This window comes from uncultured Algibacter sp., assembly GCF_905480415.1.
In the GTDB taxonomy this organism is placed as follows: domain Bacteria; phylum Bacteroidota; class Bacteroidia; order Flavobacteriales; family Flavobacteriaceae; genus Algibacter_B.
Genome location: NZ_CAJQQI010000004.1, coordinates 1 through 54,235 on the forward strand (window position 1 = coordinate 1; position 54,235 = coordinate 54,235).

At 32.9% G+C, this 54,235-nt stretch carries 36 protein-coding genes and 1 pseudogene; 18 read left to right on the plus strand and 19 right to left on the minus strand.

Annotation, left to right across the window (positions count from 1 at the left end; translation table 11 throughout):
- Nucleotides 1–795: 795 nt before the first annotated feature.
- The 3 genes and pseudogenes from QZ260_RS00220 to QZ260_RS00230 form a co-directional block, all read right to left on the minus strand.
- Complete coding sequence (locus QZ260_RS00220) at nucleotides 796–1,737, minus strand: type IX secretion system membrane protein PorP/SprF (protein WP_295981403.1); 942 nt, start codon at nucleotides 1,735–1,737, stop codon at nucleotides 796–798.
- A gap of 10 nt (nucleotides 1,738–1,747) precedes the next feature.
- Nucleotides 1,748–14,560 (minus strand): FG-GAP-like repeat-containing protein, encoded by a 12,813-nt coding sequence (locus tag QZ260_RS00225; protein ID WP_295981405.1) that lies wholly within the window; start codon nucleotides 14,558–14,560, stop codon nucleotides 1,748–1,750.
- A 163-nt stretch (nucleotides 14,561–14,723) separates the two neighbouring features.
- Nucleotides 14,724–14,904 (minus strand): annotated as a pseudogene (locus QZ260_RS00230) (IS1595 family transposase); the annotation flags it as partial.
- Between the two features lie 679 nt (nucleotides 14,905–15,583).
- Between QZ260_RS00230 and QZ260_RS00235 the strand changes: the two are divergent.
- The 7 genes from QZ260_RS00235 to QZ260_RS00265 all read left to right on the plus strand — a co-directional run bounded on the left by QZ260_RS00235 (nucleotide 15,584) and on the right by QZ260_RS00265 (nucleotide 23,069).
- Nucleotides 15,584–16,615: an NADH:flavin oxidoreductase gene (locus QZ260_RS00235; protein WP_295981471.1), complete on the plus strand. Its 1,032-nt coding sequence runs from the start codon at nucleotides 15,584–15,586 to the stop codon at nucleotides 16,613–16,615.
- Between the two features lie 111 nt (nucleotides 16,616–16,726).
- The gene (locus tag QZ260_RS00240) at nucleotides 16,727–19,177 is read left to right on the plus strand and encodes a TonB-dependent receptor (protein ID WP_295981406.1); all 2,451 of its coding nucleotides are present in this window, start codon (nucleotides 16,727–16,729) and stop codon (nucleotides 19,175–19,177) included.
- A gap of 110 nt (nucleotides 19,178–19,287) precedes the next feature.
- Nucleotides 19,288–19,935 carry a PliI family lysozyme inhibitor of I-type lysozyme gene (locus QZ260_RS00245; protein WP_295981408.1) on the plus strand — a complete coding sequence of 216 codons (648 nt, stop codon included), beginning with the start codon at nucleotides 19,288–19,290 and terminating at the stop codon, nucleotides 19,933–19,935.
- 211 nt (nucleotides 19,936–20,146) lie between these two features.
- Nucleotides 20,147–21,079: an NAD-dependent epimerase/dehydratase family protein gene (locus QZ260_RS00250; protein ID WP_295981410.1), complete on the plus strand. Its 933-nt coding sequence runs from the start codon at nucleotides 20,147–20,149 to the stop codon at nucleotides 21,077–21,079.
- 179 nt (nucleotides 21,080–21,258) lie between these two features.
- Complete coding sequence (hemG, locus tag QZ260_RS00255; RefSeq protein WP_295981412.1) at nucleotides 21,259–21,786, plus strand: menaquinone-dependent protoporphyrinogen IX dehydrogenase; 528 nt, start codon at nucleotides 21,259–21,261, stop codon at nucleotides 21,784–21,786.
- A gap of 70 nt (nucleotides 21,787–21,856) precedes the next feature.
- Nucleotides 21,857–22,249, plus strand: coding sequence for a hypothetical protein (locus QZ260_RS00260; protein ID WP_295981414.1), 393 nt, complete (start codon nucleotides 21,857–21,859; stop codon nucleotides 22,247–22,249).
- Between the two features lie 274 nt (nucleotides 22,250–22,523).
- Nucleotides 22,524–23,069, plus strand: a complete 546-nt coding sequence (locus QZ260_RS00265; protein ID WP_295981416.1) for a DUF2911 domain-containing protein — start codon at nucleotides 22,524–22,526, stop codon at nucleotides 23,067–23,069.
- A 268-nt stretch (nucleotides 23,070–23,337) separates the two neighbouring features.
- Here the strand turns inward: QZ260_RS00265 and QZ260_RS00270 are convergent, their stop codons facing one another.
- From QZ260_RS00270 to QZ260_RS00280, 3 genes are all read right to left on the minus strand, one after another.
- Complete coding sequence (locus QZ260_RS00270; protein WP_295981418.1) at nucleotides 23,338–23,988, minus strand: response regulator transcription factor; 651 nt, start codon at nucleotides 23,986–23,988, stop codon at nucleotides 23,338–23,340.
- The gene (locus QZ260_RS00275; RefSeq protein WP_295981420.1) at nucleotides 23,989–26,007 is read right to left on the minus strand and encodes a sensor histidine kinase; all 2,019 of its coding nucleotides are present in this window, start codon (nucleotides 26,005–26,007) and stop codon (nucleotides 23,989–23,991) included.
- 98 nt (nucleotides 26,008–26,105) lie between these two features.
- The gene (locus QZ260_RS00280; protein WP_295981423.1) at nucleotides 26,106–26,735 is read right to left on the minus strand and encodes a 7-carboxy-7-deazaguanine synthase QueE; all 630 of its coding nucleotides are present in this window, start codon (nucleotides 26,733–26,735) and stop codon (nucleotides 26,106–26,108) included.
- 175 nt (nucleotides 26,736–26,910) lie between these two features.
- Here QZ260_RS00280 and QZ260_RS00285 point away from each other — a divergent pair, with 175 nt between their 5' ends.
- The 8 genes from QZ260_RS00285 (at nucleotide 26,911) to QZ260_RS00320 (ending at nucleotide 33,381) form a co-directional block, all read left to right on the plus strand.
- A complete protein-coding gene (locus QZ260_RS00285; RefSeq protein ID WP_295981425.1) occupies nucleotides 26,911–27,636 on the plus strand; it encodes a hypothetical protein in 726 nt (241 codons plus the stop codon).
- Between the two features lie 65 nt (nucleotides 27,637–27,701).
- Nucleotides 27,702–29,243: a helicase HerA-like domain-containing protein gene (locus QZ260_RS00290; RefSeq protein ID WP_295981427.1), complete on the plus strand. Its 1,542-nt coding sequence runs from the start codon at nucleotides 27,702–27,704 to the stop codon at nucleotides 29,241–29,243.
- A gap of 100 nt (nucleotides 29,244–29,343) precedes the next feature.
- Complete coding sequence (locus QZ260_RS00295) at nucleotides 29,344–29,901, plus strand: hypothetical protein (RefSeq protein ID WP_295981429.1); 558 nt, start codon at nucleotides 29,344–29,346, stop codon at nucleotides 29,899–29,901.
- A gap of 12 nt (nucleotides 29,902–29,913) precedes the next feature.
- Nucleotides 29,914–30,894, plus strand: coding sequence for a YitT family protein (locus QZ260_RS00300; protein WP_295981432.1), 981 nt, complete (start codon nucleotides 29,914–29,916; stop codon nucleotides 30,892–30,894).
- A gap of 14 nt (nucleotides 30,895–30,908) precedes the next feature.
- Nucleotides 30,909–31,277, plus strand: coding sequence for a cupin domain-containing protein (locus QZ260_RS00305; RefSeq protein WP_295981434.1), 369 nt, complete (start codon nucleotides 30,909–30,911; stop codon nucleotides 31,275–31,277).
- Nucleotides 31,278–32,105, plus strand: coding sequence for an alpha/beta hydrolase (locus QZ260_RS00310; RefSeq protein WP_295981436.1), 828 nt, complete (start codon nucleotides 31,278–31,280; stop codon nucleotides 32,103–32,105).
- A 20-nt stretch (nucleotides 32,106–32,125) separates the two neighbouring features.
- Nucleotides 32,126–32,884, plus strand: a complete 759-nt coding sequence (locus tag QZ260_RS00315; RefSeq protein ID WP_295981439.1) for a pseudouridine synthase — start codon at nucleotides 32,126–32,128, stop codon at nucleotides 32,882–32,884.
- Nucleotides 32,885–32,955: 71 nt separating this feature from the next.
- A complete protein-coding gene (locus tag QZ260_RS00320) occupies nucleotides 32,956–33,381 on the plus strand; it encodes a VOC family protein (protein WP_295981440.1) in 426 nt (141 codons plus the stop codon).
- Nucleotides 33,382–33,385: 4 nt separating this feature from the next.
- Here the strand turns inward: QZ260_RS00320 and QZ260_RS00325 are convergent, their stop codons facing one another.
- Genes QZ260_RS00325 through ffh form a run of 3 tightly spaced genes read right to left on the minus strand, consistent with a single transcriptional unit; the run spans nucleotide 33,386 to nucleotide 36,400 of the window.
- Nucleotides 33,386–34,114 carry a TIGR02206 family membrane protein gene (locus QZ260_RS00325; RefSeq protein ID WP_295981442.1) on the minus strand — a complete coding sequence of 243 codons (729 nt, stop codon included), beginning with the start codon at nucleotides 34,112–34,114 and terminating at the stop codon, nucleotides 33,386–33,388.
- A gap of 28 nt (nucleotides 34,115–34,142) precedes the next feature.
- A complete protein-coding gene (locus QZ260_RS00330; protein ID WP_295981444.1) occupies nucleotides 34,143–35,021 on the minus strand; it encodes a tetrahydrofolate dehydrogenase/cyclohydrolase catalytic domain-containing protein in 879 nt (292 codons plus the stop codon).
- A 50-nt stretch (nucleotides 35,022–35,071) separates the two neighbouring features.
- Nucleotides 35,072–36,400, minus strand: a complete 1,329-nt coding sequence (gene ffh, locus QZ260_RS00335; protein ID WP_295981446.1) for a signal recognition particle protein — start codon at nucleotides 36,398–36,400, stop codon at nucleotides 35,072–35,074.
- 748 nt (nucleotides 36,401–37,148) lie between these two features.
- On the opposite strand from ffh, the gene QZ260_RS00340 reads away from it, so the two are divergent.
- Both QZ260_RS00340 and QZ260_RS00345 read left to right on the plus strand, forming a co-directional pair.
- Nucleotides 37,149–38,789, plus strand: coding sequence for a DUF1800 family protein (locus QZ260_RS00340; protein ID WP_295981448.1), 1,641 nt, complete (start codon nucleotides 37,149–37,151; stop codon nucleotides 38,787–38,789).
- 10 nt (nucleotides 38,790–38,799) lie between these two features.
- Nucleotides 38,800–40,434: a DUF1501 domain-containing protein gene (locus QZ260_RS00345; RefSeq protein ID WP_295981450.1), complete on the plus strand. Its 1,635-nt coding sequence runs from the start codon at nucleotides 38,800–38,802 to the stop codon at nucleotides 40,432–40,434.
- Between the two features lie 128 nt (nucleotides 40,435–40,562).
- Here QZ260_RS00345 and argS read toward each other — a convergent pair whose 3' ends face one another.
- The gene (argS, locus tag QZ260_RS00350) at nucleotides 40,563–42,341 is read right to left on the minus strand and encodes an arginine--tRNA ligase (RefSeq protein ID WP_295981452.1); all 1,779 of its coding nucleotides are present in this window, start codon (nucleotides 42,339–42,341) and stop codon (nucleotides 40,563–40,565) included.
- Nucleotides 42,342–43,199: 858 nt separating this feature from the next.
- Between argS and QZ260_RS00355 the strand changes: the two genes are divergently transcribed.
- Complete coding sequence (locus tag QZ260_RS00355) at nucleotides 43,200–45,242, plus strand: tetratricopeptide repeat-containing sensor histidine kinase (protein ID WP_295981453.1); 2,043 nt, start codon at nucleotides 43,200–43,202, stop codon at nucleotides 45,240–45,242.
- Between the two features lie 4 nt (nucleotides 45,243–45,246).
- Here QZ260_RS00355 and ctlX read toward each other — a convergent pair whose 3' ends face one another.
- From ctlX to rpoA, 9 genes are all read right to left on the minus strand, one after another.
- On the minus strand, nucleotides 45,247–46,182 hold the full coding sequence (gene ctlX / locus QZ260_RS00360) for a citrulline utilization hydrolase CtlX (RefSeq protein ID WP_295981455.1): 936 nt from the start codon (nucleotides 46,180–46,182) through the stop codon (nucleotides 45,247–45,249).
- Nucleotide 46,183: 1 nt separating this feature from the next.
- Complete coding sequence (locus QZ260_RS00365) at nucleotides 46,184–47,104, minus strand: arginine deiminase family protein (protein WP_295981457.1); 921 nt, start codon at nucleotides 47,102–47,104, stop codon at nucleotides 46,184–46,186.
- Nucleotides 47,105–47,254: 150 nt separating this feature from the next.
- Complete coding sequence (locus tag QZ260_RS00370; protein ID WP_295981459.1) at nucleotides 47,255–48,541, minus strand: citrate synthase; 1,287 nt, start codon at nucleotides 48,539–48,541, stop codon at nucleotides 47,255–47,257.
- A gap of 174 nt (nucleotides 48,542–48,715) precedes the next feature.
- Nucleotides 48,716–50,008 (minus strand): phosphopyruvate hydratase, encoded by a 1,293-nt coding sequence (gene eno, locus QZ260_RS00375; RefSeq protein WP_295981460.1) that lies wholly within the window; start codon nucleotides 50,006–50,008, stop codon nucleotides 48,716–48,718.
- A 156-nt stretch (nucleotides 50,009–50,164) separates the two neighbouring features.
- Nucleotides 50,165–51,268, minus strand: coding sequence for a glutamine-hydrolyzing carbamoyl-phosphate synthase small subunit (gene carA, locus QZ260_RS00380; RefSeq protein WP_295981461.1), 1,104 nt, complete (start codon nucleotides 51,266–51,268; stop codon nucleotides 50,165–50,167).
- Nucleotides 51,269–51,443: 175 nt separating this feature from the next.
- Nucleotides 51,444–52,124, minus strand: a complete 681-nt coding sequence (locus tag QZ260_RS00385) for a hypothetical protein (RefSeq protein WP_295981463.1) — start codon at nucleotides 52,122–52,124, stop codon at nucleotides 51,444–51,446.
- Between the two features lie 36 nt (nucleotides 52,125–52,160).
- Nucleotides 52,161–52,856, minus strand: coding sequence for a hypothetical protein (locus QZ260_RS00390; RefSeq protein WP_295981465.1), 696 nt, complete (start codon nucleotides 52,854–52,856; stop codon nucleotides 52,161–52,163).
- Nucleotides 52,857–52,957: 101 nt separating this feature from the next.
- The gene (rplQ, locus tag QZ260_RS00395; RefSeq protein ID WP_295981467.1) at nucleotides 52,958–53,428 is read right to left on the minus strand and encodes a 50S ribosomal protein L17; all 471 of its coding nucleotides are present in this window, start codon (nucleotides 53,426–53,428) and stop codon (nucleotides 52,958–52,960) included.
- A 59-nt stretch (nucleotides 53,429–53,487) separates the two neighbouring features.
- The coding region (rpoA, locus tag QZ260_RS00400; protein ID WP_295981469.1) for a DNA-directed RNA polymerase subunit alpha at nucleotides 53,488–54,235 on the minus strand (748 nt) is incomplete at its 5' end.

Consider the following 54,235-nt stretch of genomic DNA (forward strand, 5'->3'; position numbering starts at 1 on the left):
AATAAACTTTACTTTAAGTAAAATAAACACTACTGCCAACAATGTATATAATTTATTGCTGGTTCTAGCCTACATACGAAAATCCTCGCGGATTTTCTATTTGGTTTGTATTTGCTAAATTAGGTTCTTAAAACACGCAACTTTCCATATACAAACATCGTCAAATTTTTAAATTTGGCTTATAGAATTGAAAAATAGAAACAAAACATAAAAATTTGGCCCGTGTATAATCCAGAATAAAAGTACTTTTATACACGCTTCGTTTCATATACGGAGACGTTGTACTTAATTATGACCAACCAATAACCAATGATAAAATTCTTTAGAAAAATACAATACGACCTTATGAAAAAAAACAAAACTGAAAAGTATTTTAAATATGCCATTGGAGAAATTGTTCTTGTTGTAATTGGGCTTTTAATTGCTCTTCAAATCAATAATTAGAGTGAAAATAGAAAACTTCAAAATGAAGAATTGAACCTTTTACTTGAAGTAAAATCAATATTATAAGTTACATTAAATAACTTTAAGAATGATACCATTTATAATAATCAGTTCATTATTAAGTTAAGGAAAATATAATAATCCATTGAAGACAACTTATCTTATACTTCTGAATTGGAAAACGCATTTGGAATGTTCGGTGTATGGTATAGTCCATATCCTATTTCAACTGCTTATACCACATTAAAAAAGGTTTAACTTTCGCTAAACCCTTTTTATATGTTATTTTTTGTGCTCTTTTATTGAATAACTGCTTTAGGTTCTTCCTTGAGTTATTCTTCATTTGAAGCTTTACTTTTTCATCCAATAAAAGGGAGGTGCTATTTTTGAGGCATTTTTTCTTGTTTTACCTAAGTTTAAGATAAAACTAAATTCGTGTGCTCCATTGTTGTAATTTGAAAGATTAGATATGGTTGCATCATATGTATAACCGATTTTGAAATTATCAGTTAAACGTATTTGAAATAATCCTGATATGGATTCGTCTAGTCTATGTGAAATCCCAAATTCTAATTTATTATTCCATAAAATACTTGCAGAGATATCCGCAGACAAAGGACTTCTATTTACTGCTCGCATCATTACTGATGGTTTTAGCTGGAAATCTTCTGATATATCAAAAACATAGCCCGATGAAACATAAAAAACCATTTCATCCGAAGCACTGGAAACCACATTGCTATTTTTGGCATACCGTTTTGTTTTTAATATATTGACAGTGGATAAACTTGCATAAAACTTTTCTGTATAATAAAAAACGCCTGCTCCAAAGTTTGGATTGAACTGGTTTATATTTTCACTAAATAAATTATCATTTTCAATGCCCAATCCCAATAAATCTACATTTAAAAAACTTCCGCCCGCTTTTAATCCAAAGGCTAAGATAGCATTATCTGAGGTCTCTATGGAATAAGAAAAATCAGCAAATAAATGTGTTTCATTTAACACAAATACTTTATCATTTACAATAGACAATCCCAAGCCTACATTTTTTCCTACAGGGCCGTGCAAGGAAAGTGTTTGCGTTTCTGGTCCTCCTACTAATCCTGCCCATTGGCTGCGAATATCGGCCGTGGCTGTAAAAAGACCATGACTTCCTGAATAGGCTGGGTTTATTAAACTAAAATTATTGTAATACTGTGTGTATAAAGGATGTTGTTGTCCATAAGTATGCAGTGCAGTAAGAAGGACAATTCCAATAAGTATATTTTTAATTATTCTCTTGAATTTCATGTTGCTTCTTTTAATAATTGATATAAACCCATCCTTTTACTATTTTACTTCCTCCATTTATGCTTAACACATAATAGTAAGGTGCGGCCGGTAATTTTTGTGTTTTACCTGTGGAAACACCATCCCAATAATTTTGATAATTTTTGGATTCATATACCATATTTCCGTATCGATTGTATATTTCAATGCTATTGTTTGGATACTTTTGAAGTCCGGCAATAATAAACTCATCGTTGGTACCATCGCCATTTGGTGAGAAACCATTTGGTATTGATAAACCTCCTTCATCACAAACATCTCCAGTACCGTCGCGGTCTAGATCTGCCTGATTTGAATTTGATACTGTTGGACAATTGTCTATTGCATTGGCTATGCCATCGCCATCCATATCATCATCACAAACATCAGCAATACCATCATCATCCATATCGTCTGAAGTTATCGTTACAATTGCTATTTCTGAAGCTGAGATCCCTGCTGTATTTCTTACCGTTAAGGTGACTGTGTAATCTCCTAAGGGTGCACAGTCAAAATTTGTTCTGTCCAGGCTTATAGAAGCAATTCCACAAACATCTATACTTTCGTCATTAATAGCATCTATAGTTATGGAAGCATTTCCGTCACTATCCAATGCTACAAAAATATTTTGCGTAATCACATTAGGTGTATTGTTGTTTTCTACCCTTACAATGGCACTGGCTGTTGCTTTATTTCCACTAGTATCTGTTACCGTTAAAGTTACTGTGTTATCGCCTACATTGGAACAATCAAAATCGGTACTACTTATTGACATACTTGCAACGGAACAGTTGTCTGTTGACCCCTGATTAATCGCTTCCGCTGTGGTTGAAACTAATCCGTACTGATCAAGATAAATTGTGATATCCTGCGTTATTGCTGTTGGTTTTAGATCATCTACCACGGTAATTGTGGCTGTTCCAAAAGCGGTACTTCCCATGGTACTTGTAGCAGTAAGTGTTACGGTATTTTCTCCAAGTGAAGCGCAATTAAACGTAGTGATATCCAAAGACAATCCAGATAAGCCAACCAGAGAACTTGAGCCATTATCCACTTGGTCTGGTGTAATTGATATATTTCCACTTGCATCAAGATATGCCGTGATATCTTGTGTGATCACCACCGGAAATGGATCACTTACGGTAACCTCTACTGCAACCGAAGTTGCGTTTCCTGATGGATCTGTTCCTGTTAATTGAATTGTAACCGGACTGTTTATCGCATCTGTTGCACTGAAAGTGTTTTGGCTTAGCGTGTAGCTAATGGATCCGCAATTGTCTGTGCCACTACTTAAAACATCTTCATAAGCAATACTTACTGTACCTAATTCGGTTAAGACAACCGAAATAGCTTGCGCTGTGATTATTGGTACTATTGAATCTTCTACTCTTACTACAGCCATGGCAGTTGCTTCATTTCCGTACACATCGGTTACCGTCAAGGTTACTGTGTTTGCTCCAACATTTGAACAATCAAAACTGCTGATGTCTAAAACAGTGGTTGCAATACCACAATTATCTGTTGAACCATTGTCAACCATTTCGTTTGTAATAGTTGCATTTCCTGTTGCGTTTAACTGAACTGTGATGTCTTGGGTTAAAACTATTGGTTTTATGGTGTCTTCAACAGTAACAATCGCTGTTTTGCTGTCGAAGTTTCCATTAACGTCGGTTACCGTTAAGGTTACTGTGTTTGCCCCAACATTCGAACAATCAAAACTACTGATATCTAAAACCATTGCTTCAATACCACAATTATCGGTACTACCATTGTCTATTCGTGTAGGGGTAATTCTTGCGTTTCCGGTTGGGTCTAATTGTACCGTGATAGCTTGTGTTGAAACTATTGGTTTGATCAAGTCAACTACGGTTACAATGGCGGTTGCACTGTTTGTATTTCCGTTAGAATCCGTAAATGTTACTATGTTTTCTCCGATGTTTGTACAATCAAAATTAGACCTATCTAATGATACGTTAGTAAACCCACAGGAATTTGAAATATCAATAATATCTAATAATCCTATTGATGCTTCTCCATCATTATTTAATTCCAAAGCGATATTTTTAGTGCTAATATCTGGAAATGCTGTATTTACAGTTACAAAAGCATATGCCACTGCTATATTTCCACTTTCATCAGTTACTGTTAACATAACATTGTTGATTCCTATATTTGAACAATCAAAAGATTTTTTATCTATTGATAATGAGGCAACACCACAATTATCCGTACTTCCTTGTTCAATTTGTGAAACTGAAAGCGTGGCAACTCCAGAATCATCCAATAATATAGTGAATGGTGAAGCAACTGAAACTGTTGGTGGCAAATTATCTACTACTGTTACTATTGCTGAAGCTGAGGCACTATTACCACTTTTATCTATTACAGTAAGGTTTATGGTATTTGGGCCTAAATCTGAACAGGTTAAGGTTGTTTTGTCTAGAACCATAGTATCAATATCGCAATTATCAAAACTACCATCATCAATATCTGCGGTTGTGATGTTTGCAATACCATTTTCATCCAAAAACACATTAATATCTTTTGTTACAACCGTTGGACTTAAATTATCTAAAACTGTTACTATAGCTTCAGCTATGATAGGCTTGTCATTTGTATCATATGCGCTAAGATTAACAATGTTAGGGCCAAAATCTGAACAGGTAAAAGTTGTTTTATCTAAATCTCCAGAATAATTTGTACTACAAACCCCATTGATAACATTATCAATAATATCTTCAGTTGTAATGTTTGCAACACCATTTTCATCCAAAAACACATTAATATCTTTTGTTATAACCGTTGTGGTAGAACTATCTAACACCAATACTATAGATGTTTTTTCAGTGCTATTCCCATTTAGATCAGTCACCCGAAGTTTAACTATGTTTGGCCCATTATCTAGACAATTAAAGGTAGTTTTATCTAAAACAATGGTATCAATACCACAATTGTCAAAACTAGATATTAGAATATCTGCAGTTGATATGTTTACTTCACCTGTTGAATCCAAAAACACAACAATTTCTTCTTGAACTTGTACTTCTGGAGCTATATCATCAAACAGATTAATCAACTGATCACAGCTTACACTATTCTGATAATTATCAATAGCAGTATAAGTTCTAGTAATGGTGTAATTAACAAGTGAACATCCTGAATCTCCTTGGGCACTAACATCACCATAAGACACATAAACAGAACCACTATTATCAATTGCCGCAGCTACGCCAAAATCGGTTGCATTGTTTAAATTTGATATACCTATAGTTACATCTGATGGACAATTTAAGGAAGGTGGTTCATTGTCTACAACCTTCAATGTAACTTCAAAATCAGTTTTATTGCCTGACTCATCCTGTGCGGTAAACTTAACTCTATTTAAACCTATTGGATATTGGTTATTAGCAGGTGCATTACTTGTAATAAAAGGGCTAACAGTGTAATTATCTGTTGCTATAATATTTAAACCAATCGTGGCATAATTTTGACTAAAATCAGTATAATAGGTGTCTGAAATTTGAATTGTATCAAAAACAGGTGGTTCAATATCTGCTACCGTAGCTTTAATTGCAAAGTTGTAATCGCTCTCGTTACAATCGCTATTTGAAATATGTATAATAGCGTTTTTTTCGCCAAATTCGCTAGGTGTAAATACAACGTTAAAAGTTGTACTTGAATTCGCTGCTATACTCAATGGTAATGCTATAGCTGTTATTGCAAAATTTTGTGCATCTACCCCTGAAAAAGAAATGGCATCATTACCAAGCTCTAATGGAGCTGTTCCTTTATTTTCAATAGTGAAAATTTGTTCTATGGGGTCTACGCTAGTTCCAAAATCTGTAAAATCATCTATTGAAGTCGTATTATCCCCATTTAAAATTTCTCGTCCATTTCCAGTTAATCTTATTTCTGATCCTTGATTTAACAATAAAAGTGGTTTAGATCCTTTGTTCGATAAAACTTTATCTAATTTGCCATCATTATTCACATCAGCTACTATCGTCTTATTGTATATAAATGGAATTTCAACTCTTTGGTTCTCAACGAACTCCCCAAAACCATTACCTGATAAAATAAAAGAATAGTATGTTGTTGTCGAATAACCCACATAACCGATATCTTGATTTTGGTCTCCATTAAAATCGCCAACAACAATGTTAAATCTATTTACAATATCATCTTCAACCGTGGAAGTCTTTAATACAAAACCTCCCATACCATTACCAAGAAAAATAGAAATATAATAATTAATAGGATTAGTACTATTAGAATCGTAAGACCGTATTATCAAATCTTGAATACTATCATTGTTAAAATCACCTGTAACTAGACTCAATGGATTATACACGCTATTAAAAGGCACATAATTAGTAAAAGCTAATGTGCCATTACCCAATAAAATATTAATTTTTTTATTATCTCTATCCGTAATAGCTAGATCTTGATTATTATCATTATCAAAATCACCAACAACTATACTTGTGTTCCGGTCAAAATTACTTCCCGTTGGAGTTATTATAGTTTGAGTAAGATTTAATGATTCATCAAATGATAAAATAAGTATGTCATTAGAGCCATCTAATGGTCGAATAAAATCCTGTACACCATCATTATTAAAATCGCCAACACTAAACTTAGAACTTAAAGGACCGGTACTTGACATAGCATAATCTGTTATTCTAAGATTGTATTCCGTAAAATTGCCCTTACCATCTCCTAAAACGGTTAAAAAAGAATAGTTATTATCTGGGTATAAATTTGAATTATAAACTTCCCCTTCAAAAACTAAATCTAAATTTCCATCTTTATTAAAATCTATAATATGGTAACTAATAATACCTAAAGATTCAGAAATATTTAAAATAGAATTTTTTTTATCATTATAATTCGCACCATCTCCTATAAAAACATTGATAGAAAGTGATTTATTACTCATTTCATATTCAACAAAATCCAATATACTATCATTATTAAAATCAGCAATATCGATTAATTTATCATACTCAAAACTAGGTATATCATTACTTAAGTCAAAACTACCGTCACTACACTGAGGATCTGTAACTGTTAACTTAAATGTAGTTGTAATATTACCTGAGCAAGTATATGCATTAATAAACACTGTATATTCTCCTGCAATGGTAACATTAGATAAATTAATAATTCCAGTTTCAGGATTAATAGTAATTAAACCTGAAAAATTTAAATTTGGGATATAGGCTATAAGATTATTAATGTTTTCTGGAGCTCTATTAGGTTTTATTTGCATATTACCTCCAGATATTACAGAGGTATCTGAATAATTACCCAATACAGGAATTCCGGAATCTGAACCATTTCCAGCAATCAGAAAACTATAATCATTCCCACAAGCATCACCATATAAAATACTTACTAATGCGGACTTATACCCTAAGGATGTTGGTTTAAATGCAATAGAAAATTCTTTAGTTTCTCCAACATTTATAGTAGTAGGTAAAGATATTCCTTCAATAGAAAACATATCGGGATTTGTTCCAGATAAACTAATAGCGTCCGTATCTAAATTAAGAACAGTATCATTTTTATTCTCAATAATAAAAGTGTGATTAATAGATTTTTTATTTAAACACTGATTGCCAAAATCTGTTTTATCATCTCTATTTGGAGATGAAGCTTTATTACTAATTAGTATATTAGGAGTTCCTTTTCCTTTTATAACAAGGTTAGGGTTACTTAATAAAACAGAAAAAGGATATTTTGCAAGGGCACTTGTACTGGCAATATCTAAAAGATTATCATTATTGAAATTTCCGACAAGAACCTCATTAAAACGAGGAACTGTGCTAGTCGTAAATTCACTTAATTCCAATTTTTTTGTTTGAACAGTATAGCTGCCTAAACTGTTACTTAACACTAATTTAATTTCTGAATCAGGAATAACAAAATCCAAATACCCATCTCCATTTAAATCAGCTATATCAAAGTTTTTAATGGTTCCGTTTCCAAATAATAGTGAAGTTATTATTACTGGATTTACATAATTACCTAGCCCATCTCCATAATAAATCGTTAATTTATCTTTACTCACCCGGGCAACGTCTTGATTACCATCTTTATCAAAATCATTCACTTTAATTTTTTCATAAAAATTAAGTCCTAATTCTATCTTATTATTAAAGTTAAAATCACCGTCAACATTTCCAAGATATGTTAATAAGCCTTTTCTTGAAGAAATTGTAAAATCTAAATAATCGTCCTTGTTAATATCCTCTAAAGCCATTGATTCTGCTCTATCGAAAGAACTAAAAGTCTCTGGCATAAAAAAACTATCTAACTTAAATTCACCGTCAAAAACACCTTTATCTTTCCAAAAATTGATATGATGGTAGGTTAAAAAAATAACATCTTGTCTACCATCTTTATCTATATCTTCAATGATTAAATCATTTATCACTTCACCTGCTTGTATCATTTTATCCTCAATAAAAGTGCCATCTCCTTGTCCCAAATAAATGGTGATTTGCCCTGAGGTTCCTTGATAATAAACAACAAAATCTTGATTACCATCTCCATTAATATCAGCACTTTTAACTCCACCAATATAAGTAGTGTCTATATTTGTTAAGATTCCTGTTTTATCAAACTCTCCACGACCATTACCAGCTTTAAAAAATACTTTACCGGTTCCATTAGAAAAAAGTAAAACATCTTGGGCACTATCTCCATTAAAATCAGCAATGCAAAATGCATAATTTAAATATTGAGAATCAAAATTATTTTCTACTAAATTTGGCGCAGCACATTGCGGGTCTAGTACGGTTAGCATAAATGAGGTTTCAGCTAAAACAAGATTATCATCATAAGCTTTAACATTTATATTATAATTTCCCGCAAACTTAGCGTTTGTAATATTTATAACACCTGTATTCGGATTGACCGATATTATACCAGAAAAATTAGCATCAGCATAAGCATTCATTCTCGTAAGGTTATCCGGTAAGTCAGATATTTCTACATTTAAATTTTGACCAACATACATACTAGCACTATTATAAGTACCTAATAAAACTGGAGGATAAATAGTCCCTTCTACGGCAAACATTGTACCACTAAATAATTCATCACAAGCAATATTACCTACAGTAATTGTAGCTTCCTTTAGCCCTGTTTCTGAATTACTAGCAGTAAAAGTAACTTCGAAAGTTTCAAATTCATCTTTAGCAATAGTTAAAGGAAATATACTGTCATCTACAGTAAATAGAGATGCATCGGTACCTGAGATAATTATTGATTCTTTTTCAAATATTAAAGCAGAATCATCCAAATTATAAATGGTGAATTTTCTTTTAGTTTTTTCATTTACGCTAATAGCTTTAAAAGCTGTATAATCTAATAAGCTTGGTGTAGTATCACCAGATTCAATTACTATCTCGTTACCCGTTACATTAATAACTGGTGCTGATGATTTTTTCCCTGTTAAAACTGAAATAGAATTACTGTCAATATTAGTTACTGCTATATCATGCAGGTTATCATTATTAAAATCACCAACTACAATTGATGTTGGGTTGGACAAATTATTAATTAGGGAGGATTTAAAGAATTGACCTGTTCCATTTCCTAAATGAAACGAAATATTATCGTTCCCAGAATTAGTTACGGCTATATCCTGTTTCCCATCGCCATTAAAATCTCCTGTACTCATAGAAAAAGGTACTTCTCCCGTACTTATATCTGCTGCATTTACAAAGCCACCCGCTCCATCCCCAAGTCTTATAGAAATTACACTGCTTATTGAGCTCAAAGTAGCCAAATCGATAATGGTATCATTATTAAAATCACCTTGAATTAAACAACTGGGGAATTGGCTTACCGCTATTGATGCTCCTGTTTCGAAATTATAATTACCTTGTCCTAAAAGTAAAGAAACCGTATTATTGGTTATATCAGAATAGGCTATATCAACATTCCCATCACCATTAAAATCTGCAGTTGTTAAATGTTTTAAACCTCCTCCGATGTTTATATCTTGATTTAATGAAAACTCTCCAAAACGATTTACTTCATAAATTGCTAAAGAACCACTCTCATCATTTTTAAATAATGTTAAATCTTTAATACCATCATTGTTAAAATCACTAAGATTAAAATTATCTAGAATTATTGGCTCAGAGTTCTCAGTGTCTAATACAGATATAGTTTGTTCTGTGAACTTGCCATTACCATCATTATTAATTAGAAGTGAAACCGCACCTTCTAGACCAACTAATATATCCTGATAACCATCTTTATTAAAATCATGTATAATCATTGAATTTGGACGATTTCCTCTGTTAAAACTGGTAGGAGGAGTGCCTAGTTCTATTTCAATTTCTTCATTAAAAGTTCCATCACCATTACCAAATCTTATTGATAAAGAATTAAATCCAATATTCTTATTGTATTTGTCATATCCACCATTCACAACAATTATATCTTGATTATTGTCATTGTTAAAATCGCCTAACCTTATAAATTCTGGTGTAGCTGGTGTAGCTGGTGTATTTGTTCCAACCAGCCTTTTTGTTTCACTTAATAAATTAGGATTGTTTTCTGTAAATACTCCCTGGCTACACAATGGATCCTCTACATTTAAAATAAAAGATGTTTGGTAGGCCTTACACGAAGTTGTCGCTATGATGTTTACTTCATAGGTTCCTGCTTGTAATGCATTGGTTACAAATAAATTTCCTTCTAAATCTACATTTATAATTCCGCTAAAATTGGATTGTGCAGATGCAAAAAGCTCGTTAAAATTTTCAAACGGTACTGAAGGTGAAATTTTTATATTACTACCGCTGTAAACAGTTTGATCTCTATAATCACCTCCTGTTGGTTCTAAAGGATTAAGGCCATTTCCCTCTAGCGCAACAGAATATACACCATTAGAACAATTTTCAAGATTAAAATTTAATATTGCGTTTTTTAAACCTTCAGTAGTTGGTTTAAATGTAAGTGTAAATTCGGATGTATCGCCTGCTGAAACTGTGAATGGAAAAGTGACCCCTGTTAATTCAAACATTACAGCATCAGTACCTGTAATGGAAGAATTTAGTAGGACTAAATCTTCAGCTCCTTGGTTTTTTAAAGTATATTTTTTTGACACATCATCAGTAATACATTTATCGCCAAAATCTACACCTGCAATACCATCTTCATCAGCAATGCTAATTATATTTTTTCCATACATAACTTTCACTAAAGCCGTATTTGTTATCTCAGTAGTGGGATCCGGAAAGTTTGGAAAATCAATTTCCCTACTTGTGCCAACAAATACAAAAACATCTAAAATATTGTCATTGTTAAATTCTCCAAGTAATGCCGCACCACCACTAAATTTAGTTTTAAAAGTGAATTTTCCATCACCAATACCTGTATAACAATAAACGGTTTTACCACTATTAAATATTACATCCTGAATACCATCTGAATTAAAATCGCCCACATTAATACTTTCGAAATCAGAGTTTCCAGCATTAACAGATGATTTTTCACAAACAATTAAACCTCCCTTTCCATCTAGTAAATAAGTCCGTAACAAAGTGCCATTTTTAATAAGAAAATCAGCGTTTCCATCATTGTTAAAATCACCCGTGGCAGATATTATATCATTCCCAAAACTCATATCAATCCCAGGAAAATCCATGTTTTTAAAAATTCCATCGCTGAGAACATTAAGCTTACCATATTTACTAATTTTTATAATATCATCACAACCATCATTATTTAAATTCGTCTTTATTAATTCGTCGCGTATTTGGGTTAAATGATGATCATCTAGAATAGAAAATATTTCAGAAAAACCACCGGTTCCATTTCCTGCGTAAATTACAAATACCTTGTCGTTTTTCACCCCCTGCAAAGTAACTCGGTCATTCGTAGTATAATTTAAAGCCAGGTCGGGTATAGCATCTCCATTAAAATCACCAATAATTAAATTTCTAGGAAATCTAAAATCAGGACTTTCAAACAATTGGAAACTTAGGTTAAAACTGCCCTTACCATCACCTAAGTATACCGTAAGCCTTTCACCTGCAAGATAACCTGTTTTCGTAAAGACATAATCCAAGTTTCCATCGTTATTAAAATCTGCTACTTTTATATCGGTAAAGTTTGTTAATGTATTTCTCCATTGAATATCACCGGAAGTATCTATATAACTGAAACCTCCTGTTTTTTCACCTAAAAATAAGCCTATATTTGCATTTTTTACCAAACCATAGTTATCGTCAAGACCTCCTGTTGTTATCAGGGCTAAAACATCTTGTAGACCATCATTGTTAAAATCGCCTAAAGCTTGTTTTTTTATTTCTTGATCGAAATCCAAATTACTCTTAATTAGACCTAATGCTTCTCCAGATAAAAAATCCCCTTCTGTGCATATTTTGTTTAGCACGTGTATTATAAAGGATTTTGAAATTGAAAGGCCTTGAGCATCAAATGCCGTCATGGTTATATTGTATGTTCCTGGATTTTTTGCATTGGTTATGTTTAATATACCTGTAGCTTTATCAACCGTTAAAACATCTGCAAAATCGATGTTTGACATAGCATCTAAACTTCTTGCATTTTTTGGTATACCGGATGGAGTTATAGAAGCATTTTCTCCAAGATAAACAGTAGTTTCTGGATAATCACCTAATAACGGCCCCTCCACTTCATTGATTTGTAAATTGAACTTTAAATCTAATTTTTCACCACATGCATTCTCAGCTTCAAAACTAACTTCAGCCTTATAGCTTTTGTCTAAGATTTGCCCAACAGGGGTGTACGTAACTTTAAACTCTATTTCTTGTCCCGTATTTAAAATAGCCTCATCACCATTATCTGGATACACTGGTATTGGGCTTATCGAAAAATTTTGAGGAGCATCAATTGAATTTATAGTTAAAGATTTTAAATTTAAAACACTTAAACCTGTATTTTTAACAGTAAATATTTCTTCTATTTGTTTTGGAGGATTTATTGACCACTTTAAGGTTTGATTCTCAGAAACTGGAATAAAGTCAAGATCAAATATATTTTTCTTTTTTTGGGTTATTGTAAATTTATTTTTTTCTTTTTTTCCTAATAAAATATTTACACTATTACCCCTGTTGACAGCTAAATCTATAACCCCATCATTATTAAAATCTCCTTTTTTTATATCTTTGGTATGTTCTCCAAAAAAACCCTTTATTACAGAAGTACCTTTAGGTTTCAATAATCTATAATTACTATCTTTCCTACTGCCTAATGAAACCTGTAAGGAGTCAAATAAGTCATTAACAAAAGCAAAATCCGGAATATTATCATTATTAAAATAACCTATCGTCATACCTTCAAAAACCTTAACATCTTCTAAAGATATATCGTAATCATCGCCTATACCTAAATACCTGTTGGTCCTAACTTTATAAAGAGATATTTTTTGGTTGTAGCCATTACCATCAATATCAGCCCACTCAAATTGTTTAGGACTAGCAATTCCTTCAGGTGGACTATATGAAGCAGTACCACTACCAACCCCATTATATATAAATTTCTCCCATAAATGTTGGCCCTCCTTAAACTTACCGTCACCTGTGCCTTTATAAAATTTAATAGTTTCAGCATTACCGTGAACTATGACTATATCTAAATTTCCATCATAATCAAAATCAACCAATTTCATATCAATGGGGTCTTGAGGAATTAAAATTTCGGAGATATCTGGAAAATCCTTAAGAGCATTATAAATGGTATAAGGAGATGGGTCTTGAACAGCATCTATTAATGGTTGTAAATTTATAGTTTGGTTAAAATTGCCAAGACCATCACCAAGTGCTATAACTAGAGTAGCTCCTAATCCAGCAAAAACTCTTGACACTCCATAAAACCCAGCAACGACATCGCCAATTTCCCCCGTATCTTTGCTTATTATGGCAAGATCAGGTATATTATCGTTATTAAAATCACCTACTTTAACCATTCTACTTCCAAGACCTGTGGGTGTTGTGGAATGATGTGGTAAGGTTTTAAACATACTACCATCAATTCCACCAAGTCTGGTTTCTACATGTCCTATAGGATCTTCATTACTTGTGGTGATATCTTGAAAACCATCTCCATTAAAATCGGCAATCGCACTATAACTAGGAAAAAAACCCGATGCTGTAATTGTCTTGTTAGTAGTAAAATTTCCAGATCCGTCACCATAACTTATAGTTGCCCCATTTACTTCAGGTGAAGCGAAGTCACCATCATTATAAACATTCAAATTAGGGTTATATGTCGTTAGTATATCCTGATTACCGTCATTATTAAAGTCTCCAATAGCAATAGATTTAACCTCCCTTGGCATTGTTATAGTTGAAAATTCTTGAAATTCTCCGACAGCATCGCAACCTGGTATAACTGTAAGTTTAAATTTATATTCTCCTACTTTATTTAATTCTTTTGTTCTTTTTAGGCATTCAGATAAAAAATCTTGATTTGGAGGAGGAATTTCTAAAGAAAGACAATCGCTATAATCGGTTTTCGTTATAATATCAAATTTAGCAACTGTTATGGTATAGGTTCCTACTGGTCCTGCATTGGTGATTCTTATTTCTCCAGTTTCAGGATTAGCACTTAAAACACCTGTAAAACCACTACTAGAAGTAACATGAACAGCAGTATTGCTTGCAATTATATCTTTGGAAATAAATGAAAAATTTTCTCCTGCTAGAACTGTTCTATCTTCAAATTGTTGTGCTTGTAAATGATTTACTACAAGTGTAGTTAAAACAAACCCGACAAATTTTAGGTATTTTATTATCATTTTAAATATATTTTGCTCTAGTTTAGCTAGACGTTGATATTAATTTTTATATTTTGATTGAGTTTGACTAAACCGTTCCAAAAAACCAAAATGCCATCTTTTTCTTGATAAAAGAATTGGCCCGATGGTTTCTGTACTATATACTTTCTAAAGTAGCTTGCCGGTTCAAATATTGTTTTATGTATTTTGTAGACCCACCCCCGGAAGGTATTGTCGATCCACTTTTTGATCCTGTTATGAGTAGAGTTTACTTGTTGTATGTGGCAACTAACTTGAGCCCGATGGCTAATGGCATTTTCTATATGCGATTTCCCGATATGCCCAAGTTTGACTAAACTAAGGTCCCATGTCCATTTTCTGTGTTGAGTAACGGTTACCAAAACTTAACCATTGATGACAACTTTTTTACAGGATTCCCTAATCTTTTTCCGTATTTAAGGTCATTTAAATCCATTCTCTTTTCCAACCTAAAAAAAAAGTCTTGTCACTTTCGGTAATCCCCATAAAACCATCCTTACCAGCCTTGTCCAACATTTCTGCCAATATCTTGTGCCTCCCGTCCAAGGACGTCTTTTTATTAATGCCCATAGCTGAACTTATTTAATCCAAACTTTTTTCCTCTGTCATATAGCGTAATCCCATAATAATCAAGTATTTCACAGTTTATCTAGTATTTGTGTAAAATTAAACATACGTATTAAATCCTTATGAGGTTTCAATTTTTCTGCCATTTACACATTAGTGTAGTCTAAATACAGAAATGTATAGATGAGTGGTGTTTAAAACCTTAACTTAAGTAAGGAGTTTTAAATCTGGTAGTAGCCTTGACAAGTATTATGCAAAGTTTCAAATAGTTTCAATACAGCATCCCGAGATATTCTAACTTATATTATTTCTTGTTGATTTAAATGACCTTAGACATCTGGTATTTAAAACTAGCTAATTACCTTTGATTGCTGATTAATATTATCAATTATGAATACCAAACCAAATACTCCTGTAACTTTTCAATGTGGTGCTGTAATGTTAAACCGTTTCATGCTAGCACCAATGACTAATACCCAAAGTCACGAGGATGGCACACTTTCTAAAGACGAATACCAGTGGTTAACAATGCGCGCAAAAGGTGGTTTTGGACTCACAATGACCTGCGCTTCGCATGTGCAATTTATTGGTAAAGGGTTTCCAGGACAATTGGGTATTTATAACGACACACATATTGAAGGTCACCGCCGTCTAGCTGCTGGTATTAAGTCCCATAATAGTTTAGCGGTGATTCAGCTGCATCATGCTGGAATGCGCACTCCTGAAGACTTAATTGGTGAACAACCTGTTTGTCCGTCAGCTAGAGAAAAACACAACGCACGTGGCTTAAGTTTAAAGGAAGTTATAAAACTTCGTAACGACTTTATCACAGCCGCCGTACGTTCACAAAAAGCGGGTTATGATGGCGTGGAAGTCCATGGAGCTCACGGCTACATACTTACTCAATTTTTAAGCGCGGACATTAACAAACGCACAGACAATTATGGTGGCAGTTTAGAAAATCGCGCACGTCTGCTTTTTGAAATTGTAGATGGAATTCGTGAGACTTGCGGACCAGAATTCTTATTAGGTGTGCGATTATCTCCTGAACGTTTTGGCATGAAATTACAAGAGGCGAAAACCATTTGTCAGCAATTAATCCATGACTCCCATATTGATTTTTTAGACATCTCACTGTGGGATGTGTTTAAGCAACCTGAAGAGCTCGAGTTCCAAGACAAAAGCCTATTGCAGTATTTTGCCGAGTTAGACTATAAACATGTGAAATGGACCGTCGCTGGAAAGATTAATTCTGGACAAGATGTGCGTACAGTCTTAGACGCTGGTGTAGATTTTGTATCTATAGGACGATCGGCTATTTTACATCATGATTTTCCAAAGCAAGTATTGGCTCATACAAACTTTGAACCCACTGCATTACCTGTTTCCGAAGGGTATCTTCGAAATGAAGGTTTAGGCGAAAAGTTTGTCACTTATATGAAACGCTGGGATGGATTTGTGACCGATTAATAGCCTCAGCCCCTAAAAAACAAATCGTAAAATCAATTAATTAATTATATTTGACGGTTAATTAACGGAACAAGCAAACCTTTTCGGTCTAACAACAACCATAAATCCAATATGCGTTTTATTACATATTCCTTTCTGGCACTACTATGGTGCTTTCTAATCCCTTGTTCACTTATCGCGCAAAACACAACCAACACGATTAATGGGGTTGTAAAGCTTGACGAGGCTAATACCTTAGAATTCGCCTCGGTAGCCTTGTTTATAGACAATACAAGTTTTGTAAAAAGCACGATCACTGATGCTCGAGGTCGGTTTAGTCTTAAAAATATAGAATCAGGCAGCTATACCATCCGGATAGACTATATGGGTTATACCACGTACGTTTCGAAAGTATTTAATATATCCACATCTCAAAGCGTCAACTTACCTCCTATTATCCTAAAGGAAGAAAATAACACTTTAGATGAAGTGGTCATCACTAAGAAAAAACAAATGATTGAGGTCAAAGCCGATAAGATCATTTTTAATGTAGCGAGCAGTCCAAGTGCTTCAGGAACCAATGGCTTAGATCTTTTGAAAGCAGCTCCTGGGGTAACTTTAGATTTAGATAATTCGATTTCTCTATTAGGAAAAAGTAATGTTCAGGTGTATCTTAATGGCGTGCAATCCCGTTTGTCTGGAAATGATTTAACCACCTTTTTGCAGAGTCTCACGTCTGACACTATAGAATCTATTGAAATCATTTCCAATCCTGGTGCGCAATATGAAGCTGAGGGAACAGGAGGCATCATTAATATCCGACTTAAAAAAGCAGTAGCCACGGGACTCAATGGAACCGCTGCTTCTAGTTTTACTAAAGGCGAAGAATACCGCTACAGCAACAATGTATCCTTAAATCTCGGACTTGAAAAACTTCAAACGAGCTTTGACATCACCCAGTCGTATAATAACAATTTCGTCGGTTTTGACGATCGCAAACAACAAAACAATGTGGCACTGTTGCTCGACTCCAAAGACAACCAGATTAGAGATGGGTATAATGTTGGATTAGCACTAGAAACTCAATTAAACGACAAGCACTATGTGGGCCTTAATGGCCGTGGTATTTTTAATATTGTCGATAACAGATTAAATAGTATTACTGATATTTTCACGGTGCAACCTCCAGAACTGTCTGAAATCTTACGCTCACAATCCTTTGCAGATGGAACTTCGACCAATTATTTAGTTAATGGTTTTCATTTATGGACCTTAAACGATGATAGTTCTATCATCACTAATTTAAGTTTAGGTGTTTATGATAGTGATCAAAACACCATGCAACCCAATACCTATTTTGAGGCAGATGGTTTAACGGTTATAGACATAGACGACGCCCAATTTAATTCGGACACACAAATTAATCTATGGTCTGCCAAAGTAGACTACGAAAAAAGTTGGAATAAACTTAGCTTGACTGCCGGTTTTAAATACGCACAGGTGAAAACTAAAAATAACTTTACGTTTTTTAATATCGATAATCAAACCCCTGTTTTTGATCCAACAAAAAGTAACGCATTTGATTATACTGAGAATGTCACAGCATTCTACTCCAATCTTAATTTTATATTAAGTGATAAATGGTCCTTAAATACTGGATTACGAATAGAAAATACCGATTCTCGCGGACAGTTATTTTCTGAAGTAGACACTGATAATAATGACGTCTCACGGAACTACACCGATTATTTCCCTAATATTGGCCTGTCTTATGACGATCAAGATAAACACAGTTTTAGCTTGGGTATCGGACGACGTATTACACGTCCTAATTACCAAGATTTAAATCCGTTTGAAAGTCCAACAAGTCAGTTAGTTGTTTGGAAAGGAAACCCTTTTCTCAATCCAAATTACATCATGAATTACCAAACCTCGTACGCGTTTCAACAGAAATATATTCTAACGGCATCCTATAGTGAAACCACCGATTTCTTTTCAAGGATTGTAGAAATTACGGGTGACGAATCCACACAGATTATTCCAAGAAATATGGAGAAAGCTACCACTTTAGGACTTTCGGTAAGTTTCCCTGTAGCACTTACTAAATATTGGGGGCTTCAAGTCTTGGGAAACTTATCTAAAGAAACCTTTAAAGGTAATGTAGAAAGCACCGTTATCGATATTGATAATACGCTATGGAATTACCGCATACAAAACAATATAAAAATAAACTCAACCTGGTTGTTAGACATCACATTTACCCAACGTAGTAGATGGATCTGGAGAGGTTCTGTATTTATTCAAGGCACACAAGGCCTCAGTTTTGGCATCCGTAAAGACTTTTTTGACAGGAAACTCCAACTGCGCATCACAGGAAGTGATATTCTGCGTACCGAGAGTGAATACCCATATACTTCCGATTATGGTGGCATTGACTTAGATGGTACCTATATTGCTGATAACCGACGCTTTGGACTAGGCCTTACGTACAACTTTGGTGGTCCAAAAGCCAAAAGTAAGAATGTTAAAAGTGGGCTCGACGAAGAGCTGAACCGTATCCAGGACCAGGATAAAAACAACTAGAATAAGGAAAGGCTAATTAACTAGTTGTATATTTAATTGATAGTTATTGATGACTAGGACACAGGCAAAGCAATTAAAAATACGTTTACAACAATTAAATAATAGTTAATATGAAACACTTAAAAAAAACCATAAATATTCTTTTAATTGCCTTGACGATAGTTGCATGTAAAAACGATAAGGATAAACCCAACACAGAAAAAAGTAATATTGAGCAGACTTCAAATAAAGATAATGCTATTCAAAAAGAACAAAAGATTATTTTTCAAAAAACATTGACATTACAAAACATATCGTTTGATATAAAAACAACTGGAGAAGGTTCTATTAGACAACTTTCAATTCAACCAAAAGGGTTAGAAATAGACAATCAAAACATGACACTTGAAATAGATGGGCAAGTAGTTAATGCAGAAATTGAAGATTTAAATTCAGATGGATCTCCCGAAATTTTGATTTACACGAGGTCTTTAGGAAGCGGCAGCTATGGGAACGTCATTGGCTATTCCGTAAATAATGGAAAGTCCATAAGTCAGATTTACTTTCCAGAACTGTCGGATAACAAAGAAGCCAATATTGGTTACATGGGCCACGATGAATTTGCTATTATAGAAACTAGTTTAGCGCGACGATTTCCAATTTACAAAAATGGAGACACAAATAACAACCCAACGGGCGGTATGCGCCAAATACAATACAAACTAAAAGATGGTGAAGCATCTAGACTATTTGTAATAGATAAAATTAGTACGTATTAATATAAGTTATTGACTAAAAACCAGTGCCCACAAGGGGTATAAGTCATTACTTATTCTCGCCTACTCCATAAATTGCAAAATAATTTTCAGTTTGGTGTCTACTTTCAAAGCCTACCGGCAGGCAAGTTCAGTTTGTATGCACTAAATTAGACCCTTAAAACGCGAAACGAATTTTATACAATAACGATAGCGTCTTTTAAAAAAAAACAATATGCAGGTAATTTTAGGAGCCAATGGAATAATTGGAGAAGAATTGGCAAAAGAATTAAGAGCCCATTATACGAATGACATAACCTTAGTTGGAAGGCATCCTAAAAAAGTTAATACCAACGATATTGTATTCAAAGGCGACTTACTCCATTCTGAAGATGTCAATAATGCTTTAAAAAATGCTAAAATTGCATACTTAACCGTTGGACTTCCTTATAGATCGGACGTTTGGTTAAAAGATTGGCCTAAAATTATGCAAAATGTAATATCGGCATGTAAAACCAATACCTGTAAACTTGTTTACTTTGACAATACGTATGCATACCCTCAAGACTGTAAAATTCAAAAAGAAAACACCCCTTTAAAATCGGAAGGAAAGAAAGGGCGAGCTAAAAAAATAGCTTCTGAAATCTTATTGAAGGCCATTAAAGAAAAAGACCTCAACGCTGTTATATGCAGAGCACCCGAGTTTTATGGTCCGGGCAAAACTCAAGGTATTACAAATACCCTTGTTTTTGAGAAGCTGAAAAAAAATAAAAAACCAAAAATATTCCTAAAAGATGATGTATTAAGAACTTTAATTTACACTCCTGATGCCAGTAAAGCTATGGCCTTGATTGGAAATACACCAGAAGCATATGGACAAACTTGGCATCTTCCTTGCGATGATAACCGACTAACTTACAAAGGACTCATGGAAGAAATCTCAAAGCAATTAGGCAGAACAATAAAGTATGACGTATTAAATTCGTTTATATTAAAAATAGCTGCATTTTTTAATAAAAATATTCAAGAAACTCAAGAATTACTTCCTCGTTATGCTATCGACAATATATTTGATTCCTCTAAATTCAAGAATAGATTTCCAGATTTTAAAGTAACTTCTTATCAAGAGGGCATTAAGACTATACTTGATAATTACGACATAAAATAAAAACAAACTTAAGCCGCGTATAATTAATTACTTGTTCTCTAAGTACTCGAAAAACCTTACGAATTTTTCTTTGATTCGTTTTCTTTTACTAATTTAGACCTAATCAATACGACACACGAACCTGCTGTGTATCATTTAACCTAAATATTAATCTTTAATAATTATTACTTGATAAGTAGATGAAAGTTAAAACTGTAATACTATATTCTTCGGTAGATGGACAAACTCTAAAAATCTGTAATAAACTTAGAGAAATATACCAACAAAACAACGAAAAAGCGGAGCTTATCTCTATTGATGATTTTACTAAAGATGTAACCCATTATGATAGGCTTATTATAGGCGCAAGTATTAGATATGGCGTGCATAATAAAAAGATAATTGATTTTATAAACACGAATAAAAAACAACTAGATTCCATAAAAACAGCTTTCTTTTCTGTGAATCTGGTTGCAAGAAAACCTGAAAAAAGCACCCCGGAAACAAACCCGTATGTCATAAAATTTTTTAAAACTATCGATTGGGCACCTACTATTGTTGAAGTGTTTGCAGGTAAACTAGACTATAAAAAATACCCATTTTTTGATAGAATTATGATTCAATTTATTATGTGGATCACAAAGGGACCAACGAATACTAGCGCCGAAATTGAATATACCAATTGGGATAAAGTAACGGCGTTTGGGACACAGTTAAAGACTTTGTAAGTAAATTATTGGAAAGGTACTAAGCACAACAGCGTGTTAAAAAAATAAGCCAATTTTAAAAATTATAATTATGAAATTAGTTGTCACGTCGTTTGGAATACTCATGCTCTTTTCAGGTATCGTATTGATTGTAAAGCCCGGTATTATTTTCGGTTTTATGGAAAATAATATGGAAAGCACCTCTCTCTATATTTTTGCAATAGTGGTTAGATTAGTACTTGGTATTATATTTATAGTAGCTGCCAAAGCATCAAAATACCCTACCGTAATTAAATTTTTAGGCTATCTGTTTTTAGCAGCTGCTAGCCTTTTAATTTTCATGGGGCAAGAAAATTTTCAACACTTTATTAACTCTGTTATTCCTAATCTTAGACCCTTTAATACCCTAATTGGTCTGTTCAGTATGGTATTTGGAGGTTTTCTGATTTATGCTTTTCAAGGAAAAAAATCAGAGCAAGAGTAAATTAAAACGAACCACCAAGTAAGTGTATAACTCATAGCTACTTGTTTTTATCAAAATAGGTCTCTATTGTATTGGTTTAGACATGTATATACAAATTAAGTATGAGGATCATCTGATTAATTGATTCTAAGCATTATGAATTGCAGCGGCATCCAAATAGAAATTACCTACTCACCTTAAAAAGCTAAACTTTAACACTCCATACCGACTTTTATAAAAACTTTAAGAAAATTTACATTTAACTTTATTGAAATTTTAAAATCACAAACCTATTATGAAAAAATCAACATGTATTTCAGCAATTGCCTTTGCATTTATCATGCTACTATCGTTCAATACAAATGCACAAGAATTTGCAAAAATGGACAAAAGCCCAATGGATGCTGCGGCATTTCCAACAAGTTATAAAGAATCCAATAAACTAATAAAAATAGTTTATAGTAGACCTCAACTAAAAGATCGCGCGGTAAGTAAACTTGCTCCTAATGGAAAGGTATGGAGAACGGGTGCAAATGAAGCTGCAGAACTTACACTGTATACCGACATGAAGTTAGGTGACACCAATGTTAAGGCTGGAACCTATACGTTTTATGTGATTCCTGGCGATACAACATGGACGGCTATTATTAGCTCAGACTTAAATGTTTGGGGATCTTATTTCTATAAAGAAGCTAATGATGTGGCGCGTTTATCTGTTCCTGTTTCAACTGGAGAAGAATCTCTTGAAGCGTTTTCTATAGCTTTTAAGAAATCTGATGATGGTGTACATATGCATTTAGGTTGGGGAACAACTCGAGTGGCTGTACCTTTTACAAAATAAATCACACTTATTTTTAGAGTATAAAATAACGCCTTGACATGTCAAGGCGTTATTTGTTTAAATAAATTTTTTAATTTGAGTTTCAATTACTTGTCAATCAACCAATACGAAATCGTCTTGTGCAATGTAACTTACTTCCGCAGCAACAGCTGTTTTTACTAATTCTGCAATGTTTTTCCCGGCCACAAACACGATTGGGTTATTACGCAGATCTCCTTAATTCAAGCTAAGACATAGTGTTTGAAAAATAATGTAGCATGTACTCGCACTAAAAAGTCGAAATAACCTTAACATGAGCAATAGCCCAATAGCTTAGAGAATTTTGTTCTGCTCCTCCTAAGCCTAGTTTATCAATGATATTGCTACGGTGCTTTTCTATGGTTCTTTTAGACACAAATAAAGATTCTGCAATAACATTTGTAGAAGCTTGCTTTGAAATTAATTTTAAAATCACCAATTCTGAAGGTGTTAGTAATTTTAGATTTTTAAATTCGTTAGTCGCATTTAAAAGGCCATTACTATCTATAGAGTCGCTAAAATAGCTTTCATTATTAAGCACTTTTTCCATGCACGTCTCAATGGCGGTAAATGGATCTTCTTTTAAAAGATAGCCTTCAATTTTTAATGACAAAGCCAGTGTGATATATTCCAAATTTTTATGAAGTGTTTGGATTATAAATTTTGTTGGTATGTTTTTTTCTTTAATATCTTTTATGACCTCAAAACCTGTCTTAAAAGGCATTTCTATATCTAAAATAGCCAGTGTTGGTTTTAGCTCTAAAATTAACTGTAAAGCTTCCGTACCGTTTTGGGCTTTGCCAATAACATTATACTCGTTGGACACAAGAGCATCGTACAGCCCGTTTAAAAGCATTGGATGATCGTCTGCTATTACAATAGTGAAGTCTTTATTTAGCATTTATATTGGGATTACAAGTTTTATAACGGTGCCTTGATTATGTTGCGATACGATATCTAACTTAGATCTAATTATTTTTGCGCGTTCTTTTAATGTTTTCATTCCAAAATGTGCACCATGTTTTGTGTTTTTTGAAAAATCGAAACCATTGCCATTATCTTTAATTTCTACAAGAATCTGTTTTTTAACCTTCTCAATATTTACAAAAGTGGCTTTAGCATTGGCATGCTTTACAATATTGTTTAAAGACTCTTGAATAATACGGTATAAATGGAGTGCATTATCATTACTCAATATATTGTCTATATTTTCAATATCGTTTGTGAAAAAAATATCGGTATGCGAATCTACCTCGTTAACTAAGGCCTCAATGGCTTTTGTTATTCCCAAATCTTTAATTGCTGGCGGATGCAAACCGCGCAACACGGTACGTAACTCTTCTAAACTACTTGATGATAAGGTTTCTAATTCATTATTTTTATTGGTCCTAGTTATTTTAGTTAATAACATCAATTTTTGACCTACACTATCATGCAAATCTCTAGCTACTGTGGTGCGCTCTTCTTCGCGCGCGGATATCAAATTCTGTGAAAATGCTTCTTGTACAGCTTGTCTTTCTTTTAAATTTTTTCTTGATCGTAATACAATAACCAAGCTAAAGAAAATAACCAACCCGATGGAGCCAAAAATTATAAACTGCCTTTTATTTTTATTCTCAAGATTTAATAACCCAATGCTCGCTTGTTGGTTTTCAATTTGGTGATCTCGTTTTTCTGTTTCGTAGAGTGTTTGGTAATAGACTAAAGATTTTACGTTTTGAACATTAGTAATGGAATCTTTAATTGCATAATGATTTAATAAATGAATATTACTGTTATAGTTATCACCTAAGGCCTCATAAACTTTTGATAAAAAAATTTCAGCATTCATTATATTTTCATATCCTTCTTTTTGCTTTTCAAGTTTTAAAAACTCTTTACCATATATTAGTGCATTCTGATAATCTTTATTAAAAAATAATAATGTTTTTTTTGCATCAACATAAAGGTTTCTGTTTTTTTCTGTTGTATTCTTTCTATAAAGTTTTTCAAATTCTTTAAAATTAGTTTTGGCGAGGGATAAACTATCATTTTCAGCGTAGGCCTTTACTAGGGAAGAAATTAGTACTGGCTTGATCGCAAGTACAAAATCAGAATTACTATTTGCAAGCAATGATTTTTTTAAATTGATTATTTGCTTTACATTATCATTAGTTTTTTTATAATCCTGAGCCGCATTAAAGTATAAGTTTACTAAACTTGTATTATTATTTGTTTTTTCAGCAAGTTCAATTGCCTCATTTCGTTCTTTTTCGGCTTCTTTGTAAAAAGCATTTTTACTGTAAAGTATAGACAATGCGTTTTTAGCACTTAGAATATTAAAAGTGTCTTTTAGCTTTGAAAATGCATTCATAGCTTTTTTTAAACTTATTGAAGATTCAGAGAATTTCCCCAAATGAGACTGATTATAACCTGTGTAAAGTTCAGCATAAGCGAATAGCCCTTTGCTTTTTGCCTTGAGAGCAAATGTCTTCGTTATTTCATAAAGCTCTAACGACTTATCAATATCATCTGTAAAATAGTAACTATCAGCCGCATTTAAATACATCCAGCCAATTGACCCAAAATCTGTACCTTTATTTAAGACCTCTTCATAAGTCTTAAATAATTTGAGACCTTCCTCTGGTCTACTTTTATAATTATTTTCAAAGCCAATTAAATCAGCTAATTTTTTAGTAGCTAGACTTAAAGAGTCTAATGAAATAGCAAAAGAAATTGTTTGACGAACAATGGAATCGTATTTTAAATCCGAATTACGTATGGTGATTCTTGTTAAGCTATCTAGCCACGCAAGACGCTCGCCTCTTTCAGTTTTTACAATTTTTGAATTGAAAAAGTCTATCTTAGATTTTATGTCTGCATCTTGGGCAGTTATTTGCCATGCACATAAGAAAAAAATAATTGAGAGAGTAACCTTCATATAATAAAAGTAGGAAATATACGATTTTTACAATTGAAAAAACCCGATTTCTATTTTTAAATATGAGTCAACTTAACAATATGCCTACTTGCAGTGTTTTATGGTATATTCAAATACTTATGGGTTTGCAGAGATACTTTCCACTTCGGGTTGGCCATCACATAATCTACAATTTCTGGAACTACTTTATCGCGCTTGCTCCATTCTGGTTGTAAATATAAAATACAATCTTTATTAACTTTTGCTGCCTGCTCTTCCGCAAAACGGAAATCGTCTTTATTATATACAATGACTTTGAGCTCGTGAGCCTCTTCATAAACTTCTTTAGTTGGCAATTTCATTTTTTTAGGCGATAAACAAATCCAATCCCAAACGCCTGTTAATTTATAAGCTCCAGAGGTTTCAATATGCACTTGTAAACCTTCTGCTTTTAATTGCGTCGTTAAAGCAGTCATATCCCACATTAAAGGTTCGCCCCCTGTTACAACAATGGTATCGCTATATTTTTTAGCATTTTCAACTATTTTGGTTATTTCTGTTGGTGGGTGTAATTCGGCATTCCAACTTTCTTTTACATCACACCAATGGCACCCAACATCGCACCCTCCAATTCTAATAAAATACGCCGCAGTTCCTTTATGAAATCCTTCGCCTTGTATGGTGTAAAACTCCTCCATTAAAGGCAACATCTCTCCTTTTTCAACCAATTTTATTACCTCTTGAATCATCCAAAATAATTTTGGGTGCAAATGTACATATATTTAAAAGAAAGACGACTGACAGTTTATTAAGAACCGTTTAATGTTTTTTAATAACAGTTAGACGATTTTTGGATACTTGATTATTTTTATTTAATTTTGGCAGTGTTACAAAGATAAAAATTGCTCTCAAGCTCTCTCAAGAATGAATAAAATAACGTATTGCCTAATAGCTCTACTATGCTTGCATAGTAATTGCTTTTCTCAAGTTGGTATTGGAACTACCTCTCCAGACGAATCCTCAATTTTAGATATAGAATCTGCCAATAAAGGTGTATTAGTTCCTCGTTTAAGTAATAATCAAATAAGTACGATTTCAAATCCAGCTTCAGGTCTTTTAGTTTTTAATTCAGACTTGAATGAATTTCAATTCAATTGCGGCAGTAAACTACTTCCCGATTGGAGTAAAATTTCACATAACATGTCGGTGAAATATAGTAACACCAACACGTCAACTAATATAAACACATCAACTTTTGCTAATGTACCTATTTTTGGATCTCAAGATTGGAATGATGATAGTACTCTATATAACCGGTCTGGTAATGTAATAACAATAAATGCTACAGGAAGATATAGAATTACGGCAAACATCTCTTACGGAGTAGAAAATGCTGGGAACAATTCTCATACACGTGTAGCTGTAGAGATGCAATTAGCTATTAACGACATTCCAACTGGTACTTTTGGGAGTACAGGTTATATAAGACGAACAGGAGGGCATAATGAAGCTTCATTGCACATTACTGAAGTTTTTAATATTACAGCAGGACAAAATATTAGTTTAAAGACTAGAAGAGAAGGTAATAGTGCTGCTGCAACCTTTAGAAGCGCTGGCACTTCTAACATTTACATTGAAAGAATTAAATAAATTCTTAAATAAATCTTATTTTTTCCTTCCTCAATTTTCCTGTATTTTTACGGAAAATAATAAGGATGAACATTAAAGAGGTTTTTTTTAAATACATCACAAAAGGAAATACTACTAAAGGCGAAGCCATAACTGTTGGCGCCGCCATGTTAGATGGTGAAACCATCACTGGAGCGCATGTAAAAATACCTTTAAAAACCATGAATAGACATGGTTTAATTGCTGGAGCTACCGGAACGGGTAAAACCAAGTCACTACAAGTTTTAGCAGAAAATTTAAGCGACAAAGGTATTCCTGTACTTCTTATGGATATTAAAGGCGACTTAAGTGGTTTAGCGCAACCAAGTCCTGGACATGCTAAAATTGATGAGCGCCACGAAAAAATTGGACTTCCTTTTGAAGCGAAACCATTTCCCGTTGAAATTTTAACCTTATCTGAACAAGATGGTGTGCGTTTAAGAGCAACCGTTAGTGAGTTTGGCCCTGTACTTTTATCACGAATTTTAGATTTATCTGAAACACAATCTGGTGTGGTTGCGGTTATTTTCCAATATTGTGATGATAACAAAATGCCTATTCTTGATTTAAAAGATTTTAAAAAAATATTACAATACGCTACCCAAGAAGGTAAAGCAGAGTTTAATGCAGCCTATGGTAGAATTTCTACGGCATCAACGGGATCTATTTTACGTAAAATTATAGAATTAGAGCAGCAAGGTGCTGAATTGTTTTTTGGAGAAACGTCCTTTGATGTTGATGATTTATTAAGGATTGATGAAAATGGTCGTGGTTATATTAATATTCTTAGACTAACCGATATTCAAGACCGCCCAAAGCTTTTTTCAACATTTATGCTCAGTTTATTGGCTGAAATCTATTCTACATTTCCTGAGCAAGGTGATAGTGACCGACCAGAACTCATCATATTTATTGATGAAGCACATTTAATATTCAAAGAAGCGTCAAAAGCACTTTTAAATCAAATTGAAAGTATCGTAAAACTAATACGAAGTAAGGGTGTAGGCTTATATTTTGTAACACAAAACCCAACTGACGTTCCTGAGGAAGTATTGGGGCAATTGGGTTTAAAAATTCAACATGCTTTAAGAGCTTTTACAGCCAAAGACAGAAAAGCAATAAAATTAACAGCTCAAAACTATCCAGATTCTGAGTATTATGATACTACAGAAGTATTAACATCTTTAGGTATTGGAGAAGCCTTAGTATCTGCTTTAGATGAAAAAGGTCGTCCAACACCTCTTGCTGCCACCATGATGCGTGCACCCATGAGTAGAATGGATGTTTTAACCGAGTCTGAATTAAGTGCTCTGCTTTCTAAATCCAAATTAGTCAAGAAGTACAATGAAACTATTGATAGAGAAAGTGCTTATGAAATGCTTAATAAAAAAATAAAAGAAGCTGATGCTGAAGAGGCCAAAGAAAAAGTAAGAAAAGAAAAAGAAGCCCTTAAAAAAGCAGAGTCTAAGAAAAGAACAACGAGTACCCGTCGAAAAAGCACTGCAATGAATCCCATTATTAAAGTATTAACTAGCGCTACTTTTATTCGTAGCGTGTTTGGTATTTTAAATAAAGTGATGAAAAGATAAATCGATAATCGATATTTATTAATATATAACTCATAACCGTATTCCTAAAGAAAGCATTATTTTAAACTTAGGAACTAAATAATAAAACCCCATTCAATTTATGTATAAATCCATTTTAAGCATCATTATTATCACGTTTCTTTTCACGAGCTGCAAAAAAGAACAAAACCCTTTTGAGATTAGTAATCAACATATTGGTTTACTAACCGACTCTACTCAAGTAAAAGACTTAAAACGTGTTTACGCAAACGATTCTATTGTTAAATTTATTGGTGGAGATGAATTTACAGGCAATGTCAATAACATAGAGATTTTTGAGAAAGGTGGAAAAAAACTATTAACACTTACACCAAAACAATCCTTAGACTCTACCTCAACAATTGCTGGTATACGCATACTTGATGCGCGTTATAAAACTAACAAAAACATTACTGTAATGAGTACTTTTAAAGATATTAAAAACAACTACAAAGTATCTAGAATCAGTAATTTAATTAATTCTTTGGTAATAGCAGTAGATGACATTAATGCCAATTTTACGATTGATAAAAAAGAGCTCCCTGCAAATCTTAGATTTGATATGGATTTAAAATTTGAAGCCACTCATATTCCAGATAAGGCTAAAATAAAATACTTTTTTATCGGTTGGAATAATTAAAAGAGAAACCAAATGAATCCATTCATAGTAAAAATACTAATTGATGTAGCACGCAAAAAACTTGAAAAAAAACAAGATAATACCCCTGTTACAAAAAGAGAGATAGTGCCTTTAGCTCGGAATTATGAAGTGGAGATCTCCCATGCTGTAAAAGAATATATTTATATAATTATTGGTGTATTTTCAGCTGGTTTTGGGTTAAAAGGGTTTTTGCTCCCAAATAATTTTATTGATGGCGGCGCAACAGGTATTTCTTTACTTTTAGAAAATATAACTTCATTAAACCTTGGGATTTTATTGGTTATCGTTAACCTCCCCTTTATCTATTTAGCTTCTAAAACTATTGGCAATAAATTCGCTATAAGAAGTATAATAGCCATAACTTTTCTAGCATTAGTTGTTCATTTTGTTGACTACCCCACCATTACTGAAGATAAGTTATTAATAGCTGTTTTTGGCGGATTCTTTTTAGGCTTGGGAATTGGTATGTCTATGCGTGGAGGCAGCGTTATTGATGGCACTGAAGTTTTAGCCATTTATTTAGGACGAAAATTATCGCTTACTATTGGAGATGTATTATTACTGATTAATATTTTAATATTTTCTGTTGGTGCTTATGTACTTTCTATTGAAACGGCACTTTATGCTATTTTAACCTACCTAGCGGCAGCAAAAACCGTAGATTTTGTTGTTGATGGTGTTGAAGAATATGTAGGTGTTACCATAGTTTCAAACAAGCATAGAGAATTAAGATTAATGATAACCCAAAAGCTAAGGAGAGCTTGTACTATTTACGCCGGAAAAGGTGGTTATGGTAAAAACGGAAACAGCTACGACAAAGACATTATTTACACCGTGATAACCCGTTTAGAACTTGCCAAGCTTCAAACAGAAATTGATAAAATTGATAGAAACGCCTTTATTATTATGGGTGTTGTAAAAGATTTAAAAGGCGGAATGATTAAGAAAAAACCATTAAAAGATCAATATTAGACACCTACAAAATTATGTCCCAAAAAAAATACACCATTCAAGATAACCCTTTTGTTGTGCCAACAACTGATGGTAAAATTATAAAAGAACACTTCGGAAAAACTACCGATGGAAATTCAGAAATAAGCATTGCTCATATGAAAGCTCCAGCAGGATGGAGCGAGCCTTTTCAAACGCCAGAATTTGATGAGTTTACATTTATAATTAGTGGTAAAAAACAATTTATTATAGAAGGAGAACAGATTGTTTTAGAAGCTGGACAGTCTATAAAAATTGAAAGAAACACAAGAGTTCAATATTCTAATCCGTTTACCGAGGTATGCGAATATATAGCTATTTGTACTCCAGCCTTTTCTATGAATTTAGTAAACCGAGAAGATTAAATGAATACTTATCTTCCAAAAATAATAGGAGGCACTATAAATTTTACGAGTTACTTTTCTTCTCGTTTTGCCGCGAAACTAGCTATCGATTTATTTTCAATGCCCAAAAAAGGTAAAATTCAACCTGAAGAATCGGAATACCTTAAATCTGCAACTCAAGACCATGTTTTATTTGAAAGTCTTTCAATAAAAACGTATAACTGGAAAGGTGATAAAGAAACCATTTTACTTGCCCACGGCTGGGAAAGCAATTCGTTTAGATGGATGGATTTAATTGAATCGTTAAGACCTTTAAATTATAATATTATTGCACTAGACGCTCCTGCACATGGTGCCTCTAGTGGTAAACTTTTTAACGCCCTACTTTATGCAGAATGCATTAAAATAGTCGTGGAAAAATTTAATGTACATACTATAGTTGGACATTCTGTAGGCGGCATGGCATCTGTTTTTTTTCAGCATAAATATCAAATAAAATCTATTGAGAAATTGGTTTTATTAGGTGCTCCTGCAGATTTTATTGGGGTTTTTAGTCGCTATGAAAACATGATGGGTTACAACAAACGTGTTTCTAAAGCACTGGAAAACCAAGTACTAAAAAAGTACAACCACCTTCCAGAATATTTCTCTCCAGCAAATTTTTCAAAAGAGATTCAAGCCAAAGGACTTATTATTCATGATAAAAAAGACAGAATTATTCCTTATAAAGACGGTTTAAAATTTAAACAGAACTATGCGAATTCGGAGTTTATTGCTACTAAAGGTTTTGGTCATGGTCTTAAATCAGAAAAAGTATATCAACATATCTTAGACTTTTTAAACGACTAAGTTTATTGTACTTTTGAAGCATGGCAGAAGTAGCATTAAAACGTATTAATAAATTTTTAAGTGAAGTGGGTTATTGCTCGAGAAGAGAAGCAGACAAACTCATAGACGCAGGCCGAGTAACCATTAATGGTGTTATTCCAGAAATGGGTACCAAAATTACTGCAGATGATGTTGTTGCTGTTGATGGCGTAGAGATTACTAACACCAAAACATCTTTTGTTTACCTTGCTTTTAACAAACCTGTTGGTATTGTTTGTACAACCGATACTGGCGTTGAAAAAGACAATATCATTGATTTTATAAATTATCCCAAACGTATTTTCCCTATTGGACGGTTAGATAAACCTAGTGACGGTTTAATTCTTTTAACAGATGACGGTGATATTGTAAACAAAATTCTTCGTGCTAGTAACAACCATGAAAAAGAATATATTGTTACAGTTGACAAACCTATTTCGCAGACCTTTATTGAACGCATGTCTGGTGGTATTCCTCTAGCGGAATTAAACAAAACCACTAAAAAATGTCAAGTAGAAAAACTGGGGACTTATAAATTCAAAATCATTTTAACACAAGGTTTAAATAGACAAATTCGTAGAATGTGTGACTATTTAAATTATGAGGTACAAACCTTGAAACGTGTTAGAATTATGAATATTAAGTTAGACACGCCTGTTGGTGAATATCGAGAATTAACTAAAGAAGAATTCATCGAGTTGAACGCGCTTTTAGAAGATTCTACAAAAACCTTCCTTAAGAATAACAAACAGAAAGATTAAGGTAACATGTTCTCGCTATGAGCTCCTTCTTTGATAAAGTATAGTAAAATTAAAACTGTTTAAACTTTTATATGCAAAACACATCGCCTTTTCATTTAGCAATACCCGTTCATAATTTAAGTGCATGCAGAACGTTTTACAGAGATATTTTAGGTTGTGATGAAGGACGAAGCAGCGACCATTGGGTAGATTTCAATTTCTTTGGGCATCAATTAGTAATTCACTACAAACCAAAAGAAACAACAATAGCAGTGCATACTAATCCTGTAGATGGAAAAGACGTTCCTGTACCTCATTTTGGAGTTGTTTTATCTTGGGATATCTTTCACGCTTTCGCGGAAGATTTAAAAAGTAAAAACATAGAATTCGTAATTGAACCGTATGTGAGGTTTGAAGGTTTAGTTGGAGAACAAGCCACAATGTTTTTTTATGACCCTTCTGGAAATGCTTTAGAATTTAAAGCTTTTAGAGATCTTAATCAGTTGTTTGCTAAATAAAGAGCTACTCATTCTTTTGCCTTTTACCTGTTAAGTGAAAAGGTAAATAGACTACTAAAAAGAGTGGTATAATTATTATTTGTGCGACTATAATATACCAAGGCCATTCGCCAAAATAATCAAGCAAAGATGCTGATTGTGGTTTCTCATTCAGATAAAAATAATTAGCTCCTAAAATCTTATTTATAACAACCATGATGACAACATAAATCTGCAATGCCAAAAAAGATTTAAACACACTTTTCAGTTTAGGCCGCATATTAAAAACAAAAGTGGCGTAAAAAATGACTATTAAAAGTCCTAAATGGACCACCCAATACCTAAAATAATCAAAATTAGGAAAGCCCAAAGGTATATCTGGTGTTAAAACACCTTGTAGCGTGCCTCCAATAATCCAGAATACTAAGACTTCATACATCCAAAATTTTCTATAATACGTGAAAACAGGAATTATTAAACCTAGCAAACTACACAGATACAAAGGCAAATCTGTAGATATATTATAAAAACCAAGACTAATTATATGAGCGTGAAAGACAATGACTATTAAACTAATAACACAAGCAAAAATATGTAACGCATTCTTTTGTTGTGTTTTATTCAATTCCCGCTGAGCATATTTTATAAAAACTATACTGAACAAAAACGCCATTATTATTGGAACGAAGTGTTGAGTGCTGCCAATGGTAACTTTACTAAACAAAAAAATTGCATTATAAATTGTGAAATTCATAATGCAATTTAGTTAAATATTGTTTATTCTATTTAATATGTCTTTCTCTAGCCAACAAAGTGTTTTTAAGTAACATAGCTATAGTCATTGGTCCTACACCACCAGGAACAGGAGTAATATAACTTGCTTTTTTACTCACACTTTCAAAATGCACATCGCCAGCAAGTCTGTAACCATTCTTTTTAGTTGCATCAGGAACGCGTGTAATGCCCACGTCGATAATAACGACATCTTCCTTAACCATATCGCCAGTTAAAAATTCTGAAATACCAATGGCTGCAACAATAATATCGGCCTCTTTTGTAATCTCTGTTAAGTTTTTTGAGCGACTATGAACCACAGTAACCGTAGCATCTCCTGCTTTTCGTTTTTGGCTCATTAAAATACTCATTGGACGTCCAACAATATGACTTCTTCCCATTACAACTACATTTTTACCCGAAGTTTCAACTTGATAGCGCTCTAATAACTCTAGAATCCCATAAGGTGTTGCTGGTAAAAAAGTGGGCAAGTCTAAAGCCATTTTCCCAACATTTGTTGGATGAAATCCATCCACATCTTTATCTGGATTTACAGCCATTAAAACTTTTTGCTCATCAATTTGTTTTGGTAACGGTAATTGTACTATAAAACCATCAATGTCATCATTGGTATTTAAACCATGTATTTTTTCTAGTAATTCTTCTTCTGAAGTATATTCTGGTAATTCAATAAGTGTCGATTTAAAACCAATACGCTCACAAGCTTTTACTTTAGCATTTACATACGTCATACTTGCGCCATCAGATCCTACAAGAATCGCTGCAAGATGCGGCAACTTTTCGCCTTTAGAAACCATTGCCTTCACGTGTTCAGCAATTTCGTCTTTAATATCGTTACTTACTTTTTTACCGTCTAAAATTGTCATAGTTTAATAGGTGTTAGCAACAAATTTTTGTTTTTTTATTCATAATTTAATTACTGCATTCCTTTCATCATCTGCATCATCTTTTTACCGCCACCACCTTGCATCATCTTCATCATTTTACTCATTTGGTTAAACTGTTTTAAAAGTTGATTAACTTGCTGTACAGAAGTACCTGAACCACTTCCAATTCGTTTTTTTCTACTTGCATTAATAATACTCGGATTAGTGCGTTCTTTGGGTGTCATAGAATGAATAATAGCTTCAATACCTTTAAATGCATCATCATCAATATCAACATCTTTCATCATTTTTCCAGCACCGGGAATCATACCCATAAGGTCTTTCATGTTCCCCATTTTTTTAATCTGCTGAATCTGCTTTAAGAAATCGTCTAATCCAAATTGGTTTTTTGCAATTTTCTTTTGAAGTTTTCTAGCTTCTTCTTCATCAAATTGTTCTTGTGCTCTTTCAACTAAAGACACAACATCGCCCATCCCCAGAATACGATCTGCCATACGAGACGGATAGAACACATCGATAGCTTCCATTTTCTCACCTGTACCAATAAACTTGATTGGTTTATCGACTACAGATTTAATAGAAATAGCTGCACCACCACGAGTATCACCATCTAATTTGGTAAGGATAACTCCATCAAAATTTAAAATATCATTAAAGGCTTTTGCTGTATTAACGGCATCTTGCCCAGTCATAGAATCTACAACAAACAATGTTTCTTGTGGTTGAATGGCTTTATGGATGTTTGATATTTCGGCCATCATTGCTTCATCAACAGCTAAACGACCAGCAGTATCTATAATTACGACGTTAAATCCATTCGCTTTAGCATGCTCTACTGCTGCTTGAGAAATGGCAACCGGATCGTTATTTCCTTTATCACTAAAAACCTCAACACCAATTTGTTCACCAACGATATGTAATTGGTCTATTGCTGCTGGACGATACACATCACAGGCTACCAATAATGGTTTTTTAGACTTTTTGTTTTTTAAATAATTTGCTAGCTTACCAGAAAATGTGGTTTTACCAGAACCCTGTAAACCAGACATTAAAATAACACTTGTAGTACCTGATAGGTTAAGACCTTCAGCGTCGCCACCCATAAGCTCGGTTAACTCATCTTTTACGATTTTAACCATTAACTGCCCTGGTTGTAACGTCGTTAATACGTTTTGACCTAGTGCTTTTTCTTTTATTCTATTGGTAAAATCCTTAGCTATTTTAAAGTTAACATCGGCGTCAAGTAATGCACGCCTAACTTCTTTTAAAGTTTCTGCTACATTTACCTCGGTAATACTGCCATGTCCTTTAAGAACGTGTAAGGCTTTATCTAATTTTTCGCTTAAATTATTAAACATAATTTCTAGTATTCTGCTGGCAGTCCGCAGTATGCAGTCTGCTCTATAATTAAAATTTAAGTTGCAAAAATAGCGAAATATTTCGTTTTTACGGGTTTGAATTTCCCTTTTACTTAAACAAGTTTGCCTAAAAAAAAGGAATGATTTTTTAATATCAAATTCTATAAGTTTAAAACATGTTGTGCTCGCGCTTTAGAGATAGCAGTGGAAAGTCCGCAGCGATTTACGAGCGAGGACTTGTAAAGAATAGCCCGACACCTGCCTGCTGGCAAGCAGGTACGCCATAAGCTTTGCGGGCACTTATACATACAGAAATATAAAATTGGCTAGACTTAAATTGGCACTCCGGAATACCAAATACTGAACCAGAAGCGAATGACAATAATCAAGACAATATTATTTTCTTTACCAGCCCAAACAGTTCTAATTTAGAAGATTATTTATGAACAGATTGTTCTGCAACATATACTTTTGATGTTTCTGAAGGTGCTAAAGCGACAGTTGGCGCCTCAATTAGGAATGTTCTTAATAAAAAAAATATTATAAATACTTATTATGTTTTGGATGAGAATAATGAAGTAACACCAATTTCAAATGAATTGCTTGGCATAACCCCAAACGTAAGCTTTAGGCTATAGTTTTAGATGAAATACTACTTAATACATACAATCAACTGATTTTCAATGAAAAAAGCTGTATTTATTAAAATCTAAAAAATGTTTTTTATATTTTTATTGAAATTTAAAATATGGCATCACTTAACCCTCTCAGTTCAAATTTAGACTTACGACGAGCAAAACATTTGTTAAGACGAGCTACTTTTAATTTTACAAAAAATCAACTAAATAACTTTGTTGGCATGTCTGCAACTGCTGCCGTTAATAGTTTAACAATTGCATCAGCCAACACCCTTGCAGAACCATACGACCCATTACCAAATTCAGATCCAGATGGATTTTGGACGTCCTCCTCAGAACTTCCTAATTCTTTTTCAGGTCAAACTAGAAAACGAGCACATGTTACCGCTTGGTGGTGGTATAATGCCATGCAGCAAGTTTCTTTAAAACACAAGTTATCATTCTTTTTACATACAAGTTTTACAGTTGGTAAAGATTCTGGTGTTGGTTCAGCTACCTATTTTTTCGATCATATAAATTTATTAGATTTCTATGCAATGGGTAATCTAAAAACTTTAGCAAAAAAAATCACGTTGGATAACGGCATGCTAGATTATTTAGATAACACCCAAAACAATAAAAACAACCCAAACGAAAATTATGCCCGTGAATATTTGGAACTTTTTACCATTCTAAAAGGTGAACAAATAGGAAATGGCAATTATACAAATTACACTGAAATAGACATACAGCAAGCTGCAAAAGTATTTTCTGGTTTTAAAAAACGTACTGATAGAAGCAATATTGACCCTGATACAAATTTACCAATGGGTTATATCAATATAAATCAGCATGATACTAACAACAAAACCTTTAGTACTGCTTTTGGAGACCTAGTTATTACAGGAAAAAATACAGCCTCAGAAATATTTGAAGAGTTAGATGATTTTGTTGACATGGTTTTTGCTCAACCAGAAACCGCTAAGGCATATTGCAGAAAACTCTATCGTTATTTTGTAAAAAGTGAATGGAATGAAGAAGTAGAAACCGATATTATTACTCCGCTTTCTCAAATATTAATTGATAATAATTACGAAATACTGCCTGTTGTAACCACTTTACTTTCAAGCGAGCATTTTTTTGATGCTGATGATAGTAATGCCACAGATAACATTATTGGTAGTATAATAAAAAGTCCTTTACAACTATTTTCAGAAGTCTGTTCGATGTTCGAATTGAATTATCCTAATCCAACCACTGATGCCTACAGATATTACATTAATTTCTTTCTAAGATTTATTCACAATATATATTTCAAGGCTGCAGGAATGGAACTGTACAATCCTGATTCTGTAGCTGGTTATCCAGCTTACTACCAAGAACCAGGGTTTGATAGAAACTGGTTTTCATCAAATACACTTATTGGGCGGTATAAACTTATTGAGAGCTTTATTGAAGGCAAAAACACTATAACCAGTGGCAACATTTACACCCAACTTGATACTGTTAATTTTATAAAAAATAACATTGATAATGCTTCCGATCCTAATTTATTAGTTACTGAAATTGCCGATTTATTATACCCTGAAAGTATTGATAGCGATAGAATAAATTATTTCAAAAGCTTTTTAGTTGATGAAGGCTTTCCAGATTACTACTGGACTGGCAGTTGGGATCAATTTATAAATAACGGTGACGATACAACAGTAAAAACACGTTTAAATGCACTAATAATTGCTATGGTAAACGCTGCAGAATTTCAATTAATGTAAACCCCGTAAAATGAAAAGAAGACATTTTATAAAACTATCATCTGCAGCTTCAGCAATCGCTTTAACACCACTAGAGTTACAAGCGGCATTAAAATCATTATTGCCTTATGTGGCATGTCCCGATGTTTCAAACAGAAAGCTAGTATTAATAAATTTAGCAGGAGCCAATGATGGATTAAACACCATTATTCCTTTAAACCAATACGATACTTACAGTAATTTAAGGCCGACTATTAAAGTTCCAGAATCTGGAGCAAATAAATATATAAATTTAGATGCGACGTTGCCCGATAATCAACAAATAGGTTTAAACCCAGCTCTTGTTGGTTTTAAATCGCTTTATGATAAAGGTTGGTTGCGTATTATGCAATCTGTTGGATATCCATCACAAAACAAAAGTCACTTTAAATCTACTGATTTATATTTAACAGGAAACGATGGAAACAGTCTTCTAAATGACGGAGATACTGGTTGGATTGGACGTTTTATGGAATTATTTTATGCTGATTTGGTTGTTGAGACTTTTCCTTTAGCTGTTGAAATTGGCTCTAATAAAACCTCGCTTGGATTTCATGCTGAAGAAGCCCATGGTTTATCTTTAAATATCACTGGACAAGACCCTGCTGGTTTTTATTCTATTTTAAATGGTTTGGGAGGCGCAGGTCCAGCTAATATTCCAGACTCTGATTATGGCAGACAATTAGAATTTATTAACACCACAGATACGCTTTCTAATACCTATGCTGAATCTATTTCCAATGCCTTTAATAGCGGACAAAACGATGTTAGTTATCCTGACACTGATTTAGCAGACCAATTAAAAACGGTTGCACGTTTAATTGGTGGCGATTTAGGCTCAAAAGTGTATATGGTTCGCATTTCTGGTTTCGATACGCATAACTTACAAGTACAAGGTGTTGGTGATGTATTAGGAAAGCATCATACTTTACTCGATGAGCTTTCTGGAGCTCTTGATGCTTTTATGAACGATATTGATAGTCAAAATATTGCTGATGATGTTGTTGGGATTACCTTTTCAGAATTTGGCAGAAAAGCCAGAGAAAATGGTAACTTTGGAACAGACCATGGCGAAATAGCACCTATGTTTGTTTTTGGCAAACCTGTGGCTGGAGGTGTTTCTGGAATAAACCCAAATTTATCTGAAGCCACTGATGCTAATAATTATCAAATACAAACAGTACAACACGATTACAGACAAACCTTTGCCACTTTACTTCAAAACTTTTTAGGTGCTGATGACACGATAATTGATGCTACATTTTTTAACCATACCTTAAATGAGAGCTTTACTGATTTGAAGTTAGATAATCTTTTAAAAGCTGAATTCAAACTTGACAGTGAATGTTTTGGTGGCACATTATCAACCAATACTTCTGAAAACGTTAAAAATTGGTTAGTATATCCAAATCCTTTTAGAGATACTTTAAATATTTCTGGAATAGAAGACATAAATTCTATAACCTATAGACTTTATAATAGTTCTGGTGTTCTAATAGTCAACAAAACAGGCGATATAGTTAATGGCAAATTGAGCCTAAACTTAGTTCATTTAAATAGTGGTGTTTATATAGTTGAGATTTTAGCTGGTGGCAAAAAAGAGGTCCATAAAGTGATTAAAGTTTAATAAGCAAAACTTCTATACTTGAGCATCGCTTCAAAAATTGACTTTGTCCGAAAATTATCTAACTTCGGTTAACAATCGATAAAGTTCATTGAGACGGAACTTTATCTTTGCAAACGAACCTACAAAAACTACATCCTCTTAGGAACTTGAATTCCTAATAACCCAAAACTATTTTTAATAGTGTTCGCCACAACATGAGATAATTGCACTCTAAATGCTTTTTCATTCTCATTATCAGCTCCCAAAATAGATACATTTTGATAAAAAGAGTTGAATTCTTTTACCAAATCATAAGTATAATTGGCAATTAATGCAGGACTATAATTGTCTGCAGCATTTTGAACGACTTCCGGAAATAACTGAATTTGCTTAATTAGTTCTTTTTCCTTTGGATGAAGAGACGTTGTATTTCCACTACCACCATCCTTTAAATTTGCTTTACGTAAAATTGATTGAATTCTAGCATAAGTATATTGTATAAAAGGCCCAGTATTACCTTGAAAATCTATGGATTCTTTAGGGTCGAATAAAATTCGTTTTTTTGGGTCAACCTTTAAAACGTAATACTTTAAAGCACCTAAACCAATAGTTTTATACAGTTCCATTTTTTCTTCAGGTGAATAGCCATCAAGTTTACCAAGTTCTTCTGAGATTTCTTCGGCAGTTGATGCCATATCCTCGATTAAATCATCGGCGTCGACCACAGTACCTTCTCTACTCTTCATTTTCCCGCTTGGTAAGTCCACCATACCGTAACTTAAATGATATAAGTTTTTAGCCCATTCAAAACCTAGTTTTTTCAAAATTAAAAACAACACTTGGAAATGATAATCTTGTTCATTTCCAACCGTGTAAACCATACCGCCAACATCCGGAAAATCTTTAATACGCTGAATAGCTGTTCCAATATCTTGAGTCATGTAAACCGCTGTACCATCAGAACGTTGTACTATTTTTTTATCCAACCCGTCTTCAGTTAAATCACACCAAACCGAACCATCTTCTTCTTTTTGAAACACTCCCGATTTCAGGCCTTCAGTAATAAATTCCTTTCCTAATAAATACGTATTGCTTTCGTAATATAAGGTATCAAAATCTACTCCTAAATTCTTGTAGCTTTGAGCAAAACCCTCATAGACCCAACCATTCATTTTTTCCCAAAGCGCTACAACGTCTTCATCGCCTGCTTCCCATTTTAAAAGCATATTTTGAGCTTCTATTAATATTGGGGCTTGCTTTTTTGCATCATCTTCAGAACTTCCTTTAGAAATTAAATCATGAATTTGTTTTTTATATTCTTGGTCAAATTTTACATAATAATTACCAACCAACTTATCACCTTTTAAACCCGTAGATTCAGGAGTTTCACCATTCCCAAATCGCTCCCAAGCCAACATACTTTTACAGATATGAATCCCTCGGTCATTTATTATTTGGGTTTTGTAAACTTTCTTACCCGATGCTTTTAAAATTTCAGCAACACTGTAACCCAAAAGGTTGTTTCTTACGTGCCCTAAATGCAATGGTTTATTAGTGTTTGGCGAGGAATACTCCACCATTACGGCTTTTTCTTCCCTCTTTGGAGAGACAAAACCATACGTTTCATCATCTTTTATTCCATTGAAAAAATGAATATAATTAGCATCACTTATTTCAATATTTAAAAAGCCTTTAACAACATTAAATGCATTAACCTCATCAACATTTTCAACTAAATAATTACCAATAGTCTCTCCTATTTGTACTGGGTTTCCTTTCACAAAACGTAACATGGGAAAAACAACAACGGTTATATCTCCTGAAAATTCTTTTCTGGTAGCTTGAAATTCCACGGTTTCAAGTTCAATATTAAAATCAGATTTTACAGCTTGTTTTACGTAATTTGATAAGGTCTCTTGAAGGCTCATTTTACTCATTTTTAAGGCTGCAAAGATAGAATTTTAAATCAAGTTTAGAACCGAATTCCCTTTGAAAATGTTTATGATGGATAGGTAATCAATAGTTATCATATTTTTATGTTTTATTCGTAGTGGTCCTAATTCTAGCGTTTAAAATACATTAAACTAGAGTCTGCTTTTTATGAGGGTATGGATTCACCGTTTCAATCAGAACTAGAATCCTATGGTATTCCTTGCAAAGATGCTAATGAAAATCCAATTGATATACTCGATTTATAGCAAAAAACAGAACAAAAAATTTGGTTTTGCTATTGGGCTAAGACTGGGTTGCTTTTTGAGAATGAATCTACTTCCATTAGAAGAAGTGTATAGAAAATCAATGCTTATTCGATTTTGAATATAAGACACTCTTACTTTTGATATTCATAGAACGAACTAATTGTTTTTAACATGAATAATAATCTCTAATATCTTTGCAATTCCTTAAAATATTAAAATTCTTACAGCTATAAGATTAGTTTATGAAAATCAAACCCGAAATGCATTTCATCGATAAAAGTGCTCTTTTTCTGTGATTTTTACCGTTCGTCTATTCGTCGATTTTAGTTCTATTTTTTCGATGCCCTTTCAACTAATTTATTGGTATTAAAACGCAGAAATTAGATTTTGAATATCCTTTTGTCAATTTTTGTATTGTAATGCTATTAATCCGAATTTTTTCGGCTTAAAAAATTAAACCCTAACAAATAGTTTCATCAATATAAAGCAATCTTATTTTTCCTCAAAATTTAAGATTTCCTATTATGTTGCTTTTTTATTTGATGCGATTTAAATGTTAAAATGAGGAGAATAACTACTTTATTTATTATGTTATCTATATCTATTGGTTTCTCGCAAACTGATGACATAGATAATCTCGCTTTAGAGTTAGCTTTTCAAGAACAAGACTCATTAAAAGTAGAAACTTCCTTAAAAATCATAAAAGCCCTTTTCGACATAAAGGATTATGAAAGAGCACGTGAATATATCTTAAAAAGCGAAAAACTTTCAAATAATCTTAACTACAAAAAGGGTATAGCTGAAATAACATATTATAAGTCTCTAATTTATGCCCAAAAAGACGATTATATTAATGCTGTTAGCGGTTATAATAAATCGAAAGCCTTATTCAACGCCCTTAACGATACATTAAGCGTTGCCAAAGTTAATAACAGCATTGGTTTAATAGAGATTAAACGAGGGAATTACAATAGAGGTTTACAATTTTCTTTGGCAGCCATAAAAGAGCTTGAAAAAAGAAATCTGATTAGTGACCTGAACTTAGCCTATAGAAATTTAGCCAAAGCGTATTACAATACTAATTTATTCGAAAAAGCTATGGAATTTTATTTGAAAGCCTTGGGTGTTCAAATGAAACTTAATGATTCGAAAGGTATTAATGAATCGCATAGCAAATTAGCTGAACTTTATTCCAATAAAAAAGAACACCGAAAGGCTATAGAGTATTACGAAAAAGTCTTAAAGAGTAGCGAATCGAATAATGACTCTATTCGTGGGTATGTATTCTCAAAGTTGGGTGGCGAATATTTAATGTTTAACGATTATGACAAAGCCACAAAATATTTAATACAGGGTTACAACATTAATACCCGAACAAAAAACAAAGCTGGTTTATTGCTGACTTTAAACAATTTAGGGGATTTAAATCTTAAACAAGGCAGATTAAATATAGCGGAAAAACAACTTCTTGACGCTGGAGAAATTGCCAAAAGCTTGAATAACAAAATAGAATTACTGAGACATTACAAATTAATGAAGTCTTTAGATTCTACCAGACAACGTTTTGATAGAGCTTTTGTATGGCAACGCGAGTATTATGAATTGAATACTAGTTTAAAAAAGACAAAAATTAAACCAGTAACCAGTACTGAAAAACAAACTAATATTGAGTTAAACACAAATTCAGGAAGCCAACCTGAAGTTAATGTATCTACTGATAAAGTAACTTCGGCTGATAACGTTGAAATGAATAAAGTGTTAGACAAATATAAAATTATTTTATATGCATTACTTGCTGCACTTATTGTGGTTTCAGCGCTATTAGTTTTTACGTATTTAAAACGGAACAGCAGTATTAAAGACTTGCAGGAGCTTGAAGAAAAAAATGTTAAAATTGAATTACAAAATGAAGCCTTTTCCGAACAAACCAAGCACCTTGAGAATGTAAACAATGTAAAAGATAAGCTATTCTCTATTGTTTCTCATGATTTAAAAGATTCACTCTCTTCAATTAATGGATTCATAGATCTATTAAAAGACGGCTCCTTAACAAGAGAAGAGTTTGATGATTTAATTCCGGAATTAAGTGAAAATGCCAATAACGCTTCATTGCTACTTTTCAACTTACTTAACTGGTCTAAATCTCAAATGCAATCTTTAGAACCAAAACCTAGTCTTTTTGATATTCAAGAGGTTTTTGAAAGTAAAGTAAAGCTTGTAGATCAACGAATGGAAAGTAAAGGTATTACCTTAGTTGACCATACGTTACGTGACTTTGCTTATGCCGACAGGAGTATGTTTGAAATTGTTATACAAAATCTACTAGCCAACGCGCTTAAATTTTGTAAAAATGGAGATACTATTACAGTATCAAACTACATTAGTAACGGAAGTTGTATTGTAAGTATTGCAGACACAGGAATAGGTGTTTCAAAAGAAAACTTGAGTAAATTATTTAAGAATAATTCTTTCACGACTATGGGTACCAATAACGAAAAAGGTACAGGCTTGGGACTTTCCATTTGTAAAGAACTGGTAGAATTAAACCACGGTAAAATTTGGGTAGAAAGCACTCAAGGTATTGGAAGCACGTTTTATGTGCAATTACCTAAATCTAGACCTAATAGCTAGTTTTTTAAACCTTCGGCAAAAACACTTCTGCCATCATACATCTTGCACTTCCACCACCACAAGTTTCAATAGTTTCTAAAGAACTCGATAACACTTTTGTATGGTTTTTGATTTTTTTTACTTGAGAAACAGTAAGTGAATCGTAAGCGGCTTGACTCATAATTAAGTAAGGCTCATTATTTGCTGCTTTTACTTGAAGCATATTACCAGCAAAATTATTGACTTGTTTTTCTGTAATATCAATAATTTCTTTACCATCTTCTTTAAGATGCTTGATAACGTTTTTGCGTTCTTTTTTATCGTCAATACTACTTAAACAAATCACGGCAAAAGTTTCTCCTATACACATCATAACATTGGTATGATATATAGCCTTTCGTTTTCCATTTACAGTTTGATTTGAGGTAAATATGACCGGAGTATATTCAAAATCTTCACAGAATTCAATAAACAAATCTTCATCTGCCCGCGGAGACAAAGCACAATATGCTTTCCTATTTACACGATCTAGTATGATACTTCCCGTTCCTTCCAGAAATACTTGTTCTTCTTCAGCACTTGTATAATCAATAATATTATTGATTTCAAAGCCTTTTTCTTCTAATGTCTCAAGAATGTCCTCTCGTCTTTCTAAACGCCTGTTTTCTGCAAACATAGGATAAAGACCTACATCGCCATTTCCATGAAACGATACCCAATTATTTGGAAAAATTGAATCGGGAGTATCCGTTTCTTTTCTATCATTTACAACTATAACATGTACTCCAATATTTCTGAGCTTATCAACATAATCATCAAACTCCTTTTGAGCTTTAGTATTAATCGTTTCTGGTAAAACACCGTTAATGGATTCTTGATAATAATTATTAACAGCAGTTTGCTCATTCATCCTAAAATTTACAGGACGAATCATTAATATGGTATTTGTAGTTTGTTGCATTTTAAATTTTATCTCTAATTAAAGGCATTGTTGTACATCTTAATAAACCTTCTTGTTTACCTATTTCAGCATAAGGCACTTCTTCAACCGTAAAACCTTGATCTCTTAACCATGTATTAAGTCTAGTAAAGTTTTGTTCTGAAATGACAACATCTTCAGATATTGAAAACACATTACTAAACATTTGGTACATCTCATCTTTGCTGATTTCAAAAACATTTTCTTTTCCAAAGAAATCAACTAACCATTCATATTCTTTTTCAATTAAAAATCCATTTTTATGAATGATTGCTTTCCCTTTTCCTAAGGGATTAAAACAGCAATCTAAATGTAAAGCATTCTCTTTTGGGTTTGTATTAGATTTCTTCAATTCGAAAGATTTCACAGTTTTATTTGGAAATAGTTCTTGTATCGCTATGACAGCATCAGTATTCGTTCTTGCCGTAATTAATTCTGAGTAGTCATCACCAGAATAGGTGCCTATAAAAATATAGTCATTCCACGGCATCACATCTCCGCCTTCTACATGGCATTCTTTAGGTAATATTACGCGCTTATCTTCTGCTACTTGATTCCATATCGAATCAATGGCTTGCACTTCTTCTTCTCTGTGTGGTAAAATATTAGCCTCAATTAACATATCGTCAATCACAAAGGCTATATCTCTAGCAAATATTTGATTGCAGTCTTTTATAATTTCAGGTCTAAAAACTTGAATACCATATTTATTAAAAACCTTAGCAACAGCGTCCATTTCTTTAATCATATCCACCTCAGAAGGATAAGTCCCTGCTAAAATATGTTCCACACTCTTCGGATCATAACAATCTTCAACTTTAGGAATAGGACCATTACTTTCAGCGGTACCTAAAACAACAGCACGTAATCTAGAAGTTTCATTTTGAATATTCAGTTTTATCATTCTTTCTGATTAAATAAGTCTTACAAATTTTAAACATCAAAATTAAGTATAATTAAAGACATTTTACATTATTCACAAAATAATGCTCAAAAAAAGAAAAAGCTTCATGATATTTTCATGAAGCTTAACAATAATATAATATTTTCTTATTTATCTTTTTTTAATATTTTTATAAGCTCTTTCATTCTCACCTATATACAATTGTCTTGGTCTACCTATTGGCTCTTTCTTTAAACGCATTTCACTCCATTGGGCTATCCAACCAGGCAATCTACCTAAAGCAAACATTACTGTAAACATATCTGTTGGAATTCCCATACCTCTGTAAATGATTCCTGAATAAAAATCTACGTTTGGATATAATTTGCGATCTACGAAATACTTATCTTCTAAAGCTTCTTTTTCTAAACCTTTTGCAACATCTAAAATTGGGTCATCAACACCCAAATCACCTAATACTTCATCTGCGGCAACTTTGATTATTTTTGCACGTGGATCAAAGTTCTTATAAACACGATGTCCAAATCCCATTAAACGGAATGGATCATTTTTATCTTTGGCCTTAGCCATATATTTTTTGGTATCTCCCCCATCTTCTTTAATAGCTTCAAGCATTTCTAATACAGCTTGATTTGCACCACCATGAAGTGGTCCCCAAAGTGCTGAAATACCTGCAGAAATCGAAGCAAATAAACCTGCGTGAGACGACCCTACAATTCTTACTGTTGATGTAGAACAATTTTGTTCGTGGTCAGCATGTAAGATTAACAACTTATCTAAAGCATTAATTAAAATTGGATTTTGAACATAATCTTCATTAGGTTTTTTAAACATCATTTTTAAAACATTCTCAACATACCCTAATTTTTTATCTCCATAATCCAGTGGTAACCCTTGTTTTTTACGCATTGTCCATGCTACTAATACCGGGAATTTACCAAGAATACGCACAACAGAATTATACATATCCTCCTTTGAATCCACATTAACGCAAGACGGATTAAAAGCCGTTAACGCACTTGTTAATGAAGACAAGACACCCATAGGGTGTGCTGTCTTTGGAAATGCATCTAAAATTTTCTTTACATCGTCATCAACAATTGATTGATCCTTTATATCTGTATGAAATTTTTCTAATTGCTCAGAATTTGGTAACTCTCCAAAAATTAACAAGTAAGACACTTCTAAGAAATCAGCTTTTTCTGCAAGCTCTTCAATAGAATACCCTCTATATCTCAAAATACCTTTTTCGCCATCTAAAAATGTAATCGCACTTTCACATGAACCTGTGTTTTTGTAACCTGGATCAAGAGTTGTTACCCCTTTTGTAACGCTTCGAAGCGTCTTAATATCCATAGCTACTTCATTTTCCGTTCCAGTGATTAATGGAAATTCGTGTTTCTCACCGTTTATTTCTAGAATAGCTGTATCTGACATGTTTTTCTATATAATTTATTTTAATTATGCTGTCTGCTAAATTACGAAATATCTCTTTATTTTTTGAGAATATCTATAACGATTTAGTTGATTATGGATTATTCCAATTGATACTAAATAAAAAAGCGATTATTATTAAATAATCGCTTTTTGTATCAAAAACTTAAATGTTTCTTATTTTATTTTGAATGCTTTTTCTTGCGGAAAATAAGCCACTTCACCTAATTCTTCCTCAATACGAAGTAATTGATTGTATTTTGCCATACGATCACTACGAGAAGCAGATCCTGTTTTAATTTGTCCCGTATTTAAAGCCACTGCTAAATCTGCAATAGTGTTATCTTCAGTTTCACCTGAACGGTGAGACATTACTGATGTATAACCTGCATTATGCGCCATATTTACAGCAGCAATAGTTTCCGTTAACGTACCAATTTGGTTTACTTTAATAAGGATTGAATTGGCAATACCTTCTTCAATACCTCTAGATAAACGCTCTACATTTGTTACAAATAAATCATCACCTACTAACTGTACTTTATCTCCAATTAATTCAGTTAAATGTTTCCAACCTTCCCAGTCGTTCTCATCCATTCCATCTTCAATAGAAATAATTGGATATTTCGATGCTAATTCAGCTAAATATTCAGCTTGCTCTTTACTTGTTCTAATAACACCTGTATCGCCCTCAAACTTCTTGTAATCATATTTACCGTCAACAAAAAATTCAGCTGCGGCACAGTCTAATGCGATCTTAACTTCATCACCAAATTTATATCCAGCATTCTCAACAGCCTTAGCTATAGTATCTAAAGCATCTTCTGTTCCTCCAGCTAAATTTGGAGCAAAACCACCTTCATCTCCTACGGCCGTACTTAAGTTTCTATCGTGTAATACTTTTTTAAGATTATGAAAAATCTCAGTTCCCATTTGCATAGCATGCGTAAAGTTTTTAGCTTTTACTGGCATAATCATAAACTCTTGAAATGCAATAGGTGCATCACTATGCGAACCACCGTTGATGATATTCATCATTGGCAAAGGCAATGTGTTTGCAGAAACACCACCTACATAACGATACAATGGCATGTTTAATTCATTAGCAGCAGCCTTAGAAACCGCTAAAGAAACACCTAAAATAGCATTAGCACCTAATTTAGATTTGTTTGGTGTTCCATCTAAATCAATCATTATTTTATCAATAAGGTTTTGTTCAAAAACTGAAACCCCTAACAACTCTTCAGCAATAATTGCGTTCACATTATCTACAGCTTTTAAAACACCCTTACCCATATAAGTATTTCCTCCATCACGTAATTCAACCGCTTCATGCTCACCTGTTGATGCTCCTGATGGTACAGCAGCTCTACCTAATATATTATTTTCAGTTACGACATCTACTTCAACTGTTGGATTTCCTCTTGAATCTAGAATTTGTCTTGCGTGGATATTAATTATTATACTCATAATTGGTTTGTTTTTAATCGTTTGTCACCCCAAATTTACGGTTAAATCTTGTTTATTTTTAGATGTTTTTGAAGAAATTGACAAAATAACATCTATAACGTTTTAGTAAAAAATAACCTCAAAAACAGCATGCTATTATTGAGGTTTATTTAAGTTTTATTTCTTTAGATTTTCAATGAATTGATCAAAAAGATAAGAAGAATCATGTGGGCCTGGACTAGCTTCTGGATGATACTGTACAGAGAATACATTCTTATTTTTCATTGATAGACCAGCTACTGTATGATCATTTAAATGTACATGTGTAATTTCTAAATCTGAATTTGCTTCTGCTTCTTCTCTATTTACAGCAAAACCATGATTTTGAGATGTAATTTCACCTTTCCCAGTAATTAAGTTTTTTACAGGATGGTTAATACCTCTATGACCGTTATGCATTTTATAGGTTGAAACACCATTAGCTCTAGCAATTACTTGATGCCCTAAACAAATGCCAAATAAAGGCAAATCTCTTTTTATAATTTCTTTCGCAACTTCTTGAGCATCTATTAGAGGTTCTGGATCACCTGGTCCATTTGATAAAAAATATCCGTCGGGTTTAAACGCTTCTAAATCTTCAAATTTAGCGTTATAAGGAAATACCTTGATGTAAGCGTCTCTACTTGCTATATGTCGCAAAATATTTTTTTTAATTCCGATATCTAAAGCAGCCACTTTGTATGTTGCCTTTTCATCACCAAAATAGTAGGGTTCTTTAGTCGATACTTGGGAAGCTAACTCTAAACCTTCCATATTCGGCACTTCAGCCAGTTGCTTTTTTAAACCTTCGATATTATCAACTTCAGTTGAAATAACAGCATTCATTGCACCATGATCTCTAATATAGCTTACTAAAGCTCTGGTGTCGACATCCGAAATAGCTAATAAGTCATTCTTTTCTAAAAAATCTTCTAAAGATCCGTCTGCAGAATCTCTAGAATACTCATAGCTAAAATTCTTAACTATTAAGCCAGCAATTTTTATAGAATCAGATTCTACTTCATTATCATTAACACCATAATTACCTATGTGAGCATTAGTAGCTACCATAAGTTGGCCATAATAAGAAGGATCTGTGAAAATTTCCTGGTAACCTGTCATTCCAGTATTAAAACATACTTCCCCGAATGATGTTCCTTGTTTATTACCAACTGCTTTACCGTAAAAAATTGTGCCATCAGCTAGAAGAACGATAGCTTTTTGTCTTTTTTGATATTTCATGTGTTCGTTTAAATTCTAATAATAGTGTCACATGTAGTATCCATATCTTGTTCCTTTTTTAACTTAAACTATAGACTATGGATATTTCATATTTTTTTAAAAGTTTTACAAAATTGCATAAAAAAAAGGATAAACTAAAATTGTTTATCCTATATATATTAAATGCTTATTAACATTATAACGTGTTTTGAAAATTTAAAATAGTTTGTAATTTTTTCTCATCCTTAACGTTAATGCTGTTGTCATTTATAAAGTCACGAACTTGCTTAGCATCTCTACCAAATAACTTAGTAAATGTCTTTTTATTAAGTTTAATTTCTGCAATCGAAATTCCTTTATTAATGTAAATAGTTTCTTTTTTAATATAACAATCAGTATCTTTTACTTGGGTTAAAGGGTTTAGTTTACCCTTTCTAATCACCTTATCATAATTTTTTAAGACTTCGAAACTATTGTTAAACGCTACAACCTCTAAAAACCGTTTTTCTCCTTTTAAGGTATATTCTTTAAAGATTTTGTTATTTAGCCTAACTTCTTTAATCAACGCATTGTTAAACACATAAACAGAATCATTAGTTACTTTTACAACAAAATTATTATGTTTAGTATCATAATTTAAATCTTTTATTATTAGATTCTTATCATCATCTCGAGTAGTTACTATCGCATATGATTTCCAACTATCATATAAGTATACTGAGCCTTCGATACCATCGTCAATAGGATTCCCAATCCACGCTCCCGTTGAATTTACAACCAAACCCGAATAATCATTTGTTAATCGAGATGAATCATCCCTTTGCGCAAAAACACATGAAACCGTAAATAAAAAGAAACAACATAATATAACTTTCATATCTATAAATTTAAATACATTAAATATATAAAATAATTATATAGTTTTAGAATATTCCAATAGCGCTTTCACATCTTTAGGGTCTGTAAACTTGAGCCTATTTTGTTTAACAAAATCTTTAACACTGCTAGCCTTACTTTTATCAAGTAACGATAAAATAGATCTTTTTCTCAATTTAAACTTTTTGAGTTTTTCTCCTTTATCATTTGCTAAATAAAAGATCTCTTTTTTTATAAGCGCGTCTTTTTCCATTTTTTGCATAGTCATAGGATTAATTTGCCCCTCCTTTAACTCCACGATATGCTTTTCCAAAAGCAATTTCCCGTTAATAGCTGCTATTTTCTGGAAATAAGAATTTCTTTGAAACTCAGGATCCAAAGTTCTAATAAACACGTTACCAAGTATTTCAATCTTTTTAACACCTTGTGGATCAACAGCGAAAACAGAATCTTTCGAAATTTTAGCCTCAAAACGTTCAAATTTTATGTTATAATTAAATGACTTAATACTTATCACTTTATTACTTAAAAAAACCTTACCACCATTTACCCATGAGTCGTACAAATATGGAGACCCTTTAATATCCGTCTTTTGACCACTAGAATTCACCCACATTCCGTTACCGAAATCATTTATACCAATATTATCTAACCGCGCATTATTATCATTATCAGATTGAGCCATTCCATTTAGACCAAGACAAACTGCAATAATACAAACTAACTTTTTCATATAATTTTAATACTTTTTTCTGTTTTTAACTATAAAAAAAAGGATAAGCTATCACAGCTTACCCTTTATATTTTTAAACGATACTGAAAAACATTTAAACTTTATTCTTCTTCGTTTGATGCCTGAGTTTCAACTGGAGCAGCTTCTGGTTTAGAACCACCTCTTCTACTTCTTCTAGTTGTTTTCTTCTTAGCTTTATCTGCGTTGTAGATTTCGTTGTAATCAACAAGTTCTATCATTGCCATATCAGCATTATCTCCTAAACGATTTCCTAGCTTTATTATTCTAGTATAACCTCCTGGTCTATCAGCTATTTTAGCAGCGACATCTCTGAATAATTCAGCAACAGCATCCTTTTGCCTAAGTTTAGACATAACAATACGTCTGTTATGTGTTGTATCTTCCTTAGATTTGGTTATCATTGGCTCTACAAACTGTTTCAAAGCCTTTGCTTTTGCTACAGTTGTATTAATACGCTTGTGCTCTATTAAAGAACAAGCCATATTTGCCAACATTGCTTTTCTGTGAGCTGTTTGTCTACCTAAGTGATTTACTTTTTTTCCGTGTCTCATGACGTTTGTTTTATCATCTTGCTACCAAACTCGACTTGCGAGGAGCAAAATATGATTAATTAATCTTTATCTAATTTATATTTACTTAAATCCATTCCGAAATTTAAACCTTTAACATTTACAAGCTCTTCTAGCTCTGTTAAAGACTTTTTACCGAAGTTTCTGAATTTCATTAAATCATTTTTATTAAATGATACTAAATCTCCTAAAGTATCAACTTCTGCAGCTTTTAAACAATTAAGTGCACGAACAGATAAATCCATATCGATTAGCTTAGTTTTAAGCAACTGTCTCATATGAAGTGATTCTTCATCATAAGTTTCAGTTTGTGCAATTTCATCAGCTTCCAGAGTGATACGCTCATCCGAGAATAACATGAAATGGTGAATTAATATTTTTGCTGCTTCTGTTAAAGCATCTTGAGGGTTGATTGAACCATCTGTGTCAATTTCGAAAACTAATTTTTCGTAATCTGTTTTTTGTTCTACACGAAAGTTCTCAACACTATACTTAACATTTTTTATTGGTGTGTAAATAGAATCTGTAAAGATAGTACCCATAGGCGCTGTAGCTTTTTTATTTTCTTCAGCTGGTACATATCCTCTTCCTTTTTCTATAGTAATTTCCATATTGATACTTACTTTAGGATCTAAGTTACAGATAACTAAATCTGAATTTAATACTTGGAATCCTGAGATAAACTTTTGGAAATCACCTGCAGTAATTTGTTCTTGTCCAGAAATTGAAATTGATACCGATTCGTTATCTATTTCATCTATTTGACGCTTAAAACGTATTTGCTTTAGG

Bases quoted from the DNA above. Each gene is read 5' to 3' on its own strand.
- QZ260_RS00220 (WP_295981403.1), bottom strand. From the start codon at position 1,737: ATGAAATTCAAGAGAATAATTAAAAATATACTTATTGGAATTGTCCTT.
- QZ260_RS00225 (WP_295981405.1), bottom strand. From the start codon at position 14,560: ATGATAATAAAATACCTAAAATTTGTCGGGTTTGTTTTAACTACACTT.
- QZ260_RS00235 (WP_295981471.1), top strand. From the start codon at position 15,584: ATGTTAAACCGTTTCATGCTAGCACCAATGACTAATACCCAAAGTCAC.
- QZ260_RS00240 (WP_295981406.1), top strand. From the start codon at position 16,727: ATGCGTTTTATTACATATTCCTTTCTGGCACTACTATGGTGCTTTCTA.
- QZ260_RS00245 (WP_295981408.1), top strand. From the start codon at position 19,288: ATGAAACACTTAAAAAAAACCATAAATATTCTTTTAATTGCCTTGACG.
- QZ260_RS00250 (WP_295981410.1), top strand. From the start codon at position 20,147: ATGCAGGTAATTTTAGGAGCCAATGGAATAATTGGAGAAGAATTGGCA.
- hemG (WP_295981412.1), top strand. From the start codon at position 21,259: ATGAAAGTTAAAACTGTAATACTATATTCTTCGGTAGATGGACAAACT.
- QZ260_RS00260 (WP_295981414.1), top strand. From the start codon at position 21,857: ATGAAATTAGTTGTCACGTCGTTTGGAATACTCATGCTCTTTTCAGGT.
- QZ260_RS00265 (WP_295981416.1), top strand. From the start codon at position 22,524: ATGAAAAAATCAACATGTATTTCAGCAATTGCCTTTGCATTTATCATG.
- QZ260_RS00270 (WP_295981418.1), bottom strand. From the start codon at position 23,988: ATGCTAAATAAAGACTTCACTATTGTAATAGCAGACGATCATCCAATG.
- QZ260_RS00275 (WP_295981420.1), bottom strand. From the start codon at position 26,007: ATGAAGGTTACTCTCTCAATTATTTTTTTCTTATGTGCATGGCAAATA.
- QZ260_RS00280 (WP_295981423.1), bottom strand. From the start codon at position 26,735: ATGATTCAAGAGGTAATAAAATTGGTTGAAAAAGGAGAGATGTTGCCT.
- QZ260_RS00285 (WP_295981425.1), top strand. From the start codon at position 26,911: ATGAATAAAATAACGTATTGCCTAATAGCTCTACTATGCTTGCATAGT.
- QZ260_RS00290 (WP_295981427.1), top strand. From the start codon at position 27,702: ATGAACATTAAAGAGGTTTTTTTTAAATACATCACAAAAGGAAATACT.
- QZ260_RS00295 (WP_295981429.1), top strand. From the start codon at position 29,344: ATGTATAAATCCATTTTAAGCATCATTATTATCACGTTTCTTTTCACG.
- QZ260_RS00300 (WP_295981432.1), top strand. From the start codon at position 29,914: ATGAATCCATTCATAGTAAAAATACTAATTGATGTAGCACGCAAAAAA.
- QZ260_RS00305 (WP_295981434.1), top strand. From the start codon at position 30,909: ATGTCCCAAAAAAAATACACCATTCAAGATAACCCTTTTGTTGTGCCA.
- QZ260_RS00310 (WP_295981436.1), top strand. From the start codon at position 31,278: ATGAATACTTATCTTCCAAAAATAATAGGAGGCACTATAAATTTTACG.
- QZ260_RS00315 (WP_295981439.1), top strand. From the start codon at position 32,126: ATGGCAGAAGTAGCATTAAAACGTATTAATAAATTTTTAAGTGAAGTG.
- QZ260_RS00320 (WP_295981440.1), top strand. From the start codon at position 32,956: ATGCAAAACACATCGCCTTTTCATTTAGCAATACCCGTTCATAATTTA.
- QZ260_RS00325 (WP_295981442.1), bottom strand. From the start codon at position 34,114: ATGAATTTCACAATTTATAATGCAATTTTTTTGTTTAGTAAAGTTACC.
- QZ260_RS00330 (WP_295981444.1), bottom strand. From the start codon at position 35,021: ATGACAATTTTAGACGGTAAAAAAGTAAGTAACGATATTAAAGACGAA.
- ffh (WP_295981446.1), bottom strand. From the start codon at position 36,400: ATGTTTAATAATTTAAGCGAAAAATTAGATAAAGCCTTACACGTTCTT.
- QZ260_RS00340 (WP_295981448.1), top strand. From the start codon at position 37,149: ATGGCATCACTTAACCCTCTCAGTTCAAATTTAGACTTACGACGAGCA.
- QZ260_RS00345 (WP_295981450.1), top strand. From the start codon at position 38,800: ATGAAAAGAAGACATTTTATAAAACTATCATCTGCAGCTTCAGCAATC.
- argS (WP_295981452.1), bottom strand. From the start codon at position 42,341: ATGAGCCTTCAAGAGACCTTATCAAATTACGTAAAACAAGCTGTAAAA.
- QZ260_RS00355 (WP_295981453.1), top strand. From the start codon at position 43,200: ATGTTATCTATATCTATTGGTTTCTCGCAAACTGATGACATAGATAAT.
- ctlX (WP_295981455.1), bottom strand. From the start codon at position 46,182: ATGCAACAAACTACAAATACCATATTAATGATTCGTCCTGTAAATTTT.
- QZ260_RS00365 (WP_295981457.1), bottom strand. From the start codon at position 47,104: ATGATAAAACTGAATATTCAAAATGAAACTTCTAGATTACGTGCTGTT.
- QZ260_RS00370 (WP_295981459.1), bottom strand. From the start codon at position 48,541: ATGTCAGATACAGCTATTCTAGAAATAAACGGTGAGAAACACGAATTT.
- eno (WP_295981460.1), bottom strand. From the start codon at position 50,008: ATGAGTATAATAATTAATATCCACGCAAGACAAATTCTAGATTCAAGA.
- carA (WP_295981461.1), bottom strand. From the start codon at position 51,268: ATGAAATATCAAAAAAGACAAAAAGCTATCGTTCTTCTAGCTGATGGC.
- QZ260_RS00385 (WP_295981463.1), bottom strand. From the start codon at position 52,124: ATGAAAGTTATATTATGTTGTTTCTTTTTATTTACGGTTTCATGTGTT.
- QZ260_RS00390 (WP_295981465.1), bottom strand. From the start codon at position 52,856: ATGAAAAAGTTAGTTTGTATTATTGCAGTTTGTCTTGGTCTAAATGGA.
- rplQ (WP_295981467.1), bottom strand. From the start codon at position 53,428: ATGAGACACGGAAAAAAAGTAAATCACTTAGGTAGACAAACAGCTCAC.